Source organism: Pedobacter sp. SYP-B3415 (assembly GCF_004138205.1).
GTDB lineage: Bacteria > Bacteroidota > Bacteroidia > Sphingobacteriales > Sphingobacteriaceae > Pedobacter.
In genome coordinates this window covers 288,124-341,486 of record NZ_RXNQ01000031.1, presented here as the reverse complement: position 1 = coordinate 341,486, position 53,363 = coordinate 288,124, and the positions used below count along the sequence as shown (strand labels likewise).

Here is a 53,363-nt window from a genome sequence, read left to right as displayed (position 1 = left end):
TGTCCGGTAAAAAATGTACTTTTAGGCATAGTTTATTTTTGTTGTGTGGTAACTCCAAATCTAAAAACTATAGGGGGCTTCGGCCCCTTTTTTTATGCACTTTTTTTCGGTTTACCGGACAACACTGATTCATGGCTCGTGGTTCGCCTATCGGTATTTGGGGGGTATGCCTGCCTTTAAACTTTTCACTTTTAACTAACCAAAAGCCTTTTTCCAGTCTGCCTTTTGCCGCGCATACTCAGGATGCGCTTCTGCCTTTTTCCATATCTTATAGAACACCGCTGCGGCGGCAGCTTTCTCCGGATCGCCGGTGCCCCTTTCCAGAGGCAGGTAATCCTGCGACTTGTCGTACTTTTTACCGCCCTTGTAATTGGCATAACGCCGCGCCCGCGTGTAACCCATCTGCAAGTATTTCCTCGCCAGATCTGCACCAACAAACTCCCCATTTGCCAGATATGCCTCAAACATGGTATAGATCTTTTGACTGCTCTCTTCTGCGATGTCCTCAGTTTTAAAACGCCAGTACGCCCCGATCTCAGACTTGTAAGGCTCACAGATCAAAACTCCTTGTTCTCCCTTACCAACACGGTACCGCTCAGGATGCCGGCGGTAGTCCACATCCGGTTTCCATGGGTAAGAATTCAGATCAAAATTCAGGTAAGATGGCTGCTGTTGTTTCGGCATTCCGTTGCGTTGGCTTTGAGCCAAAACAGATAAAAGCAGGGCTTGTTTGCCGCTTCCCTGTGCTGAGGTGCTTAGCGGTCATGACTATAACTGAGTTGAACGGTCAGTAACCATGTATGTTACCTGAACCTGGGAAATGACCGCAATCAGCTTTTTCAATGCGCACTGTTTATTTTCCTGCCATTTTGTTTGCGCATCTTGCAACAACTAATAGTGCATGGCGTGCCGAAGGGTTTATAATAATATAATTTTATCCGAACAAACACGAGGTACAAATCGTTCGGAAAATAGTGAAGGAAATGCTTATTATTGGCCTGTTCCCGAAGAGCTGATGCGGCCAGCCTGTTATCCTGAGACCGTCAGCCTGCAACGCACCGGAACAACGATGGCTGCTTATTTTTTAATCTAAAAACTGCGATTTTGACAAAGAGTATATTCATTGCCTCATCAGAACCATACACCGGCAAGTCGGTAATTGCCCTCGGACTCGTGAACATGCTGCTTGGCCGGGCACAAAAGATCGCTTATTTCAAGCCCCTCGTTTCGCTGGCTGCCGGGCAACAGGCAGACAGTCACATCGAGACCATGCTCAGCCACTTCCAGTTACCGCAAAGTTACGCTGATGCCTGGGTGTTTACCCGGCAGGAGGCCATGCAATATGTTAAGGAACAGAAGCAGGGCAAAATGCTCGATACGATCATCAGTCGTTTCAAAACGCTCGAATCCGCGTCTGATTTCACTGTTGTGGAAGGCAGCGATTTCAGCGGGCAGGCAACCGCATTCGAGTTTGATATGAACCGGCTTATTGCCAAAAACCTGAATGTTCCGGTTGTACTGCTCGTTTCAGGTGAAAATAAAAGTACAGCAGATATTATCCAGGATGCCATCAACTTCTGGCAGGCGTACGATCTGCAGGACATTCAGGTCCTGGCCGTTATCGCCAACCGCGTTCAGCCGGCTCAGGCCGATGATGTGCGGCAACTGCTTGGCACACAGCTGCCGCAGGATGTACTGGCAGCTGTCATCCCGGCCGATCGTGCGCTGGAAAATCCGACGATAGGCGATATCTTCGAGACGCTTGGCGGCGAGATCCTGTTTGGTGAGGAGCAGCTTTCAAATTCGGTAGACAATTTTGTAACCGGAGCAATGCAGGTACCGCACTTTCTCAACTACCTTAAAGACAACGTGCTCATTGTAACGCCTGGCGACCGCGGCGATATTATAATCAGTTCACTTCAGGCGAACCTTTCTTCGAGTTATCCACGTGTTGCGGGGATTGTGCTCACGGCAGGTACGGTGCCCGAAGCGCCGGTTATGAGGCTTATTGAAGGTCTTCAAAACATCGTTCCGATCATGGCGGTGCCTACCGGAACGTTTGAGACAACCAATCAGATCGCCGGCATCCGCACCCGGATTAAGCCTGCTCACACCAAAAAAATCCAGCTGGCTATCGATACGTTTAACCGTTACATTGACCAGGATGCACTCGATAAAAAGATCGTCATGTACCACTCGGATGCCATGACACCACATATGTTCCAATACCAGCTTACACAGTGGGCCAGGCGCGAGAAAAAGACGATCGTACTTCCTGAAGGAAATGACGACCGGATCCTGCAGGCTGCCGCGCGACTGGTGGCACAGGACCTGGTTAAACTCACACTGCTCGGGGATCCGGCGGTCATAGCCGCTTCTGTGAAACGCCTCGGCGTCGATCTCGACCTGAACAGTATTACTATCATCGATCCGGTTCATGCCGCGGAGTACGAAGATTATGTGCAGACGCTCTATGAATTGCGCAAGAACAAAAATGTAACGCTTGAAATGGCCCGCGACCTGATGACAGACGTTTCCTATTTCGGCACGATGATGGTCTATAAACAGCACGCCGACGGGATGGTTTCCGGCGCCGTGCATACCACGCAGCATACCATCCGTCCGGCCTTACAGTTTATTAAAACCAGACCAGGCATTTCCACGGTATCATCAATCTTTTTTATGTGCCTGGCAGATCGTGTAGCGGTTTTTGGCGATTGCGCGGTAAACCCCAATCCAACAGCCGAAGAACTTGCAGAGATCGCTATATCGTCTGCAGACAATGGCAAACGCTTTGGCATCGAACCGCGTGTTGCCATGTTATCTTATTCATCAGGAAGCTCTGGCGCGGGCGAAGACGTGGAGAAAGTACGCCGGGCTACGCAGCTGGTCCGGGAACAGCGCCCTGATATCCAGGTTGAAGGCCCCATACAGTACGATGCAGCGGTTGATCCCGCCGTTGGCCGGCAGAAACTGCCGGGCTCGGAGGTTGCCGGACAGGCCAGCGTACTTATCTTTCCCGACCTGAACACCGGAAACAATACTTATAAGGCGGTTCAACGCGAAACAGGGGCGCTGGCTATCGGACCGATGCTGCAGGGACTGAATAAACCGGTCAATGACCTGAGCCGCGGCTGTACGGTCGATGATATTTTTAATACCGTGATTATCACTGCGATTCAAAGCCAGGATTAACTCTTTACCAATCTGTTTACATGTATATTTTAGTTATCAATTCGGGCAGCAGCTCTATCAAATACCAGCTTTTTCCTTCAGATTCAGATTTACCCGTGTCGAAGGGGCTGATTGAACGGATCGGCCTGTCAGGCAGTTTCCTTACACATACCTATAAACGGGGCAACGAAGAGACCGGCATCCGGCTCGAGGAGCCGATTTCCGATCATGCATCGGGAATGAGAAAAGTAGCTGAACTGCTTGTTCGTCCGGATATTGCTGTGCTTGAAGATCCGGAACAAATCACGTGTATAGGTCACCGCGTCGTGCATGGCGGGGAAACGCTGGCCGAAACCACGCTAATTACACCGGCGGTGAAACAAAAGATTGAGGACCTGTACCCGCTTGCCCCGCTGCATAACCCGGGGCATATAAAGGGTATTGAAGTAACACAGCAGATTTTTCCAGCCGCCACGCAGGTAGCGGTCTTTGATACCGCCTTTCATCAGAGCTTGCCTGAAAAGGCGTTCCGCTATGCGATTCCCGAACGGTTTTATGCAGAGGAGGGCGTACGCGTCTACGGGTTTCATGGCATCAGCCATCAGTACGTTTCAACAGAGGCTGCGCGCTACCTGGAAAATCCGCAGGCAAAGATCATTACCATTCACCTGGGCAATGGATGCAGCATGGCTGCAGTTCATGCCGGTCGTTGTATAGACACCAGCATGGGACTAACACCGTTGGACGGTCTGATCATGGGTACGCGAAGCGGTGCTATTGATGCTTCGGTGCTGATCTACCTGTCTGACCGTCTCGATATGTCTGCTGAGGCGCTTTCGAAACTCCTGAATAAAGAAAGCGGCATGCTCGGACTCACGGGTCATAGCGATATGCGTGACGTAGGCCGGCTGTACGAAGCGGGTGATCCCGCGGCACGCCTTGCCTATGAAATGTATGCCTACAGGATCAAAAAATATATAGGTGCTTATGCCGCTGCACTCAACGGACTGGACGCTATTGTTTTCACTGCCGGTGTAGGCGAGAATGATGCACTTGCGCGCGAACTCGTTTGTACGGGTCTTGATGTATTTGGCATCGGCATTGACAAAGAAAAAAACGTGCTGCGCGAGCCTGGAATCAGAAACCTGACGGCGGCAAACGCAAATACAACAGTCCTCGTTGTGCCCACTAACGAGGAGCTGGCAATAGCGCGGCAGTGCAGGGAAGTCGTCCATTAAGGAAACTGATGTTCACACTGTTCTGTTTTTGTCTTCGCCAGGTTGCCTCGGCCTTGTCTTCTGATACCTTTCCGACCTGACAGTTTAGACAGCGGCGCTAATGCTTTTGCATAGCGCGGTTGAAGGCGACAAGATAGCATACCGCTTTTAAATGGCTGCCTGCGGGCAGCTTAAAAACAGGTACCTCAATGTCTGCAGATTTCAACACCGCCCTGGCAGCTTTAAGAATCACATCGGCTGTACCGGGCGAGATCGGGAGTGAAACAACGGGGTAGTAATCTTTTTCAAGCCTCACCTTCTCGTCTGTAAGTACAAGTCCGAAGTCCCAATCGGTGCGTTTGATTCCGAATTCACTGGCGGTGCTGCTCAGCTCATATGCGTAGATCCGGGCTTGATGATCAGGATTTTGATTTGCCATTTGCCCTATTCTTTTTTGTTTGCAGTGGAGCAGTCGCTTCTGCAGACTTACCCGATTGATAATCTGACGGAGTCTTTTCCGTTTTAGATTTTGCCGTCTTTTTTTTGTCTCTGTTCATATGCGGTTATTTTATGTTTAGTTGTTTTTCAAGGCGCCTGATATTTGCGTCGACCAGGGTAACGTTCAGATCTGTATAGTGCTCCATTCTGTATGCCTTCAACGCATTGATGCCCGATTCTGCGATGGCCGTTAACTTGTCTATGTGACGCAGTGCTCCGGCCTTAGCCATCTCCATCGCCTCTACCTGGGTAGGGTAACCATAATACATGTTAGCTGCAGGCGGCAAGCTGTAGGCTGTACACCGGCCTAAGGCATCTTTGTGCGGCCCCGGCACGGAAATTTTATTGCTGAAAGCCACGGATTGTTTGAAGTCGTTTGAAGAAATGCGGCTTACCGCAGTGTCATTCAGAAACACCTGATAAAATATGCAAAAAGGGAGCTTTGTCATAATGGTCGGTTAAAATGAGCTTGAGAGCGTCAGAAACAACCGGACCAGAAGCTTGGAATACCAAATTGGTGAGCAGGCAGTGCCTTTTTAAGAATTAGTTAAATATACAACTATTTTTTCTAATAAAAGAATTAATTTAATTATTTGTCTAATTTTTTTATCGGCAGCTGGAAACGTGGGTTGGGTGTGAGCTGTGCGCGGGCGATAAAAAAGGAATCCCCAGATCTGCCGCCCGTAACAACATCAGCAGTCCGAGAAGAAGCGTAAGGGCGGGAAGCAGTTTGGGCATATTCAGCTTAAGCTTTTGCCTGAGCAGAGTTCCGGCACGCATCGCTGCAAGGGTGAGCGGCAGTGTGCCCAGGCCAAAGAATAACATGAACTGCCCGCCCGATTCAGGGTGACCGGTGTTTATCGCTGCGGCCAGTGCAGCATACACCATGCCGCAGGGGATAAGGCCGTTCAGCATACCGAGCAGAAAAGGCCCCCCCGGACTGTCCTGATAAGGTGCCAGCAGTTTAAAAAGCCCTGAGCCGGCCACAGCCTGAAGCCGCTGTATTTTCCCGAAGCGCAAACCGGCCAGGTTGAAGGTTCCGAAGAACAGCAGCAAGCAGCCGATGACCATGGCGACGTTTTTTTGTGCCGTGAAAACGGCAAAACCGCTCCCGAAAAAACCTGCTGCCATGCCCAGCAGCGTATACACGCTGATGCGCCCGGCCTGGTATTTCAAACCGAAAAGCCAACGGTTTTCACGATAAAATGCCAGCATCAGCGGTCCGCACATCGCCACGCAATGGAGGCTTGTTGCAAAACCTAGCAGCAAGGGAATAACCAGCCGGTCCATTACAACCTGAGTTTTTTTGAAAACGAATAAGAAGCTCCGTCTGAGTTCCAGTTTAGCTCCAGATCCCAGAGTCCGGATCGCAGGTTGTTTCGTGGTACAACGATCAGGTTTCCGCTGGTTGTGCTATCGGTAAACACTTTGTCCTGTCTCTTGTCTGATGGCCTGAGCAGCTTCAGTTCGTACCTTGCTGCAGTTTTCAGTCGGATCAGCAGCAGACTCTTTTCAATTCTGATTGACGGCTGCATTTGTTCATGCATCACCTTGTTCCGGGCCTCCAGTTTCCGGTCAAAGTTGATTCCCGCTTCGTAATAGTCGTCATCTACCAGGGTATCGCCATTGCGTTTTCCTAGCATGTAAAAGGACATAAGCAGGATAAACGTGATGAACAGCGCTCCTGCAGTTACTAATTTGTATCCCCAGTTCATATATCTTATTCTATTGGTGAAAAAAACTTGGTGCTGGCTGTCCCGACCAGCCTGCCATTAGTGTGTATACTGAAACTGACATCAGTCTTATATGAAGTAGATGCCCATTTTTTATCACGGATAAGGAAGAACGAAAAATTGGTCGTGGCTTCTTTGTCTATCAGCAGTTCCTTTTTTTGAATGTACTGTATGCGGTATCCGGCTGCGACCAAGAGCCTGATCGGTATTTTCCGGTTCGTTTTGTTAATCAGCGTGGCCGTGTACAGGTTGGACACACTTCCGTCTGGCCGAACCTGATACAGCGTTCCGCTGGCGCGGAGAATAGTCGCATCAACAGGTTGCCGCTGGTAAAGCATTGAACCGAATAATATGAGTCCTGCAACAACCACAGTGGCATAACCATACTGTTTAAGCAGCTGCGGTTTTGCTTTTCCTGTTTCCAGAAACCGGGCGTTATAAAAGCCGATCAGGTCAGGAGCCTTCTTTGTCTTAAGCATGACCGTGTTGCATACATCGATACAGGCTGTGCAGTTGATACACTCAAGCTGGGTGCCTTTGCGTATGTCAATACCGGTAGGGCAGACCTGCACGCACAGGGAACAATCCACGCAGTCTCCCGCGGGCATATCGGGCAGGCTCTTCTGGTGTTTGGCGCGTGGTTCTCCGCGTGCTGAATTATAGGCTACCACGAGACTGTCTTTATCAAGCAATACATTTTGAAGGCGGCCATATGGACAGATAACTGTGCAGACGGTTTCACGCAGGTACGAAAAAACGAAGTAAAATACCGATGTAAACAGCACTACAGCAGCAAAACCGCTAATGTGCACATGCATGGGTTCGCTCAAAATTTTTAACAGTTGATCACTGCCAATCACGTAGGCAAGAAAAATGTTGGCAATCAAAAAGGACACGGCGAAAAACAACACATGTTTTGCTGCCTTTTTGCTGAACTTGACACGATTCCAGGACTGGCTGTCCAGTTTTTTTTGCGCAGCGGCGTCCCCTTCAATCCAGTATTCGATACGGCGGAAGACCATCTCCATAAAAATCGTTTGCGGACAGGCCCATCCGCACCACAATCTTCCAAATCGCAGCGTAAAGAGCACCACAAAGAGGATAAACAGAAGCATGGCAAAAGCGGCGAGATAGAAATCCTGCGGGGTAAAGATCAACCCGAAGAAGACAAACTTACGCTCCAGAACATTAAGCAACACGAGCTGTTCGCCTTTGAAACGTAAGAATGGAGAGACTGCGAGCAAACCAAGCAGGAAAGCGGCAACAATACCGCGGCGGCGAAATAGAGGTCCTGAGGCGCGTTTGGGGTATATAAACTGTCTGCTTAAGATCTGCATGGTGCTATTGTCTGATTACGGTGCCGGCGCGGCCGGTATGGCGGCAAACTTTTCTCCCTGAGGTTCTTTCGCCCCCGGCGGATTCGTGCCGCTGAGGCTTAAAATGTAATTGGAGACCTCGGCAATCTGTTTCGGACTCAGCGTTTTCTCCCAGCTTACCATGCCCTTTTCAGGTACACCGTACTTGATGGTTTTGAAGACATGGTTAATGTCTCCGCCATGGAGCCAGTATTCATCTGTCAGGTTTGGTCCAATCAGCCCCTGGCCTTTGTCGCCATGGCAAACCGCACAGTTTTCGGCGAAAATGTTACGTCCAGATGTGATCGTTGTCGGGTTTGGATCCTGTTTTACAGAATTTTCATCGATTGCGTTTGCGGCCGTTGCCAGGTACAATTCTTTAGCTTTTGCAGCTTCTGCCATTTCAACCCGGTATTCATCATCCTGCCTGAGGCCGGGGCCGAGGTGGTTGTAAAACATATAGATGACGCCGATGACAATCGTTCCATAAAATAGTACATTGAACCATTTCGGAACCGGGTTGTCAAGCTCATAAATCTCGTCGTAAGCATGCTCAAGCATGTAATCTTTTTCGCCCGATACGGGCTTAAGCTCAAGGATTTTTTCCAGCCAGCCACGTTTCTGCCTCCGCTGTTTCTTCCAGTCGAGGTAGGGCAGGGCTGCCTCCTTGTCGAATGCCGTGTAGGGCCGGGGCGACACCTGTTCGCGCGCCAGCGCTTCGAAAGCGCGCGCAAGAACAATCGCTGCAGCCAGCAGCACGACAGAAAAAATAACCAGGATCAGGACAATCGTTTCAGTATGGGTTAAGCCAAGCAGACTGGGCTCAGCTGCGGCTTTCAGGGGTACTGCCTCCGTTGCTGCAGGTGCAAGTAAAAGGACCAGGTTATGCATGTTCGTCATCGGTTTCGTTAAGCGGTAATTGTCTCATTTGCTCGGTTCTCTCTTTTGATGTTTTGATCAGGTAGATGGCTACCAGTACAAAGAAGGCTACGAATACAAGGAGAGAAAATATCATGTAATTTTCGTCTCCGTCCAGGTTTTTGATCTGTTTAAACATGGCTTACTGGTTTGATGGAATAGAATCCTGGTTAAGTTTGATGTCGGTGCCCAGACGCTGCAGGTAGGCAATGATGGCGATGATCTCGCGGTCGGGAGCGACTTTGATGTTGTTCTGTTTTAAGTCGGCGGCAATGCCGGCCGCCTGTTTCGCGAGGTCATGGTTTGCAGCTCCCGGAAAATCCGCAGGGTAGGGAACCCCAAGGCTGCGCATGGCTTTAATCTTCGCTGCAGTCGTGGTGGTGTCCAGCTTCTGTGTAATTAACCATGAGTACGGGGGCATAATGCTTCCCGGCGACATAGATGCCGGATCGAACATGTGGTTGTAGTGCCAGGCGTTTGAATACTTGCCGCCAACACGATGCAGGTCCGGACCGGTCCGCTTGCTGCCCCACAGGAACGGATGGTCGTAAACGTATTCGCCGGCTTTGCTGTACTCCCCGTAACGTTCAGTTTCAGACCGGAAAGGCCTTACTGTTTGGGTGTGGCAATTCACACAGCCTTCGCGGATGTAAATGTCCCGCCCCTGCAGCTCGAGTGCAGAGTAAGGTTTTACGGCTGAAATAGTTGGTACATTGGCTTGTATCGTGAATGTAGGCATCATTTCTACCATGCCGCCGATCAGAATGGCAATGAGTGCCAGCACCATAAATTTCATCGGTTTGCGCTCCAGAATGCGGTGCCAGCTTTCGCCGGCGCGGCTGGTGGCGAAGCTCTTGTCAATGCTTATGGCCTCTGCTTCCTCATTCGCTACCAGTTTACCCTGACGCATCGTTTTTGCCAGGTTGTAGGTCATTACAATCACGCCCGCCAGGTAACAGGCGCCGCCAACAGCCCTGAAAATATGCATGGGGATAATCTGAAGCGTGGTAGCCAGGAAATTGGGATATTTAAGCAAGCCCTCAGCGGTAAATTCCTTCCACATCAGGCCCTGTGTAAATCCGGCCCAGTACATTGGAATGGCGTAAAGCAAGATGCCTGCCGTCCCGATCCAGAAGTGAAATGAAGCCATCCTGGATGAGTAAAGTTTGGTCTTATAGATTCTCGGGATCAGCCAGTACAGTACACCGAATGTCAGGAAGCCGTTCCAGCCCAGCGCACCCACGTGCACATGCGCAACGATCCAGTCGGTAAAATGCGCAATCCCGTTGATCTGTTTGATGGAGAGCATTGGCCCTTCAAAAGTGGCCATACCATAACTGGTCAGCGCCACTACCATAAATTTGAGCGTAACGTCATCCCGCACTTTGTCCCAGGCGCCGCGCAGCGTGAGCAGACCGTTTATCATACCACCCCAGCTCGGCGCGATGAGCATAATAGAGAAAACGACACCGAGCGACTGCGCCCAGCCCGGCAGTGATGTATAGAGCAAATGGTGGGGGCCGGCCCAGATGTAGATAAAGATGAGCGACCAGAAATGCAGGATACTGAGCTTATAAGAATATACCGGCCGGTTGGCCATTTTTGGCAGGAAGTAGTACATCATGCCGAGGTACGGTGTGGTCAGGAAAAATGCCACAGCGTTATGCCCGTACCACCATTGTACCAGGGCATCCTGAACGCCGGCATAAGCATAATAACTTTTAAGAAAGGAGACGGGAAGCTCAAAAGAGTTCACAATATGAAGCACCGCAATCGTTACGAATGTGGCAATGTAAAACCAGATTGCTACATACAAATGCGTTTCGCGCCTTTTGATGATGGTACCAAACATGTTGATACCGAATACAACCCAGATTACGGTAATAGCAATATCAATGGGCCACTCGAGCTCTGCATATTCATGAGAGGTTGTAAAGCCAAGGGGAAGCGTAGCAACCGCTGAGAGGATGATAAGCTGCCAGCCCCAGAAATGTATTTTGCTCAGCACGTCACTGAACATCCGGGCTTTCAGCAGCCGCTGAAGCGAATAATAAACACCCATAAATATGGCGTTTCCTACAAAAGCAAAGATTACCGCATTGGTGTGCAGCGGCCGGATGCGTCCAAAAGTTGTGTATTGACTGCCCATGTTGAGGGCGGGTTTGAACAGCTGCATCGCTGCCAGGAGTCCGACGGTCATTCCAATAATGCCCCAGACCAGTGTAGCAATACCGAAGTTTCTGACGATCCGGTTGTCGTATTTAAATTTTTCGAGTTGCATATAAAAATATTTGTTGGCTTACCCTGCAAATCTATCCCGAAGGTGCGGCGCAGCGGCTGACGGTAGTTATACTCAAACCTGATCTTCGTCAGTTTTTTTCAGGTCGTCATCAAGCAGGATGCGGATGGCCGGTGTACAGGTATCTTCATGCTGCCCTGTCTTGCTGGCCCAGAAAAAGGCCAGTAGAAAAATGACCGCCATCAACAGGCTGCAGCCGACCAGGAAGTATAAAATGTTCATATGGAAAGTCCTAGCTTACGTGCACAGATCCTGACAGCCAGGCTGGTAAAAATGATAATGGTTAGTGTGCTCAGCGGCATCAGCACGGCGGCAACAAGCGGATATAAGGTGCCTTGCAAGGCGAAGTATAATCCCACGCAGTTATACAGCGAAGAAATGACAAAACTCATTCTGATGATGCGTGAGGCATCTGCCGCCAGTCTGATAAATTGCGGCAGGCGATCAAGCGCCTCTGCCCTGATGATGGCATGGCATCCCGGAGAAAATGAATTTACATCTTCCGTTACCGCGATACCAAAGTCACTTTGTCTGAGGGCCCCGGCATCGTTCAGCCCGTCACCGAGCATCATCACTTTTTTTCCGCGTTGCTGAAGCGCAGCAATATAATCTTGTTTATCATGCGGGGAAGCCTGGAAGCGCATCACAGTTCCTGCAGGAAGAAGTTTCTGCAGCTCCTGCTGGTCGCGGCTTGTATCCCCCGACAATACGTGGAGACCGCGCCCATTTTTCAGCGCATTCGTTAGGCTGCTGATGTCTGCCCGCCAATCGGGCGAAAAACGAAAGCCGCCTTTATATATCCCGTCTATCAGGATTTGCGTCTGGTCAGATTGCTGCGTAGCATCCGTGCCAAATACCCATGCGGTATTGCCGATAGCTACTTCATGACCGTTTACCGTTCCGCTGATACCCATTCCCGGAACTTCTTTATACGCTGTAACCTCCGTTTTTTTGCCGGCGGGGATGTGGCTGTGAAGGTAACGGCTAACCGGGTGCAGCGAACAGGCTGCCAGTGCGCTGATCCATCCGGTCTCGGCAGCAGTAAGCGGCTGAGAAAATGACAGCTTTTGACCACGTCCGGTGGTCAGTGTCCCGGTTTTATCAAAGACGACCTCGCTGCACTTCGCAAGCTGTTCGGCTGTATCGGTGCTTTTCAGATAGAAACCATGTTTATCAAAAACTGCAAGGACTGCTGACAGCGTAAAAGGCGTACTGAGTGCCAGTACGCATGGACAAGCGACTATGATTACCGCCGTAAGTGCTGCCCAGGCCCGGCCGGCATCGCCGGCCGCATACCAGAAGATACCCGAGCATGCAGCAAGTACGACCACGACAATACTGAATGCGGCTGCAATGCGATCGTTGAAACTGCGCGCCATTTTTCCTGAAGGAAGGCGTGCATCATTCCAGAGACTCATTAAATAACTGAGCTGTACCGGCTTAACGATTTCGAGCTCAATAGGTCCTGCGGTTTGGCGGGAACCGGCATATACGACCGCGCCGGCGGCTCTCTGAACCGGAGCTGATTCGCCGGTAACAAAACTCATATCAAGGAAGGCCTCGCCCGTAAGCAGCACGGCATCTGCCGGAACCAGCTCACCACTGCGAATGCGGATGCGATCGCCCGTTTGCAGGTCGCTCACTGCCTTTACATTTTCTTCATCGCCCGAAAGGGTGGTGACCGCCAGGGGGAAATAAGAACGGTAGTCCCTGTTAAAGGACAGATGCCTGTAACTTCGCTGCCGCGTATAACGACCCATCAGCAGCAGGAAAATCAGACCGGTCAGTGTATCAGCGAAACCCGGTCCGGTTGCTGTTATAATTTCGAATACCGTGCGCAGGAAGAGGGTCAGGATGATCAGCGCGAGCGGGGTATCCAGGTTTACCTGTTTTTGCCTGATCCCCGCAAGAGCTGAGGTGAAGAAGTCCCGGCCGCAGTAAAAGACAACGGCAAAGCTCAGCGCCAGGTTAAGGTAACTGAACATGATTTTCAGATTACCCTCGAACGGAGACAGTCCGAAATATTCCGGAAAACTGAAGAGCATCACATTGCCCATGCAGAAGCCCGCAAAAGCGATCTTCCTGATCAGTTTATCGTCTGTTTTCTGGTTATTTTCTTTCACTACATCCTGCAGGTTTACCAGTGGCGGATACCCTACAGATTCCAGGAGGTCAATAATTTTCTTCAGGCTCGTCCGGTGATGATTGAACGTGATCTTTATTTCGCGTTTCAGGAAATCGGTCCTGGCATGCAGGATTCCAGCATCCAGCCGGTGCAAACCCTCCAGCAACCAGATGCAGGAGCTGCAGTGAATACCGGGAATAAAGAGCGTTACTTTGCTCTGTTTTTCGTCCTGGTAGTCAAGCAGGCGGGCGGCAATTTTTTCATCGGAGAGATACGCGGCAGATTCGCCCGACCGGCGGTTCTTACCCGGTGCGGTATTGAAAGCGTAATAACTGCATAACTGGTTTGACTGGAGCAATTCATATACACTCTGGCAGCCCTGGCAGCAAAACAGCTTGCCATCGTTCTGAAAATCATGACCGGCAACGTCCTGCCCGCAATGGTAGCAGGTTTCTGTTTCTATTGTATGTGCCATGTTAAACCGCTTTGCTGAACCGTTCGGTATCCTGCTGCGCCCCGTGCAGATAGGGGTCGAGGACAGCGCATATATTTCGTAGAAAGAGGCGGCCTGCCGCCTGTACTTCGAGCACATTGTCCTGGAAACGGACGAGGCCGTCAGCCTCGAGATCTGAAATGGCAGGTGCAAGTGACGCCGATTGCAGGTTGTTCAATTTCGTTACACCCTGACACATCAGCTCCATGATTTGCCGGCGCAGGTAAAGGTCCTGCTTATCCTGCAGGTGTCCCTTTTCTGTGGGCAGGGTGCCTGCCGCCAAACTATCCTGGTAGGCGGCTACAGCTTTCTCATTCTGTGCAAAGGCTGTAGGCGTCTCGCTGATGGCAGAGGCACCAAGTCCGATGAGGATCTTATTGTCCTGCAGCGTATACCCCATAAAATTGCGGTGCAGCCTGGCATGATCAAGCAGGGCATCACCCGGCAGGGCAAAATGGTCCATACCAATATCCCGGTACCCGGCCTCAAGGAACATTTCGCGCCCGGCCAGCTGCAGTGCTATTTTCGCCGCGCCATCGGGCAGGTCGGCACTTGTGTACCGGCGCTGTCCCGGTTTCTTCCAGGGTACGTGCGCGTAACTGTAGAAGGCGATCCGGTCCGGCCGCATGGCTATAATCTCACCGATTGTTTTTTTGAGTCCTTCGCGTGTTTGTCCCGGCAAACCGTACACGAGGTCGAAATTTACCGACGTATAACCCAATTCCCTTGCGCGAAGGGTAAGGCGCTGAACCTGTTCGGGTGTCTGAAATCTGTTGATCAGGTACTCAACACGCGGGTCAAAATCCTGGATACCTATACTGAAGCGGGAAAAGCCGAAGCTGTGCAGGATTCTAAGATGTTCATCGCTTGTATTCAGCGGGTGCCCTTCAAAAGAAAAAGCTTCCCTGGCTGCCCTGGGTTCAGGACCCAAAACCGTTCTCAAAAATGAAGCGAGATTTTCGGGTGCAAAAAAGGTCGGTGTTCCGCCCCCCAGATGCAATTCGGTAATCTGTGGCCTTTTGCCCAACAGGGAGCAATATAAGTTCCATTCGGCGGTCAGCGCCTCCAGATAGGGTCTTTCAACCTGATGATTGCGTGTTATATGCGTATTGCAGGCACAGTAGGTGCACAGTTTTTCGCAAAAAGGAAGATGCACGTACAGGCTGACGGGTTGTTCCGGGTCAGCGGCATACGTTTCTGAAACGTTTTTATACCATTGTTCTTTTGTGAACTTATCCGTTTTCCAGAACGGCATGGCAGGGTAACTTGTGTAACGGGGTACCGGGCGGTTGTATTTATCAAGCAAAGCTAAGGTCTTCATGCTGGTTTTCTTTTCGTTTATCAATGGCACAGTTGTTTGCGCAACAGCATGCTTTCCCCACACATTTCCCCGCCGCCCATTGATCTAGGTTTTTTACCACGCCAAGCATCCGGGCAGATTTATCAAGGGTATCTGCCATCGGCACATTGGCAATTTTGAATCCGAGTCGTCCGGCGGCGGCCAGGTCAATATTTCCTACCTGTTGGGTTGCCGAAGCGAGATATTTCAGACCATTCAGTCGCAGTCCCTCGAGCAGGGCCTCGTTCAAAGGTTCGTTGTTCAGAAGAACCAATACATCTTTGCCCTGTGCAAATGCCAGGGTCTGCTCAGACAGGTTGTTTGTTATAAAGGTTACATCATGTTTCTTCTGGTTAGCCTGAACCAAAAGCTCTTTATCTTCGGCCGTAACCTGGTAGGAAATAACTTTCATATTTGTTTTTTTTTCAAAATTACTGCGATCAACCGGCCTGGCTGTTGCCGGTCGTCAGTCAAAAAACTGATCGTGGTCAGCAAAAGCGATTCACTTTTGTCCGGGGAAAGTTTTGCGAAAGCCTATAGTTCTTTGGTTTCCAATAAATGTGGGGCTGCGGTATCGAAGCGCTCACCGCCGCGGGGGCTCCTTCTTTTTGGCGAAAAAAAAGCAACCTGAGGCATAGCCGAAAGCGTTCGTATACATGCTTAGCAATACTTGTCGGGCCTCATGTAAAAAACTGATCACCGTCAGTTTTTCCGGAATCACAATTGCGATGTTTGTGCGATAATGGTAATTTTCACGAATGAAAGACAAAAGCCTGCTGAATGCTATCATCGAAAACGCAATTGACGGAATAATTACGATCTCCGACCGCGGCATCGTTGAGTCGATTAATCCCGCAGCATGCAGGCTTTTTCTCTATGATGAGTCTGAAGTCATTGGCCATAATATATCCATGCTTATGCCGCCGCCAGACCGCGAACAGCATGACGGTTACCTGGATAGTTATCACCGCACGGGCAAAGCACATATTATCGGTATTGGCCGCGAAGTTCACGGACTCAGAAAGGATGGATCGGTATTTCCCTTCAGGCTTGCCGTAAGCAAGGTTGAATATTCCGGCCGTGTTATTTACACCGGCTTTGTTCATGACCTGAGCAAAGAAAAAGAAGCTGAAGAGCGGCTGCGGGAATACGCACTCAACCTGGAAGACCAGGTGAACGACCGCACGCGATCACTAAAAAATACCATTGATGCGCTCGAGGCCGCCCGCCTTGAAGCAAACCAGTCGCTCGAAAAAGAAAAGGAGCTGAACCAGCTGAAAACGCGTTTTGTTTCCATGGCATCGCATGAATTCCGTACACCGTTGAGTGCGGTGCAGCTTTCTGCGGTACTGATTGAACGGTATGCCGCGCAGTTTGACAATCCCAACATAACCAAACACCTTGGCAAGATCAAAAATTCGGTGCAAAGCCTGACGGGAATCCTGAACGATTTTCTGTCGCTCGAGAGGCTTGAAACCGGCCGGGTAGAGCCTGAATACAGTGCTTTTGATATTGTTAAATTTTCCGAAGAAGTAACCGAAGAAATGCAGCTGCTGGCCAAACAGAATCAACATATAATTTACGAGCATACCGGCATTAATAGTGAGGTAAATACCGACAGTAAGATCCTCAAATACTGCGTTGTCAACCTGATCGGCAACGCGATTAAATACTCAGGCGAGAATACCTACATTGAATACAGTACCGAGATAAGAGACAGCCAACTGGTGCTGCATGTAAAAGACAACGGCATCGGCATACCAGAAAGCGACCAGAAACATTTGTTTGAAGCATTTTTTCGTGCACATAATACCGGAAGCATCCCCGGAACAGGCCTTGGTCTGAACATCGTTACCCGGTACGTAGGCTTACTGAACGGCGGCATTACATTCGAAAGTACAGTGAATCGCGGCACCTCTTTTACCATCACGTTACCATTAAAACATGAAGACCATCCTGATCATTGAAGACAACGAAGACATTCGCGAAGGGACCGCAGAAATCCTCGAACTTTCGGGCTACCAGCCGATTGTGGCATGCAATGGCCGCGAAGGTGTAGAGAAGGCCATTGCGCATAAACCTGACCTGATTCTGTGCGACATCATGATGCCGGAACTTGACGGGTATGGGGTTTTATACCTGCTCGGGAGAAATCCGGAAACGACCGACATACCGTTTATCTTTCTGACCGCCAAAGCAGACCGCCTCGACTTCAGAAAGGGGATGGAGATGGGCGCAGACGATTACCTGACCAAGCCGTTTCTTGATATGGAACTGCTCAGCGCGATAGAAAGCCGGCTTAGCAAAAAAGAACGCCAGCAAGCCTATAAAGGCGGAACACTTGAACACCTGCAGCACATCAGTTCGGCTAACGGCAAGGGCATGAAAGCACTTCGCGATATGATTGCCCAGCGTAAGGTTAGACACCTGAAGAAAAAGCAGGTTCTTTATTATGCTGGCGACCAGCCGCTGGGTATCTACCTGATTTTGGAGGGAACGGTCAAGACCTCGAAAATTGCCGACGACGGGCGGGAGCTGACTACCGGCATGTATGGGGCAGACGAGATTCTGGGCATAGACTCCCTGCTTGTCAACGAACCCTTTTCAGACACCGGCGAAGCGCTCGAACCAACATCGGTCTGCCTGCTTCCCAAAGACGAGGTCATTTCGTTGTTAAATAAATATCCGGATGTAGGGCACCAGTTTTTGAAGATCCTGTCGAAGGATATCCACGAGAAAGCGCAGCAGCTGCTTGAGCTGGCTTATAATTCCGTGCGGAAAAGGCTGGCCCAAGTGCTCATCAGGCTGGCGGCACAATACGAACCAGGAACTGCTTTCCGCATATCGCGTGAGGAGCTCGGTTCGCTGGCCGGCATGGCTACAGAAACGGTGAGCAGAACGCTGACTGATTTTGTCGAGGAGGGATTAGTCGGTAAAACCGGTACAGCCTTACAAATTCTCTCACCCGAGCGCCTTCAGAAAATGAAGAACTAGGCTTATTTTTTGTCAGGTGTGTCTTCCTGTATCCGCTGCGTGATTGACCGGGCGATGTGCGCAATCGTCTGGTCTATGATCTCTCCCGGCGAGCCCTCAAAGACCTCCCGGTAATCGTAGGTCCGCTCGCCGGTCAGAATACAATAAAACATGGTACCTACCGGCTTGTCCGGGCCCTCGCTGCCACCGGGCGTCGGCAAACCCGTTATGGAAACGATCACTTCGGCGTCCATCACCTTTTTAAGTCCGGTGGCCATTTCGCGTGTTACCTCTGCAGACTCAGGTGTATGTTTATCGATCAGAGCCTTAGGTATATCCAGCATCTCTTCCTTTACACAGGCATCATAACAAACAAGCCCGCCCTTCAGTACGCTGCCGGATTGTTCGGTTTGCGAAAATGCATACGCCAGTTTTCCGGCACTGGCGCTTTCGGCAAAAGCAATGGTAAGTCCGTGAGCGGCGAGCACTTCACTACAGGTGTTTACGTCAGATTTATATGCTTGCATAGCTACGATTCGGTTTGTTTGGGCGCGGTTTTCAGCGCTCCAGGTTGTGTGGTATAACAGGCCTTCCGGCCGAAAAGTTTAAAGCTGCAGACATACCAGGCTGTAAACTTTATGGACCGTCCTGGTGTTATGGCTTGAGTTTAAGTCACAACCAGATGAACAACCGATTAAAAAAGAAATACGGCTACCTGTACCGCAACGGGTTGTCTATTGCATTTATTCTCATGTTTCTTGTTACGCTTGCAGCCCAGGCCTTAACGGGATATAAAGAGCACAACCAGATGCTTGCAGAAGAGCAGCAGCCGGAAATAGGCTTTTCGGCCTATCTCCAGACGGGTCATTTCATTTCTGCAACCTTTGAAAATTTTGAAAGTGAGTTTTTACAAATGGCCTTGTATGTTCTCATGACCGTCAAACTCAGGCAGCTTGGCTCTGCCGAATCAAAAAAACTTGACGGGCCCGAAGAAGTGGACCGTGAACCTGTACCTGGGAAAGATGCGCCATGGGCGGTAAAAAAGGGCGGATGGATTTTAAAACTGTACAGCAACAGCCTGTCTATTGCGTTTGTGATGCTTTTCCTCTTTTCCTGGGGAATGCATTTTTACGGAAGCCTGGTCGATTATAACGTTGAGCAGCAGGCGAAGGCTAAGCCGGTTGTGTCGGCTCTAGCTTATCTTGCTGAACCGCGGTTTTGGTTTGAAACATTTCAGAACTGGCAAAGTGAATTTCTTTCTGTGGCATCGATCGTTATCCTGACCATCTTTCTGAGGCAGAAAGGTTCGCCTGAATCAAAACCTGTGGATGCCCCCGACCTGGAGACAGGAAAATAGCGACAGGATAAAAAATAAAAAGCCGCTGTAAACAGCGGCTAAAAATTTGCTCCTCTCTTCAGAGAAGATTTTTATCATCCCTGTTGCAAAAGTAAGCCGCCTGCAGCGGGAATGCAAGCCAAAAACTACCTGTTTTATACATTTTTCTGATAGGGGTTTTTACCGGTTAGCTGCTGAATCAATAGCCTGGCTTTACTTTAGATTTTGATGCATGCAAGCCTGTCACTGATAGCTATGCAACGCTTCAGGAATGTTTTTTGCGGAAGGTATTTACGAATGCCGGCGAACTGCCTGGCAGTTGCTTCTGACCTTTTTTGAAGAATTTTTTGAAGGAGGATGACATGGAATCAGACCAGACACGAGATTTTTATTATCTGTCAGTAGCCATTCCGGTAGCCGGTGGTTACACAGCGGTGGGCAAAGTGTTTGTTGCCTACGACAAGCAAGCCGCCCTCGACATGTTTAACCTGTTAAAGGGCATACCCGAGGGGGAAGCACCCGGGCTTAAACTTGATCTCATTCACAGCGCACTCACCGGCACACAGCGACAGCTGGCATCCTGCTGCTGCTCGCTGGCAGATGCCTGCGAGAATATGAAGATCGTTTTTAAGCAGACTTTCAAATCCATCAATCTTGAATAAGCCGGATACAGATCTCCGGCTGCCGGTTACAACCAAATCGCGCTTAAACTGTTGTAGTTCTGTAAACAAGCTGCTAAACGATAGATTATGCCCTGGTACAACGGAGATTTTCCGCCATCTTATAAGAATCAGCCTGCCGCGCTGCGCGAAAAGGCAGTAGAAATTGCAAACGCACTGTTAAAAGAGGGCGTAGAAGAGGGCGTAGCTATTGCAACTGGATTAAAACGGGCCCGTGCTGCTGTACGATCGGAAAAGCAGGAGGGAAGATCAGACAAATGAAGCTGGCTACCTTTAATATCAACGGCGTGAATGGCCGGTTGGAGGTATTGCTCCGCTGGCTGGCGGCGGCACAGCCCGACGTGGTCTGCCTTCAGGAACTGAAGTGCCCTGACGAACGGTTTCCTGAAGCGGCCATTCTTGACGCGGGTTATCAGGCCATCTGGCAGGGGGAAAAAAGCTGGAATGGAGTGGCAATTTTATCGAAGACCAAAATCCAGGTGGTGCAGCGCGGCCTGCCTGGCTATGCTGACGATCCGCATAGCAGGTATATCGAAGCCATCATAAACAAGATGGTCATCGGTTGCCTGTATCTCCCGAATGGCAATCCTTACCCGGGCGAGAAGTTTGACTACAAACTTCGCTGGTTCAGAAAATTTGCAGCACATGCTAAAAAACTCAAAGATAAGGGATTGCCGGCGGCGCTCATTGGCGATTACAACGTGATGCCCACCGAACTCGATGTTTACAAGCCAGAAAAATATGCCGAAAATGCGCTTTTCCGGAAAGAATCGCGCGCTGCTTACAAACGCCTGCTTGCGCAGGGCTGGACAGATGCGATCAGAAGGCTGTATCCGGACGTGCCCATGTACACGTTCTGGGATTACCTGCGGCAGGCTTATCAGCGCGACGCCGGCCTGCGGCTTGATCATTTTTTGCTGAGCAACACGCTCGCCGACCGGCTTACCGGCGCGGGTGTTGATAAACATGTACGCGGATGGGAAAAGGCGAGCGACCACGCGCCCGCCTGGATCACATTAAAGAAATAGGGCCGGATGCCTGCCTCACTATGGAAAAAAAGAACGATTGGCGCCTGCGCCTGCATGAAGTGATTTACGAATCAAATACCCGGGCCGGAAAAGCTTTTGACGTCGGCCTCCTGTTTGCCATTTTTACCAGTATCATTGTTGTCATGCTGGACAGCGTGCAAAGCATCCACCGCCATTATGGTAAACTGTTTCTGTACGCAGAATGGGCCTTTACCGGATTGTTCACCATAGAATATATCCTTCGGCTGATCAGTATCCGCCGACCCTGGAAGTATGTGTTCAGCCCGCTCGGCCTGATCGACCTGATCGCACTGATTCCATCGTATCTCAGCATTTTTTTTGTCGGTGCGCAATCCTTACTGGTTTTCCGGGCGCTCAGGCTGCTAAGGGTATTCCGGATATTCAAACTTGGTGAGTTTCTTACAGAGATCCGTTTCCTGCAGCAGGCACTCCGGGGCAGTGTACGCAAGATTTCGATCTTTTTACTTACTGTGCTTACGCTCACGGTTATCCTTGGTTCTGTTATGTACCTAGTGGAGGAAAAGGAAAACGGTTTCAGCAACATACCTGAAAGCATCTACTGGGCTGTGGTAACCATTACAACGGTCGGTTACGGTGATATATCGCCGGTTACACCGCTGGGTAAATTTGTAGCCTCGATTGTTATGCTTACCGGTTATGCAATTATTGCCGTCCCGACCGGGATTATTACCCATGATATTGCCGTGGCGGCACGCAAAAAACAGGAACTGCCCGAGACATGTCCGGCCTGCGCCAGCGAGGGGCATGATTCAGACGCGCTGTTTTGTAAATATTGCGGTTCATCTCTTTTCCGGTAACATCAGGTGGTACAGCTATCAACAGCACTGTGAAAAACTTTTTTTAAAAGCCTCCTGTTATAGCCTTATTATTGCTAATATTTTTAGCAATTAATGGAAGGGGGTAAATATGAATATTGTACAAAATTTTGAACCATATCAGGGTGCATTGCTGTTTCAGATTAAGGCCTGGATGGCCATGGATATCGCGCTGCAGAAACACATCGTGAATTTTCCGAAGCTTGTTACGGTAAAAGGAACAACCATTTTGATCGACTGCGGAGGATTCGATGAATATTATCAGTATAAGCGGCTTTCTAAAGGGATCATCCCCTGGACGAAGGGTTTTGCGGCTTGGTTAAGGCCGCGGCTGCGGATTTTCACGCTGCAGATTGGCTGGTGCGGAAATGCGTATTCGGTTATCGGGCGTCACCGCGATTTCAGGCATGAAGTTTTTCTGTCTGTAGAGATACCGGCAGAAAGTATGCCGGCAGCGGTCTGGTTCAAAGAGTAGGAGGCGGCAGAAAAAATAATTCTGCAAACCGTTTTGTATTACCGCTGTTTATAGAGAAAAGCAATTCTGCATCAGTTTAATAATTTTTTTGGTTAATTAGTTAGTTTGGGTTGATGGCCGCCGGGAGGCGGCTTTCGCTTTTTAGACAGAAAACCATAGACCCTGGTCTTTGGTCCACGGTCTATGGTCGCCAAACGTTAGATAATCTGCAAGTGCGGCCTCACCTTCACATTCACAATATCAGCACGGTGCGGCTGGCACAAACAAAATACAACCGCCATTGCAATGTCGTTTGCTTCAAGCATTTCTTCATTCTTAATCTGCTCTTTTTTCTCCTCATCAGGTTGCTCCTGCATATCAGTATCTACGGCGCCCGGCTCAATGAGCGAAACTTTGATGCCTTTCGGGTTGACTTCCTTTCGTAAGGCTTCGGAAAAACCCTGTATTCCCGATTTGGTCGCAACATAGACCGAACTGTTTGCTTCCCGGACATCGGCACTCATTGAACCAATATTTACAATGTGTCCGCCATCCTTCATTCGGGTAATGGCACCATTACTAAGCGCGAGGTAGGCAAGCAGGTTGGTATTTAAAAGATATTGCCAGTCTTCGTAGGTTCCTTCCATTACGCTCCCGTAACCAAGGGCAGCATTGTTAACCAGAATGTCGAGGCCGCCCAATTGTTCGTCGACCGCCTGCAGCGTTGTTTGAATTCCTTCCTTGCCGGACAAATCTGCCTGCACACCGTAACACGCGGCTTCTGAACTGCTGCGATCCATCTCTTCGAGGGTTTCGTCTATCTGCGGCTGGTTCCTGCCAACGATCAGCACCTTCGCACCCATGTCATGAAGCATCAGTGCAATAGCTCTTCCGATTCCGGTCGTACCGCCTGAAACGAGTATACGTTTGTCCTTCACAGAACTCAGGTAATCATAAATTGGTTGCATAATATCCAGTTTTAAATTTTCTATTTAACTCGTTCGTGGAACAATCCCATAAGTTTTAATGTTTCGGCAGGGGAGATATCCGGTATTTGTCACGACAGGCACCGTAAAATACGCCTTGACGCAGCCGAACTTATCCGCACCCGGATTGCCTGGTTCCTCATGCGCCGGGAGCCTGTGGAGCGCCGGATATAATCCGTGCAGCCGGTACTTTCCGGCTGTCAAACCATCGGTCAGATGCGTTTTCTGTGGAGCCGTTTCCCCCCGCCGCATTGCGACAATTACCTGATCTGTCTGCTTTCTGAACTTTTGTGGTCTGCGCGACGTTCCAAGCAACACTAAATTTCAAACCTTAAAACATGAAAAAGATCGCATCTACCCGCAGACGTTTTTTATTTCAATCGTCGGTTGCTGCCGTTGCAACAACCCTCGGTGTAACATCATCATTTAATTTCAGCGCCAATGCCGCAGGCACCTCAGACGGTGTGCTTGCAGACACGCCGAAAGAATACCTGACCAAAATTGCACCCCATGTGTTTTTGTCGCTGGCAACAAGCACGATTGCTGTGAAGAAAGCCAGCCATGAACTCGTCAAGAAATTTGCGGGCTTCGAGATGACAGAAACCAAAGGCTTTTCGCAGATCCTGCAGGAAATGGGTGTTCCGGCGCCGCCGATGACCCCGAAGGGTGAGCAGGTATTAAAAGACATGCAGAAGGAAACCGGCAAAGCGTTTGACCTGCGCTTCCTGTCTGCACAGGCAGAAACCCATGCTGCACTTGAAGATCTTACGGCAGCATTTTTAAGATCGCCGGGCGATGACAAACATACTAAACATGTGGCCATGGCGGCGCTGCCTGCCATTCGTGAGCACCTCGACCATTGCAAAATGCTTCTGGCGCTTGCGGCGAAATAATAAATAAAGGCGGCCAGTAGCCGCCTCCATCAATCTCCCCGCTTATGATTCTGAAGACACAACTCTTAAAAATACTCGACAAGACTTACGAGCCGGATGCCATGATCGATCTCCAGTTTGCCCGCTACGACCTCAGTGTGCGGACAGACGCCGAAGGTTTGCCCGTCCTGCTGTTTATCGGCAAGCGTGGTGCGAATGGCATGATCAGAGGCGAACGTTTCCGGCGCGTCAGGCAGACAGATGCCGATGGCAAGGTTTTGAAAGACCACTGGGACCGCAAGGGGGAAGCAACGCCCTGAACATGGTGCTTGCATCAAATACGCAAATTTACTGATATATACCCGACCGGTCCCATCTGTAAAACATGCCCCCCGCCGCAGGGGTTACTATTAGACATGTTTTACTAAAAAATCATACCGTGAAAAAATTACTTGTAACCACACTGCTCACTGCCTTTTTAGGCAGCAGTTTCGCCGCGCTTCCGCAACAGGACACCACCGGCAGACAAAAACAGGATACCACTTCCAGGAGCAAAAAGCAGAAGAGTACCCCACAGAAACGCAATCAGGGCAAGAAAAAAAGCGATACGACCACTCGTGGACGTAGCGATACCACGACAAGACCGCCTGTTCAGGGCGGAAACCGATAAAAGTTATAGCTATGGAACAGGCAGAAAATACGCAGGAAAATTTCGCCGGGTCCGGCGGGCAGTCTCCGGGACCCATAAGTTCTGAAGACGGCAATAGCAGACCCGCAAGTGAGGGCGGTCAGCCGGATGCGATGCCAGCGGCGGCCACGGGAGAAACAGGCACCGAGTCGTCTGATCAAACCGATGCGGGAACTTCGCAAACAGATGATATACCACCTGATGCAACCATTTATGGCGGCAGGGACGAGCTGGACATCAATCCCGATGGCCCTGAGCCTGACTAAAACAGTACATCCCAAGAGTTAACAATTTATACAGGGGACCTGCTGCTCGGGTGAGCAGCGGGTTTTTAAATTTTTGGCAATTATGAAAAACTCCAGGACAAAGACACCGATAGGCAAGCCGTCAAGAAATGCGGGGGGCTCGGGCCTTAAAGACCTTGATGTTACATCCGGACAAGGGTATCACGAACCTGAAGACCTGAGCAGGGATACTACACCAGATCCGTCGCTCGTCAGACACCCTAACCGGAATACAGATAAGGGCAGCGATGATCAGGGAAGAAATGATAAGCTTGCCGAAGGGGAAGATATCTGATTACAAAAGACGGAGACAATATGAGCACAGAACATCAGCGTAAGTTGTCAGAAAAAGATCAGGACTGCACAGGACCTTCCGCGCAGCATGGCGACGCAGGCAGGCGCGGGCCGGGCCGTCGCGACCCCGATACCGCACCTACCCCCGGAAACGGCGCAGCCGCGCAGCACTTTCGCGGATCAGGCTACAGCACATATGGTGAAGACGATGCAGAGGAGCGCACAGATAAACCAGTGAGCGGAAAACCAGGCAGCGGAAAAATTGTTACACCAAGGAACCAGGGGCCTTCAACCCGTCCCTAAAAACAAAGACCTATGAAAAAATTGACACTTGCCGTCTTATGCGGTATTTTCTTTCTTGCCCAGGCCTGCAATTCAGACCAGGTAAATAAAGGCGCCAACGGCAGCGGCACTGCCGACTCGCTCAGACAGGATACAGCCGCAGGCACCCAGCCCGGTGAAATGAATCAGCAGCTTGACACACCCTCGGGCACAAACGTGAAAGATACAGGCTCTGTTCTTACCGACAGTACGATCAAGAAATAAGACACCGGCATCAACCGGAAGAGCAAATGCCGGTAATTCTGAACTAAATCGCTGTTGCGCTGTTACGCATACACTAAATCATTTACTTATGGAAACGAACGAGCAAAATTTTGAACAGGAGGAACCTTTAAAAGAAGGGGAGACAAATGAGTCGCCGGAAAATGCCTCAGACCTGGCTGGTGTAGCCTCAGGAAATATGGACGACCCGTCCGAGGAAGAAGGCGAAGACAGTCCTGAACGCACCGAGGTCCCCGAGCCGAACCCGGGATCCACGAACGGGCCGCAGGGTGATCATTCTGATGAGTTTGATCCCAACGAGCTCAATACTGACCGAAACGGCGACGACCGCCATAAATAACCAAAGACCGCCGGAATACTTCCGGCGGTCTTCGCGTTTTAATGCATCTGGTGCTTGTTAAGTGCCGAGTCGACCTGGTCTGTAATTACAAACTGCCTGATTTCGCCATGTTCCCATGCATTCGCTCCGGGCAGGATCTTTGGCGAAGGAATATCCTTTCTTTTCTCTTTAATTTCTGCAGTATTTACGTTGAATCTTGCATCGCGGTCTTTTACAAGCCGTTCATGAAGCTGCCCGTCTTTGGTAAAACCCATCATGATCATAGGTGCACCTACAGGCAGGTCACGGGCCTGATCGGTATGCCAGGTGTGAATGGTCTTTCCATACGTAGACACCAGTTTTTCCATCAACTCATGTTCCGCTTTTTGCGGAATGCCGGGGGCGATCAATGATCCTGATTTGACCTCGTGCACATGGCTGTGCCAGAGTTTTTTTTCTTCTTCCGGCAGCGTTTTAAAGAGCCGTTCGGTGACAATGTACTCGACACCCATAATTTTTGCATCCCTTGTATTGCCATCGAAGATGATAGCCTGGTAGAGGTCAGCACTCAGCTGCGTAACGTAATGGTGAGCTTCCATCTGCGCATTGATGTTGCCATTGTAAAAGTGAAAGCCATCCAGGTAAGCGCTCACGGCATTCAGCGGGGCCTTATCCTGAAGCACATCTGCACCCGCGTTCAGCACCTTATCTTTCCCGGTTTTCTCACCGCCCGCTTCCCCCACTTTTGAGTCCGAGTTTTTTGAAGTGCAGGCTGAGAGTGTAATTGCTGAGATGAGCGCGATCCGTCCTGCATTGCGCAGCCGTGTTCCTTTCAATATCTGATTTTTCATATCTGTTTTTAGGGGTAACGCCCGCCGTCGTTCGGAGGTTTAGCCGAACCGGATGTGCGGCTCATAAATATTTGTAAATGCTGCGATTCAGGTCGAATAAAGCATGCCTGCAGGGAAATCAGGTAAAAGCCGCAACGACTTGGGGTACTTAACCCTTAAACTTTCGGCTTCGGCGGCGGGTTTATAAACTGTCTTGCTGTATTGTCCTGCAAGCTGCTTCGGTTTGCTCATTACAGCGGCTAACATTTAACCTATGAAAATCATGGCACAAATTCGTCTTAAAACAGTCCTGATGCTCTTATCTGCCATTCTGGTTTTTGGCTGCGGATCGGATGCAAAACCAGGGAACGATGATCCGACCTCAACACCAGTGAACTCTGATCCTGGAAGTGGTGTTGTTAAGGGGTCAGACGAGAAAAAATCAGACACAACGACTACCGACTCAGCAAAGAATCAATCAAAACCGAATTAAGGCACGTGCACTAAAACAAAACAGTATGAAAGCAATGGATTATAGAGGGCCCTTCCGGGTCCGGGTATCCGACAAACCCATTCCGGGAATTCAGCATCCTGAGGATGCGATCGTAAAAGTAACGCACAGCTGTATCTGCGGCTCAGACCTGCATCTCTATCATGGTCTGGTACCAGACACCCGTGTTGGTTCTACTTTTGGTCATGAGTTTGTCGGCATCGTGGAAGAAATTGGTCCGGAGGTAACCGAAGTAAAAGTCGGCGACCGGGTGCTTGTGCCTTTTAACATCGCCTGCGGAAAATGTGCTTTTTGTAAACAGGAGCTCTATGGAAACTGTCATGAATCGAACCCGTCTGCTACGGCGGTGGGTGGCATCTTTGGTTATTCGCATACGGCGGGCGGCTTTGACGGCGGTCAGGCCGAATATGTACGTGTGCCTTATGCTAATTTCGGGCCGACGATCATTCCTGCAGAGATGGATGTTGAAGATGCCCTGTTGCTGACTGATGTGGTGCCGACGGGGTACCAGGCCGCAGAAATGGGCGGGATCCAGGAGGGCGATACCGTTGTGGTGTTCGGTGCCGGTCCCGTAGGGATTATGGCCGCAAGATGTGCCTGGCTGTTTGGCGCAGCGCGTGTCATCGTGATCGATCATCTTGAATACCGGCTTGACTTTGTGAGAAAATACGCGCATTGCGAAGCCTATAATTTCAAATCGCTCGTAGACCCCGTTTTATTTATAAAAAAGACCACCGACTGGCTGGGCGCCGATGTTTGTATCGATGCGGTGGGCGGCGATGCGGCCGGCGATGCCATGCAAACCATAACCGGCAGAAAACTTATGCTCCAGGCGGGGTCGGCTACGGCTTTACACTGGGCAATTAATGCCGTAAAAAAGGGAGGAATTATTTCTGTTGTTGGTGTTTACGGTCCTACAGACAACCTGGTGCCAATTGGCAACGTGGTAAACAAAGGTCTGACTATTCGAGCCAACCAGGCCTCGGTTAAACGGCTGTTACCAAGGTTAATCGACCACGTGCTGGCCGGTCGTCTCAATCCGAAAGAAATCATTACACACCGTTTGCCGCTAAGCGAAGCAGCTGATGCTTATCGTATTTTCTCTGCGAAACTGGACAATTGTATCAAACCCGTATTGCTGCCATCGGCATAATCTGATCAATCATGGAAGAACTTAAAAATAACTATAAACTGATTCCGGGCTGGGGTATAGACGCCGACCCTAAAGACAAGCCTAACTACCCGATTAAGAAGTGGACAGGTGATGACCATAAACGGATTAACTGGGAGCGTCCAACGCTGCAGCAAAGCTCGGTCGAGGTACTGCACTCAAACGAGCGACCATCAAAAAGTGCGGTGTACGGAACGGTATTGCCGCCGGCGGGACTAAGCGGACAGATCAGGCGGTATGCCTTCCGCTTTAGTGAAGATAAATACGCACATTGGCTGCCCCTGCTGCTGGCTGACCGTGTGAACATGGTCGAAGGTCTTATCCAGGACTTTGCCTCGAGCAAAATCCCCAACATTTGGAAAGAAAGAGGTTTTGCCGCAGACTGGAAATATGACCGGAGCGGTATGATCCGCAGAATGGCCGGTGTTGCCTGTGCAGCACTCGTGGTTTATGCCATGCTCAAATCCAAAAAGAGAAAGTAAACCCCGGCTGCGATTCCGGCGAGGGTCGCGCCGAAAAAACAAAGACACGAACCAATCGAATGTCTAGAAATATGCCCGGGGGTCTTTTTGCCGCCCGGGCATATTCTGTTTTATACCTCCTGAATATCAAAACTCCGTTCAGAAACATCAACGCACTATGTTCAGTCTAAAAGATGAGTATTCGCGTTTTGCCGCCATGCCGCAGAATGTGCGGGTGTTGCTGCGAACCAACCTGATCTATGCCGCCGCGCTGCCGCTTATTGAGCTTTTTATCGGCACATACATTATCAGAAGCTCACGCGATATGAGCCTGGTTATGGTTTTCCAGCTTGCACAGGGCGCGGGCATTCCGGTTACCTTTCTGGCAAACGGGTTTCTGCTGAGATATGTTTCAATTGCCCGCCTGTATGGTGTCGGGATGGTGCTCAGCGGAATAGCTATGGCACTGGTTATGGCTTGGGGTAACTTATCGCTTAAAGGCATTGCTTTGATGGGTTTTATCATGGGTCTTGCTTACGGCTTTTTTTGGGCAAACCGGGTGCTGCTTGCGCTTTCAAGCACACGCGATGATAACCGTAATTATTATTATGGCCTGGAATCACTGTTCTTTACGTTTGCGGCAATTGTGATGCCCGTGCTGGCCGGATACTTTTTGTCATCTGCCTCGGCTTACAACTGGCTTGGCGATAATTTGTCGAATGCCTACTATGCGCTCGCCGGAGTGGTGATCGTGCTGACAATCATTGCAAGCTTTAGCCTGCGAAAGGGCAGGTATCAGAACCCTCAGTTTGCACCTTTTCTGTTCTTCAATTTTCATCGCCTCTGGCGGAAGATGTTGTTTCTCGCAGGAATCAAAGGGCTGGCGCAGGGTTTTATTATTGCAGCTCCGGTCATGCTGGTGATGCGGCTGCTGGGTAATGAAGGCGATGTGGGCATCATTCAATCAGTCGGCTCCGCGTTGTCGGCCATTCTGATTTATTCGGTAGGTAAGCGTACAGCACCGCGGCACCGCCCGTACATTCTGATGGCCTCCATCTTATTATTTTTAACCGGCTCGCTGATTAATGCCGCTTTTTTCAATGCCATGAGTACGGTTGTTTTCGTTGCCTGCCTCGTTTTCTCGCGACCGCTGCTCGATCTGGCTTATTTTCCTATTCAGCTTGGCGTAATCGAGTGTGTTGCCAGACGTGAGGGCCGTAGCCAGTTTGCCTATATCTTTTCACATGAGCTTGGAACCTTCGGTGGACGCCTTTGCGGCTGTCTTATATTTATTCTTGCAGCCCGTTACATGAGTGAAGATATAGCCCTGCGCTTTGCGCTGCCTGCAGTTGCTTTACTCCAACTCCTGGCCGTAAAGGCGGCGCGTTCGGTGCTCGAAGATCCTGAATGGTGCGAGGCGCGGGAGAATGCGGCGTTACAGGCTCCCGCTTTACAGGAACCTGCCGAGCTCGCATAGGCAGGATCAGATATCCGTTAATGTTTTGTAATCACGGCGGTTGTCCAGTTGTCGCGCTGGCAGACCTCGCAGACCGCCGGTTGCTGGTCGGCATTGTAAACCTTGCCGCAGCTCCAGCAGCATACCTTGTCGTCTGCTGCTTCGGTCACCTCTTCCGAGAACGCTTTGTCCCAGTCAGGCAGGGTGGTTAGTCCCGGTATGGGCTCGTCTCTTTTAACGAGGCTGAACATGCCGCCCGCTTCGAGATAAAGGCGGCTTACCTGTCCCAAATGATAAATTTCGCTTGAGCGGAGCTGCGCACACAAACGCTCGCGGGAAATCCTGGACTCAACCATCTCTTCGCACACCATTACCCCATCGCGTACAAGCACATTAAAATCGTCCTGGCTCAGCGTTTCAAATTTTGGCCTCCTGAGCGACCATTTTGCAATCAGCATCTGCCAGGCTACGATGACAACGGCAACGATCAGCCCCGGCAGTACACCACGCTCAGGGTTCATCAGCGGCACACCGATGGCTGCAGCGAGTGATGAGACGGCTGCCATCTCGTTACGGCTAAGCTGCGATGACATGCGTTTGCCCATCAGGCGCATAGCCAGAATCAGCATAAAGAAAATAAAGGCACTTCTCAGAATGACTTCGAGGTAAAACATCCCGGGCACTTCGCCGAGAAAAAGGCGTTTGGGGTCAAAAAGTTCGAGCTCTTTCATGGCTTAACGGCAGGTTCAAATGTTGAGTTGTTACAGTTCCGACAAGTTTGGGTATAGGTGTGCGGCTCACCGGAAGGGGCGCCGCAGGCTTTGCAGACCATCAGGTTTTTATCCACGTGCAGCTGCCCGTCCGGTTTTTCCCGGTCTGGAAATACCGATAGCCCCGGGGAAGGTTCTACAGCATGATAGACGGAAAAGAGCCCGCATGCTTCTATATACAGGCGCGAGACCTCGCCCAGCTGTTTGATGTTCTTTTGACGCAGAACTGCGAATACCTGTTGTTGGGTAATGTATTCGCTTTGCATAGTTGAAACATCGATAATACCATTTTTGATCAGCACCTTTTCCGTCCCCTGGGTTATTTCTTCAATTTTCGGACTTCGAATGCCGGCCAGGGTGAACCAGCGTTGCAGTGCAAGCATACATAACAATACAAGCAGGCCCTGAAGGATACCTTTATCCGGCACCTGCATAGGCAGCGAGACAATGGCACCGAGCGTGAGCATGACGGCCAGTTCTGATATGGTAAGCTGCCCGCCCATCCGTTTGCCCATAAGTCTGAGTACGGCCAGCAGTAAGATGTAGGTAATTGCCGTTCTGACCACAACTTCGATAAGAAATTCTGGTGGCGTGTCTCCGAAAAGGAAGCCGGTTAGTCCACCGGGCCCTGTAGATTGTCCGCTTGATTGCATGTTATGTGATATATGGATTGTTAACGTAAGTGATACTCATCTTTATAAACAGCCAGCTGTTGTTTAAGCGCTTTTCTGGGCAGGTGTATCCGTGTTTTCACTGTTCCGATCGGCACGCCAAGCCGTTCAGCGATTTCGTGATATTTATAACCCTGAAAATGCCATAAAAAGGCGAGCCGGCTGATTTTTGAGAGCTGACCAAATGCCAGCCTCACGTCTTCACGCACAAATTTCCAGTTGGCATCATTTTCAAACGCTGTTCCGGCCAGTGAAACATCGCTCAGATCTTCGCACTGCTGGATCAGGTTGTTCTGGCGCGCACGTGTCCTGTACGAATTGATGAACGTATTTTTCATGATTGTAAATAACCAGGCACGCAGGTTGGTGCCAGGATCATACCGCTGTTCGTTGCCGATGGCCTTAATCATGGTCTCCTGCACAAGATCTTCGCTGTCTTCGATGTTATGGGTGAATTTCATGGCGAAGGCCCGCAACACGCTCATATGCGAGCAGACCATTTTCTCAAATAGAGGGGTTGTGTTCATAAGCTTGATATAGATGATTGCTGCAACAGTGCATAACTTATGGTGTACAAAACACAGGCCCGGCAGGCCATTTAAACGGAGTTTCCGTAATAATCCGATCCAAATCTGGTACCCAAATCGCGGGCCGCGGACTGTTACCCGGAGCGCTGCGAAAAAATCCCGGATTTTGTTCGCAAGGCCGCAGTTTTGCGAAGCCGACTGCCGGGCTTGTACAGATTTAACAGAGTCTAAGTGAGATGTGATGGAGTAGTTCGCGCGGTCAAGACCTGCGGACTGGCAGACGTTACTAAAAATGGAAAAAGACAGCATACACGTGTGTCGCATATTCCCTGCATTGCCGCTCAGTCGCCAACATCTTATGTATAACATCATCTGCATAATAAACACAGGTAGTGTTTCATAAGTTGCAGGGTAACTACCTGTTATGAGAGGTCTTATACTTGTTTTGCTCTTAGCAAGTACGGGTTCATAAACGATGTAGCAAAGCGCAACCCTGCGCTTTAAGAATTTTTGGCAAATTGCGGCCGCTTGACAAACATACCGGAACGGGAGTGGTTATAGGATAACAGAACGCCGGCCGGTCCGGTGGCTTAAAATTAAACCTGACTATGATAAAAATCCTTCTTGCAGAAGACCATTGGGTTGTGCGTGAAGGGCTTAAAGCCCTGATTGAAGATATTTCCGAATTTGAGGTAATCGGACAGGCCTCTAACGGCCTTGAGGCTTTGACGCTGCTTGAAGGGGGCACGCAGCCGGATGTTTTGCTAACCGATCTTTACATGCCTGAAATGAACGGCATTGAACTTTCCAGGGCAGTGGTTGGCACATACCCCCAGATTAAGATCATTTTCCTTTCCATGCTGGACAGTGAGCAACATCTTATTGATGCACTGCGCAGCGGGGCAAGCGGCTACCTGCTAAAAAACTCTTCACTTAACGAGCTTGAGTTTGCTATTCGTCACGTCTGCAACGGAAACCGGTACGTAAGCGCAGAACTGACTACGCATTTGATCGAGCGGCTGCTCAAAGGCTCTTTTGCGCAGACAAACAACAATCCCGGTATTGAGTTTTCTGAGCGGGAACTTGAGGTGCTTGCCATGATCGGCGACGGTCGAACAAACTCTGAAATGGCCGATTCGCTGTTTCTAAGCCGCCGTACGGTTGAAGGGCACCGCCAGAGCCTGCTCGACAAAACCGGCTGCCGCAATACACCCAGCCTGATCCGGTTTGCTTTACTGAACGGGTACCTGAGTTAAGCCTTAGCCCGGCGGCGTTTAACTTTTCGCACCGGTAAACCCATAACATCCTGATATGCATTATTCTATACACACAACCGGGAAACGGATCCTTTACTTTGCGCTGTGCATCACGCTGTTATCAGGCTGTAAACAAAAGGAACATCCGGCAGGCACACCAGTCGGCGGCCTTCATGATCCGGTCATTTATGCGCTGGAAATAAAAACCTTTCAGGACAGCGATGGCGACGGCACAGGGGACATCAGAGGTCTTATCAACAGGCTTGGCTACCTTAATTCGCTAGGTATCAACGTGATCTGGCTGGCCCCGTTTCAGCCTTCGCCTGGGCAGGATGATGGTTATGATCCCTCAGACCATTACGGCATAGACAAGAAATTTGGAACCCCTGCCGACCTGCAGGAATTTTTGTCAAAAGCGCATGCCAGAAAGATGCGTGTCATCATGGACCTGGTGCTTAATCATACCTCAACAGAACATCCCTGGTTTAAAGCGGCGCAGCGCGATCCGCAGTCAAAATTCCGGGACTGGTATGTCTTTTCGAAAACACGCCCTGAAGATGCAGAAGAAGGCATGGTTTTTCCCGGCGTTCAGAAAGAAACCTGGACACTCGACCCTGTCAGCAAGCTGTACTATTTTCATCGTTTTTACAGGTTCCAGGCAGATCTGAATTATGAAAACCCTGAAGTTGTCAAAACTGCAGAACACATTGTGCAGTACTGGCTCAAACAGGGTATGGACGGATTCAGGCTGGACGCAGTGCCGTTTATCATTGATGTGCCGCGTACAGGAGCTGAAGACCCGGAACATCTCTTTCCGGTTCTGGACCGGCTGGTGCAGGCTGCGAAGAAAGTTAAACCAGACGCGATCCTTCTTGCTGAAGCAAACGTAACGGCAGAAGAAAACCAGGATTACTTTGGCGAGCAGGGGCAACGCATGAATGTCATGTTCAACTTTTACGCAAATCAGAATCTCTTTTATGCTTTTACGCGTAACCGCGTGGCCCCGTTTTTGAAGGCTATGGAAAAGTTCAGACAAAAACCTCCGGGTACTGAATGGGCCTATTTTCTGCGCAATCATGATGAGATAGATCTGGGCAGGTTAACGAACTGGGAGCGTAACCAGGTGTACGAAAAGTTCGGTCCGGCTAAAACCATGCAGCTCTATGACCGGGGCATACGAAGGCGGCTAAGTCCCATGCTTCGAAATCCGAAACTGATCGCTATGTCTTACAGCCTCTTATTTTCCCTACCGGGGAAACCCGTACTGCGGTATGGGGAAGAGATTGGCATGGGCGATGACCTGAGCCTTAAAGAGCGTCTCGCCGTGCGCACTCCCATGCAGTGGAACCAGCGTGAACATGCCGGCTTTACAAGCGCAGACTCGGCAGTGAGGCCAGTCATAAGCTCAGGAGCATATAATTATCATAAAATCAACGTTAAAAAGCAGCTTAACGAAAGAACCTCTTTATTAAATAACATAAGGAAAATGATTTTATTCAGGAAAAAGTATGCTGAGTTCTTTCGTGAGGAATGGGAGGGAGAAACACTCGGTTCAGGTAAGGTGCTGATTCTGCGTTATAAGAAAAACGGTAACAACCTGATTACGCTGCATAACTTTTCACCCGATTCTGTACGGGTCCGGATACCTGAGAATGTTGATGGTTCTGAGAAAAACGGGCTTGTTTATTCATTACCGTCGGCAAAACTGGGCTCCGATGGCCGGATTGAACTTTCCCCATACGGCGCAGCCTGGCTTTTTACAGCAGATAAAAAACGTTAAGTTGTCCTTTCAGCTTTCAGTAATTTCCACGCGGATTGTGGTTCCCGACGCACCGACCGGGGTAATGCTCATTTTTCCGTCATACAGACCGATGCGGCTGTTGATGCCGTCAAGACCGGTGCCAGCCATGAGCGTATCCGACTGGTCGGCCAGCAGGGCGCTGCCGTTGTCGGTCACACTGATCTCAATTTTATGACCGCTTTGTTTTAGCAGAATATCGATGCGGCTGGGCTGCGTGTGTTTAATAGAGTTATTAACAAGTTCCTGCACAATCCTGAAAACGTTGGCTTCTACGGCAGGAGATATGCGGTTCGCGAAACCAACAGTTCTGCTTTCTATACGCAGGGCTGAATTTGAGAACCGGGTAGCCAGTTCGTCAAGCGCGGCCGGCAGTCCGAAATCTAATAATATTGATGGCGCCAGTTCGAAAGAAATGTTTCTGGTAATTTTGATCGCATCCCGCATCAGTTCGCTGATCTCTTTCATTGCGGTCTCAGATCGCTGGTTATTTATCTGCGTAATCTTGATTTGAATGCCATACAGGAGCTGGCTTACCGTGTCATGAAGCGCCGAACTGATACGGTTGCGTTCTTTTTCTTCGGCCAGGTGACGGGCAATAACCAGTGCGCGCTGGTGTTCTGCCGCCAGCCGGTCTTCATTATCCTGTCTCAGTTTCCGCTCAGTGATATCTGTCATGATTCCACTCAGAATCCGGCGGCCATCCATCGTTTCCTTCATGCTTCCGCGTATCCAGATAAAGCGCGCGGCCTGGCCGGGACAGGCGAACCGGTATGTAGCATCTACAGGCCGGTCAAAAAAAGCCGACCGGAAGTCTTCAGAGAAGCGTTCACGGTCTGCAGGGCCGACCAGTTCACGTATTGCTGCAAAGCGGTAATCGCGGTGCCCGGTGCCGAGCATGTCTTCGATTACAGCATCAAGCGAAAATACCATGTCTGTCTGGCTTAACTCCCAGGCGCCTGAGCCAGATGCATCGAGCGCGAGCGAAAGGCGATGACTTGCTTTCATGAGATCCTGCTTAACCTGCATGGTGTTTGTAATGTCTGTGAACGCGATGTAACACTGATCGGCCGCTTTGACGAAAATACCTTCAGCATGCACATGCACCTGTTCGTCACCGTTGGACAGCCTTAAATGACAGTTTTCCTGCAAAGCAGATGAAAGAATCCGTCTGAAAAACGTATAATAGGTATCGCGGTCGTCTTCGGCGATGAGGGCATAAAGTGACTTACCTGTCAAGCTGTGTTTCCCTGATTTAAAAAGCGCTGCCGCCGCACTATTTAATTCAATGATGTATCCTTTCGTGTCTGTAATGAGATAACCGATGGGGGCAAGGTCATAAATGCCAGAAAACCGCAGACGCTGCCATTCAAGCTGCTCATTTACATGAATCAGCTCGTCATTCTGCATTTCCAGTTCCATCTGGTAGGTTTGAAGCTCCTGAAACATGCGGGCAAAAGTCTGCTGATCGATTGTACCGGGATCAGGTAAAATTTTGTTCAGCAATGAAAGCGTTTCCGACTGAAGCCGGTCTAACTTTTCCTGGCCAGTATTTTTTTTATCGTCATTCACGGGGCACCTCCTCTATCGTTATCACAAAAAATATCGGGGTCGAATCATCGCTGAAGAAAGGCATCACCGTTAACATAAACGAAGTTGCTGCCATTTCGATCCTTATTTTGGCTGGTGCTTTCAACTGCCCCAGTTCTGAAATTATCGGGGCAGCATCAACCCCTGAAAAGTTATTCTTCAGGAAGGTCTCAAATTTTTGGCCAGTTTGTATCCGGCCATGTGATAATTTCGTCAGTGACGTATTTTCAGATTGTATATTTAACCTGGCGTCGAGTACGGCTGCCGGGAGACTGAGATTAGTCGCAAGCGATTGGGCATATTCCCGGACAGCGTCGATCTTGATCTCCATTTTTTTGTAAGAGGTAATCGCGGTAAAGGCTATCACAGCCCCCGAAATAAAATTGTCGGTAGTGCGGTAGGGCATGATCCTGACCCTGTACCACTCGTGGCTGCGGGTCTTGATCTCAATCTCACGCGTGTTGAGCCTGTCAATTACTTCCTTTGTCGTTTCCTCAAGCGGCGCATAATCAAAGTTTGCTACCAGGTCTGACAAGGGTCTGCCGATATCTGCCGGTATGATACTGAACAAAGTTTTGATCTGTGGCGTAAACCGCAGAATTTCCAGGTCGTTGTTCAGAAAGATGGTGCCGATCTCTGTCGAATCGAGCAGGTTTTTCATATCATTATTCAGGCGTCCAAGCTCTTCGGCCTTAGACTGATACTGAATATTCACCGTCATCAGCTCCTCGTTGAGCGATTGCATTTCCTCTTTGGTTGTCAGCGATTCCTCGTTGGTGCTTTGCAGTTCTTCATTGGTACTTTGCAGTTCCTCATTCGTTGATTTTAACTCTTCGAGCGATGTTTCCATCTGCTCTATGGTACTGTGTAGTTGCTGCTTTGTATAAACCAGCTCTTTCTCCATTTCTTCTATTTCCTGGCGGTTGGATTGGGCCGAACGGGCAGACCTGCGGGCTGCTTTTTTCATCACACCCATGTCTTCGACAACCAGCATAATGAGGCCGCGCATCTCTGAATCTTCAAGCGGGCTTGCATTTAACCGCAGTAAACGAATCTGATCACCTTCCTTTGTTTTGACATCGCTGATGGTGACAAGCCCGCGCTGGGTAATAGCCTGATGAATCACGTTTCCCAATACGTAGCGCAAATCTTCACGTGCCATCTTGTGGATGTTCATGACAGCTTCGCCACGGGGCAGCTGCAAAAAGTTTCCGGGTTTGCCGCTGCTGTACAAGATGTCGCCCCGGTCGTTTATTAGAATCGCAGTAGGAGTGAAGTGTTCAAGCACGATCTTGTTAAAAGATTCTGCCACTGAATTCTTCTTTGATCTGTTTTCTGTTTCCTCACTACGGGCTACACTCACCACCGGTCGGGCAACCTGAAACGGAAAGTCGATCATTTTATTCATGGCCGAACTGCCTTCTTTGCGCTCAAAGATTTTCCATTTCGGGTCTGAGGCAACAAAGAGTTCCGTGAAACCACCAATGGTTTCGGCCGGGCCCATGAACATGATCCCCCTGTTGTTAAGCGAATAATGAAAGATCGGCATAATCTTTCGCTGCAGTTCGCTGGTCAGGTAGATCATCACGTTGCGGCAGCATAACAGGTCTAGCCAGGTAAAAGGCGCGTCTTTGATCAGGTTGTGCTGGGCAAAAACGATCATTTCGCGTAATTCTTTTTTAACCCGGTAACCTTCATCCTCCTTGATAAAAAAACGCTGCAGCCTTTCTTCAGATACATCGGCAATGATGTTGCCGTGGTAACTGCCCAGCCGGGCCTGCTCAACGGCGTTGCTGTCAAGATCGGTAGCAAAGATCTGAATTTTTGGAGGCTTTTCCTTTCGTTTGGCTTCTGTACACTCCATCAGGAGCATAGCTACTGAATACGCTTCTTCACCGGTCGAGCATCCGGCTATCCATGCACGAACCGGTTCGCCGGGTTTCTTTTCCGCGAGCAGTGTTTCAATCTTTTTTTTCAGCGAATCGAATGCAGCGCCGTCGCGGAAAAATTTCGTAACGCCGATCAGCAGTTCGTTAAAGAGTGTATCGATTTCAATCGGATTTTCGCGGAGGTAAGTAACATAGTGAACGTAATCAGGCAACTGGTGGAAAGCAACACGCCTGTCAATCCGCCTGATGATGGTGCTTTTTTTATAAAGTGAAAAGTCATGACCGGTGTGCGAGCGCAGCAGCATCAGGATCTTCTGCACTGAGGTGCTGTTTCTGATCTCGGTTCTGGCCTGCTCCGAAGGCTCTTCTGCCAGAACAGGATGATTGATGTATTGAATCAGCTTCAGCGGCATTTCGTCCGGCGAGAGCACATAATCAACTAAATTGGTGCCAATGGCAGCGTTGGGCATACTGCTGTACTGGGCGCCTTCGGGGTCCTCGACCATCACGATGCCCAGCTTTTCCTTGATCATCCGTACACCCGTTTCGCCGTCTGAACCCATGCCTGACAAGATGATACCAACCGCCCGGTTCCATTGATCGTCTGCAAGGCTCTGTAGGAAATAGTCGATAGGTTGCCGGTAACCATTTGGTTTGCTGATGTTTAAAAGAAGTAGTTTTCTGTTGTGTATACCCAGATCTTTATCAGGCGGAATCACATAAACGTGATCAGGCTCAACCTGAGCGCCGTCGGCAGCTTCAAGCACCGGCATGGCGGTAAAACTTTTAAAAACTTCAGAAATCTTGCCGATGTGATTGGGCGAGAGATGCATAATGATGACAAATGCCATCCCGCTATCAGCCGGCATATGCGTAAAGAAACGCTCAAGTGAGGAAAATGCACCGGCAGAGCCGCCGATTGCTACGATAGGAAAGGATTTGGTTTTAGGCATTTTGGCCGATCCCTCCTGGTTGCTTTTGTGTGTTTTTTTTGTCACGTGCGCTGATTCAGTATTTACTTACAGTTGTAAAGCTAGTGATAAATGGATTGTGGTCACAACAATACGCGCACGAGAAAAATATTCAGGTTTTTAACTTCCGAATGGTTACGAAAATGTGCGTTCTAGGGCGTACTTTTTGACAGCGGCAGCCGGATAAATACCCGGGTACCTGTCCGTTCCGGATTAGCAATTTTGAAAGTTCCTGATAGCAGTCGAACTTTTCCGGCTATCGATTTAAGCCCAATGCCACCATTGCCTGGCGTAGTACCCATGCCTTTGCCATTGTCGGTAACGCGCAGTTGCATGCTTTCCTCGTCAATTTCTATACTCACCTGGGCGTGGCTCGCCTGAGCATGTTTTATCACATTTGTAACAAGTTCCTGAAGCATGCGGTAAACAGCTACGAGTAAAAACTTATCAGCGTGTTCCTCCTGTCCGAAAAAACTGCATTCAAACCGTGTGGTTCCGCTCAGTTGTTCACACATCTTTTCGGCAGCGAAGAAAAGTCCATGCGCCTCAAGAGCCGCAGGTACGAGTTCGTGCGCAATTCGTCTTGTTTCGTTGATGGCACTGGTCACAATTTCTTCAAGCTGCTGTTTTTCTTCGCCAAAACGTTCAGGATCCCGGGCCGCCTTTTTTGCGTTTATGCGGGCTATGCCAATCTTGATTCCATACAACAACTGGCCCAGACCATTGTGCAGGTTCTCAGAGAGACGTCTCCGTTCGTCTTCCTGGTTCTTGACCGTCATTTGGAAAATCTGTCGCTGCTGTTGTTTTTCGAGCGCCTGCATCTTTTCCTGGATTTTCTTTGACCTGGTTATATCCATGTCGACACCCAGGATCTTGACCGGCCAGCCTTTTTTACTTCGCATGAGCTTGGCTTTCACCAGAATGGTCTTTTTCCTGTTCCCGGCACGTATCTCCAGCGTTTCTGTAAAATCCCGCTGCCCAGCAACAATAGCAGCAGCAATTCGGCTTGCCGTCTCATTACCTGTTGTACTCGAAAAACGTATGTAAATGCCGGGGTCAATACGCTCGCTTCGAGCCGCCTTGAATATTCGGTACATACCCTCAGACCAGCTTAGGCTACCTGAAATCAGATCGTATTCCCATGAACCAAAGTCGGCTACGCGCTCTGAGTGTGATAACAGCGCATAGTTTTTAATCCGTTCCTCTTCGGCTAGTTTATGCTGCGTTACGTCGATGTTTGTTGCCACAAGTCCGTCTCCCAGTTTCACGAAACTGCAGGAAAACCACTTGTTGAACTGTTCATAGGGATAGTAGTATTCCAGCTTTTCTGATTTTCCGGTTTCGAGCACGCGGACCATGGTGTCAAAAATGCCGGCGGCTTTGATACCGGGATACTCCTGCGCATATAATTTGCCGATCAGGTCCTTTCTTCCCGTCTCCCTCTCCAGTTCCTTGTTGGTGAAAATGATTTCAAAATCCTCAACCTTGCCTTCAGCAGTACGGCGGCATTTCAGCATAGAAATCTGAACAAGACTGGTATCGAATATGGCCTGCAAAAGTTTTGGGTTAGAAAGCGCGGCCTCAGCCTGTGGCGGGGTGTTCTTTACTGCTGCGCCGGTGCAGCTAAGCATCCAGCCCATGGTACATGGTTTAAGGGTACAGGTGTCCAGCCCGGCTATCGTGACAATAAATTCCTGTGTATGACCCGCAACCATTGCAAGCAATCGCTCAGCTTCGCGCCCGGAAAGCAGCGTGAGCAACGGCGTGCCTTCAATTTTTGAACGCGATTTACCAATGGCAGCGCAGAATGGGTTGTTTACATATCTGATTACAAACGTATCATCCAGCAAACAACAGGGCTGGGCGATCGCATCAAGCAGATCGGCAGCAAGCGGCATGGTCTCGCCTTCTGAAATCGTCGTTAAATCTGCAGACATGTATCGGTGGTTTAATATACAACCCGGATATTCCTGAGTTGTTTGGGCTGAGTAAAGATATTCAATGCAGCAGTATTCATGAACGAATCAGGTAAACCCCTGGGCTTTGCGTATTTCGTGCGTTCATAATCAGTAATTTCCGAACAGTTCTGCGGTTTATTTTGGCCTACTTTTGCTCATCTAATGTATAGTGATATGGAACTGCAAAATGGGAAAGCGGATCACCGGCCGAGAATCCTGCTTGTTGAAGACGATCCGGCACTTGCAGAAATTCTTGAACAGCTGTTTACCGAAGAGGGATTTTATTTTGACTGTCTGCCCGCAACCAGCGATATCATTCCGGTCGTAGAGAAAAAGAATCCCGACATCGTCTTACTCGATCACCTGCTTCCGCTTACCAACGGCGGCGAACTCTGCAGTCAGATTAAACGAATGGAACCGGCGCGGCGCCTGCCGGTCATCATCTATTCAGCGTTCCCCAGGCTGCTGTTGTCTATAGGCGACTATGGCTACGACCGTTTCCTGGAAAAACCTTTTGATCTGAAGGCCCTGTTAAATGAGGTGAACGATGTATTGGCACAACGCGGCAGCCGAACCATTGCAGGGGTCTAACTAATAAGGCGCTACTACCCGGATGCGGTAACTACCTTTTTTTGATGGTTTGTAAACAAAGTGCCGGCCTGCGGTGTGATACTCTAAACAATAACAACCGTCACTATGGAAACACAGAACAACAAACACGAGGAAGGAAAACTCGCGGAAATGATTGAGGATCAGACCGCAAAAATTCCGTCAGACGTCTATCTCTGGGCTGCACTCGGCTCTATGGGTGTCTCGCTGGCTCTGAAATGTATGGGCCATAAACACAATGCACTTTTCATCGGCCAATGGGCTGCACCTTTTCTGCTGCTGGGTATCTACAACAAGATTGTCAAAACCCAGGGTCACGATTAAAACTTTCCGGCGCGCGCCTTTCCGGCCGCGCCTTTTTTCCGGCTGCTAAGACGGCTTCTCTTTCAACCTTCATTTTCATTTTTGCCCCTGCAGTGTCTGCTGGTTGCCATCCGGTGTGCGGAATGCGCGGGCCATCGAAACAATTACCTGAACACACGTGGTTACTACGGCATTTCCCACCCTGTTAAGTACGCAAATGTCGGTTTACGTGCTGTCGGGGCCGTTTTTGAAAAAAATAGCCCTTAGCTCGAACGAAACGTTCCCAATGGTTAAATGTTCCTATGATGGTTTTAATATCCTACATATGAAAAAGCAAAATGGTGCCGAGCAGAGCCCTGCGGGCGATGCGCACGAAAACGAGTCAAAACGCTCCTGGAATGATCCGCTGAACGGACCCGAAGATGCCGCCGGCTATAGCAGCCGCACACCGGAAGAAGGCAGAACACCATCTGATGACGAGACCGAACGGGAACCGGAATCGGGTGATAAACTCGAAGGACCGGAAGATGATTCAGGTCCCAACCAGCAGGGTTTTGACGTGGATGAGAGCACCGGAGGTTCGGCACTATGAGGATATTCACCTGGCATATTCATGGGAGTTACCTCTATTACCTGTCTCAGGGGCCATGGGAACTATACATCCCCGTAAATCAGAAAAAAGATGAAGGGTACTATGGCCGGGGCACTACTTTCCCTTTTGGCGCGAACGTTCATGAGATCGATGTAAATGAAGTCCGGGACGCAGACTTTGATTTGATCCTTTACCAAACCGAAAAAAATTACCTCGAAGATCAGTATCAGATTCTCTCAGATGAACAGCGGCAGCTTCCACGCGTATTCCTTGAACATGACCCGCCCTGGCAGCACCCGACAGATGAACGGCATCCTGTTGAAGATCCGGAGGTGACGGTAGTGCACGTTACACACTTTAACGCATTGATGTGGGACAACGGCGGCCGCCCGACCCGCGTAATCCCGCATGGTGTCACTGTGCCTGTACTACTGGTCTCCGAAAAGAAAAACCGCGGCATCGTGGTTATAAACAATTTGTCATCAAGAGGGCGTATGCTTGGCGCTGACATTTTTAGCAGGGTCGCTGCAGAGGTTCCGCTGGATCTGGTGGGCATGGCTACTGAAGACATCGGTCTTGGCGAAGTGCTGCATCCGCAGTTGCCAGCTTTCATTTCTCAATACCGCTTCTTTTTTAACCCGATCCGCTATACCAGTCTCGGACTGAGCATTTGCGAAGCCATGATGTGCGGCTTGCCGGTAGTAGGCCTTGCCACGACCGAACTGGCGACAACAATTGAATCGGGTTACTCGGGCTTTGTACATACCGATATTGATCAGCTTATTGCCAAAATGAAGTTTATGCTTGAATATCCCGAACAGGCCGAGAAGATGGGAGCAAATGCGAGAACCGTTGCCCACGAGAAGTTTTCCATTGACCGCTTCTGTCAGGACTGGAACACCCTCTTCGGTGAATTAATTGAGCGTTATAAAAATCAGACCTGAAATGAAACGAATAGCATTTATTAGCGAACACGCTTCGCCGCTGGCCAGTCTCGGTCATAAAGACGGTGGCGGGCAGAATGTATATGTTGGACAGCTCGCATTACACCTGTCAAAAATGGGATACGCAATCGACATTTATACCCGCTGGGAGGACCCCGCTCTGCCGCAGGTTATTGACATGGGTCCCGGGATAAGAGTGATCCACGTTCAGGCAGGTTCCAAAGAAGTGGTTCCAAAGGAAGAACTGTTTGATCTGATGGACGCTTTCGGATTTGGCATGAGAGATTTTATGCTGCAGGAAAACCTCACGTATGAGCTTGTCCATGCAAACTTCTTTATGTCGGGTATGGTGGCTATGGAGCTGAAAAAAACAATGCATCTTCCGTTCGTGATCACGTTTCATGCGCTGGGAAAGGTTCGGCGCATGCATCAGAAAGATCAGGATCTTTTTCCAGAGGGCAGGCTCGCTGTAGAAGCCGCGCTGGTTAAGAACGCCGATCTTATCATTGCCGAATGCCCGCAGGACCGGGATGATCTTCTGAATTTTTACAATGCAGATCCAGCTAAAATAGAAGTGATACCATGCGGCTTTAATCCTGAGGAATTTTTTCCGATCGATAAAGTTTCGGCGCGCAGCCGGCTTGGTTTTGCAGAAAACGAACGTATTATCCTGCAGCTGGGCAGAATGGTTCCACGCAAAGGCATAGATAATGTGATCCGTGCGCTTCCTCACATAGACTGCACTGAGCCTGTTAAGCTCGTTGTAGTGGGGGGAAACGCCGGCGATGCTGAGATGCTCCGTTTGAAAGGTATCGCCCGCTCGCTGGGCGTGGAAAGCCAGGTCATATTTGAAGGCAGCCGGCAGCGAAAAGAACTTGGCGCCTATTATAATGCTGCCGACGTCTTTGTAACCACACCCTGGTATGAACCATTTGGCATAACACCGCTTGAGTCGATGGCCTGCGGTACACCGGTGGTCGGTGCAAGGGTTGGGGGAATCAAATACACCGTTGAGGATGGTAAGACAGGTTTCCTCGTGCCGGAAAATGACCCGGCCGCGCTGGCAAGACAATTAACCGTATTGCTTTGTGATGAGCCGGCCAGGCTTAGAATGGGAGCAGAAGCGATAAAACGGGTAAACCGGCATTTTACCTGGGGAAAAGTGGCCATGCAAATTGCTGCGGCTTACCAGCGGGTGTTGGAGCCGGCGTTTCTGCACGAAGCGGAAGACGACATTGCAGAGGTCGAAGACGCGCTGTACGAAGCTGCATTGACGTTTTACCGGTCTTCTGCAATGCTTTCATCTGTGGTGGCCGACGCAGCTGCGGTGATGAGCGGGTGCTTACGCCGGGGGGGTAAGATCCTGGTATGCGGCAATGGCGGCAGCGCCGCCGAATCACAACACCTGGCCGCTGAGCTTGTGGGTCGTTTTGAGATTCCCGAGCGCCGGGGGCTGCCGGTCATTTCGCTGACAGCAGATACGGCTATTCTGACCGCCTGGGCAAATGATTTTGGTTACGACCGCGTTTTCGAACGTCAGGTTATGGCCTACGGTCAGCCGGGCGATGTACTTGTTGTGTTAAGCACCAGTGGTAAATCTGCAAACATCACGCTTGCTATGCAGGCGGCGGCAGAAAACGGCATGCAGACCATCGCCTTGCTGGGAAAAGACGGCGGACCGGCTTCGAACCTTGCCGATATTCCCCTGGTTGTTCCCTCAGACAGCACGCAGCGTATCCAGGAGCTCCATCTGCACCTCGTGCATCTGCTTTGCACGCTGGTGGAAAAACATTTGTTTGCCGCCCGTCCGGCACATTTAACCGGCCAGGCTGCACAACCCATCAGGATGATGCCTGTCAAGCTTGCTGCTGAAACAGTGACACAGGAACCTCAAAAACGCCGCTATGGGAGTTAGGCCTGCCATTTTTCTGGATAAAGACGGTACGCTGATCCATGATGTGCCTTATAACGTAGACCCGTCGCTGATCAGGCTGTCTGAACACACCATTGAAGGATTACGGCTGTTTCAGGAATCGGGGTTTGCGCTGATCGTTATTTCCAATCAGTCGGGCGTGGCACGCGGTCTTTTCCCGGTTGAAGCCCTGGAAGGTGTGGAGCGCCGGCTCAGGGAACTGCTGCTGGCAGAAGGCATCTGCCTCGACGACTTTATTTTCTGCCCGCATCATCCGGAAGGGGTAGTACCTGCCTACACCTGCGATTGTGCTTGCCGGAAACCAAAACCCGGCATGATCCTGTTGGCGGCCCGGAGGCACAAGATTGACCTGTCGCGATCGTGGATGATCGGCGATATTCTGGACGATGCAGAGGCCGGAAAGCGCAGCGGCTGCCAGTCGGTCGTGATCAGCAATGGTAACGAAGACCAATGGATTCCCGGGCCTTACCGGGAGCCGGACCTTATTGTTCCGAGTTTGAATGAAGCCGCAAGGATAATTATTGAACAAACTAAACTGTCAAATGAGAAATCTAAAAGAATTCCTGCGTGATTTTGCCGGCCGGCGCGTGCTGGTAGTCGGCGATCTGATGCTGGATATCTATACAACTGGAACGTGCAGGCGCCTGGCTCCCGAGGTCAGCGCACCGGTGCTAAATGCCGATCAACATACCTATTATCTTGGCGGGGCGGCGAATCTCGCCGCAAATGTAGCCGCGCTCGGTGCCAGCGTTTCGATCGCCGGAGTTACCGGTAATGACACTGCTGGCAGGCAGATCCGTGAAATGCTTGTTTCAAGGGGAATCGATGTCCGTATGCTGCGCATGGCAGACGACCGCACAACGATTACAAAGCACCGGTTTTCATCGGGGGGGCAGACCTTTTTGCGTGTTGATGAAGGCTGTGAGCTGCCGCTCGACGGGCATCATGCCGCACATCTGTCTGCCAATTTGAAGCAGGAATGGCCGGATTTCGACGGGATTTTGCTGTCAGACTACGGCAAAGGGTGTTTCGTGCAACCGGTTATTGATCAGATCGCAGCATGCCAGCAGGACAAGTCTCTTTTTTTGGCGGTAGACAGCAAGGAGGCCTGGCGTTTTCGCCCTCTTTGCCCGTCTATGATCAAGCCGAATTTTGAAGAGGCGCAGGTATTGCTGGGCCGCGAAGTGTCTAAGCAGGCCCGCATCACCGAGCTGCAGGCGACAGGAGCGGAGTTACGTGAGCGCACCGGTGCTGAACATGTGTTTCTCACGCTTGACGAGTCGGGATGCATGGTTTTTAGCGGTAATCAGCTTGAGGCAGTGGTGCCCGCCCTCAGGGTGCAAAATCCGCAGGTGAGCGGAGCGGGCGATACTTTTACAGGCGCCGCTGCGCTCGCATTGATCTGCGCAGCGACGCCTGCAGAAGCCGCGACAATCGGTACACAAGCTGCTTCGGTCGTGCTGACAAAATCAGGAACTGCCTGTTGCGCACCAGCAGAGCTGCTTGCCGCCGGCGCTCCCGCCGGGAAAGACCTGGCTAAAAATGCTGTGCTTGCTTTATTGGAACAGGCCAGGGCTGCCGGTAAAAGAATCGTTTTTACAAACGGTTGTTTTGATATTCTGCACAGCGGCCATGTCCGTTACCTGCAGCAAGCCCGTGAGATGGGCGATCTGCTGGTTGTAGGCCTGAACCGCGATGACAGCATCAGGCGATTAAAAGGAAGCGACCGTCCGGTAAACAGTCTCTCTGACCGGATGGAAGTACTGAGCTCGCTGTCTTGTGTCAATTATGTGATACCCTTCGGAAGTTTAAAAGACGACACGCCATGCAGCCTGATCAAACAGGTAAGACCCGACGTTTTTGTTAAGGGCGGAGATTATAAAGGTGCAGTCCTGCCCGAACAGCCCCTCCTTGAGCAGTTGGGTGCAGAAATCGCGTTTATACCAGTAGTAAGCGGCAGATCCACTTCTGCAGTCATCAAGAAAATTGCAGCAGCACAATTCAGGAACGGATGGGCGACAATCAGTTGAGTAACTGGAATACCTGCCGGCGCATCTTATGCATACGCCCTGATAATATGGGCGATGTACTCATGTCATCGCCGGCCATCCGGGCGTTAAAAGAACATTTCGGCGTCCAGCTTGCTATACTGACATCTCAAAAAGGTGCCGCTGCCGCCCGTCTTAATCCTTTTGTTGACGAGGTGATCACCTTCGACCTTCCCTGGCAGAAGTTCTATGACCTCGATCCGGGAGCGGCCGCAGTGCTTGACCTGGTCGCCAGACTAAGGGAGCAGCGTTTTGACGGCTGCGTTGTCTTTACAGTTTACAGCCAGAACCCGATGCCCTGCATCATGCTCGCATACCTGGCCGGGATCCCGTTGCGCTTGGCCTATTGCCGCGAGAACCCCTATGGGCTGCTTACAAACTGGGTGCCGGATGAGGAACCTTATGAAAAAATTCTTCACCAGGTTTCCCGCGATCTTGCGTTGGTCGCAGAAATCGGCGCGATACCCTCAGCTGATGATCTCATCGCCGAGATTCCCGCTGCTGCAAGGCAGCGAACGGTGAAGGAGCTTGCCAGGGCCGGTATTGCACCTGATCAACACTTTTTTGTTGTCAGCACCGGCGCATCTGAACGCCGCCGCAACCTGCCTCTTGCTTACTGGTTTGAGCTGTTGAAATCATTGCGGGCGCACAGCAGTTACGGAATTGTGCTGACAGGCACAAAATCCCAGCAGTCTGAGCTTTCGGCCATGAAAGCTGCCGTGCCTGATGTCGTCATCTTTGCGGGAAATCTCAACGTGGCAGAACTCGCCTATCTGGTCAGAAAATCAGCCGGCGTCTTATCGGTTAATACCGGCACAGTTCACCTCGCTGCGGCAACAAAAACGCCTGTGTGTGTCTTGTATGCGAGAACAAATCCTCAGCATACGCCCTGGAAAGTAAAAAACCAGGTATTTTATTATTCACCTACAGGTATAATGCCTAGCAGCAATGCGGTCATTGGCTACGTGAACAGGAAACTTTATAAGAAACAACTTGCCCCGCCGGCCCCCGGCGATGTCGTCAGTGCACTGCTCGCGCTTTCCCGATCAGGGCTTCCATAGCAGAAAGCACCGCCATCATATTCGGCGCGGTTTTCCAGTCTAATGTCTGATGAATTTTCGTGTTTCTAGGTCCCCAGCGCCGCGGTTCCCCGTCCATACTGATCACCACGCTGGGTACTTTCAGTGCGGCAGCAAGATGTGAAATACCGGTGCAGTTGCACAGCAGTCCGGCCGAGCCTTCCAGCACGGCGGCCAGCGTACCCAGATCGGTCAGGCCACAGGCGTTCTGTGGCCGCATGCGCATACTGTCTGCTACCGCATTGCAAAGTTCCTGTTCAGCGGCTACGCCCGTAAGAATAACATCAAACCCCTCATGAATACACAGATCCGCCATCCGGGCAAAGTGTGCAACCGGCCATTGTCTCCAGCTGCCGCGTGATCCCGGATGAACGCATATATATGGTCGACCGTTGTGGGTCAGCATCAGCCGGCTCAGGTTCTCCCGGTCCTGCTCCCATACCGGGAACTCCATTGCAGGATCATCTGCTGCGATCCCGGTATGCTGCATCAACTGCAGGTGCCGGTCCACTTCGTGAATTCCTGCAGGATAGAGCATAAAATCTTCGCTTTCGTCTTCAGTCGATGGGCAGAAACCCACCAGGCGTTTTGCATTGAACTGTGCCAGCATTTCGTTCACGATGCTGCCATTTCCCTGCATCTGCAAAAGCAGATCATACGGACTTATACGGTTAGCGGCAACCAGATTAACGAACCGGGCCTGATCGTAAGTTTGCTCGGGCAAACCGGGATATCCCGGAAATGGCACAAGTGCATTAATATATTGGGGGTAGCGCGCGGTAAGTGCGGCCGCCCCGGGCAGACCGATCAGCTCAATGTGTGCTTCGGGATATGCTGAACGCAGGGCGCGTATGGCCGGAATGCTGCACAACAGGTCGCCAAGTTGCAGCGCCCTGAGAATGCCGATGCGGAAAGATTTTTCTAGGCCTGTCATAAAAGAACTGTTTTGAAGCGAATGTTTCCGACAAGCCGCCAGTATACCGATAGGGTCGGTATGACGAGCGACGTTACCAGCATTTCGGCAATATCGCGCAGGGTCTTACTGGTGCGCACGAGCCGCTTGTAGGCGAAGTTTAACAAGAGAATAGCAACACCAGCCAGGCCTGTGTAAGCCAGCCACCATTCCTGCCGCCAGGCGGCGGCCAGTACCACGATCCACAACAGATTAATAAAATAGTAGTACCAGAGCGGTTTTTGCTGGATCCGCTGCCGGTAGAACGCGGGATATTTTTTGTAGAGCAGCGCATCATACATCCCTTTTCTCTGCTCGGCAATGCTAAGGCCGAACCGGCCGCTTCGCACCGGATGAACAACGATGGCTTCAGGTGTCCTGATAATAGTTATGCTGTTTTCTAACAGGCGAAAATGCAGATCGGAATCCTCACGCCAGGCCAGCTCGAACCTTTCATCAAAGCCGCCCGTTAGGATCAGCGCCTGTTTGCTTATGGCACAGTTGGCTGTGATGAATTCTGCATCTTCGAGTCCTTTTGTGTTAAGGGCATGGTCGCTAACCATATTACCTACAGGAACAACCGTACGGCCTGTCATCGCGATAAGCTGGCCTTCATTATAATGGCTGAGCAGTGAGATTAGCCAGTTGCGGTCGGGGAGACAGTCATCATCGGTAAAGGCAACCAGCGGCCCGCGTGCACTCAGCCAGCCTAAATTGCGGGCAGCTGCAGGGCCCTTTTTTACTGCTGTGTGCAGATAGCGCAAATTAAGGGGGCGTTTCCCGGCATAAACCTCGAGTGCGCTGCGGGTTTGCGGGTCGGGGCCGTCACTCACAACAATCACCTCAAAAAACGCTTTATTTAAATGCTGCCCGGCCAGACTTTTCAGACAATTAAGCAGTAAGTTCGTTCTGTTGTAAGTTGGAATAACTACTGATATTTTTATCGGCATTGTTCTTCTCGATTAAAAATGAACCCATAATAAGTGCGTCAAACGGCGATGTCCAGAAACAGCTGATGGCGTCTTTTGGTGTGCAGACTATGGGCTTGCCCAGAATGTTAAAACTCGTGTTCACGAGCACCGGAACGCCGGTCTTTTCTTTAAAAGCCTTCAGCAAGGCATAGTATTGCGGATGTTGCTTCGCGTTAATTGTTTGGATACGCGCGGTGCCGTCTACATGTCTTACAGCTGGAATGCGGTCTGCCTTGTCTGCTGCAACTTTATTTACAAATAACATATATGGCGATTCAACCGCCCCCTCAAACCATTCTGCTGCATCTTCCTGCAGCACCACAGGTGCAACGGGGCGAAAATCTTCCCGGTCTTTAACCTCATTCAAACGGGCCTGCATATCTGTGCTGATAGGCGAGGCAAGAATGGAGCGGCTGCCGAGCGCGCGCGGACCGAACTCCATACGCCCCTGAAACCAGCCGATAATTTTGTCTTCTGCTAGAATCTCAGCTGTTTCTGTTGCAACATTTTCCATCTTCCTGTATGGCACCTTTGCCCATTGCAGCAGTTTTTCGATCTCATGGTCGCTGTATTCAGGTCCCCAGTAGGCATGTTCCATAACAAAGTCTTTTTCAGCCGGCTGCCTGATATTGTTGTCAATCCAAAGCGCGGCTCCGAGTGCCGTCCCCGAGTCGCCGGATGCCGGCTGCACCCAAACGCCTTTGAAACCGCTTTCATCGCGTATGCGGCCGTTTAAAACACAGTTGAGCGCCACGCCTCCAGCCAGGCAAAGGTTGTCGGCCATGCTGACGTTACGCAGCCAGCCGGTAAGCTCGAGCACAGTTTCTTCGAGCACAAGCTGCAGCGACCGCGCCAGGTTAAAGTGTTTTTTATCAAATGAATCTGAACGCAGGCGTGCCGGACCGAACAGTTCGTTAAGTGGTGTCTGCTCAATTGTATATTGTCCGTCGCCATGAACCTTGACAAGATCCCTGAAAACTGAAAGATATTCAGGCTCACCATAAGATGCCAGGGCCATTACTTTGTACTCATCTGAGGAGTGGAGAAATCCGAGATAGCTCGTTACCTGTTCATAAAGTAAGCCGAGCGAATGAGGAAGTTTAACTTCGCTGATCGTGGTTAGTGCATGGCCTACTCCAAGACTATAGGTTGTCGAAACGTCCTCCCCGCGGCCGTCTATCGTCATAACTGCTGCATGTGAATAGGGAGACGGCAAAAAGGCACTGGCTGCATGGGCAACATGGTGGTCTACGAAATGCCATTCCCAGTCGGTTGTCCGGCTGCCGACAAAATATTCTTGCAAGTGGTGCGGATAACCGTCTACGAGGTGGTCGGCCGCATTAAGTGACGATGAAAGAAAAAGGTTATTCCATAACATGCGCTTTCGCCCGGGATCTGTGCCGGCTTGCGGAAAAAACGGAATGGGCGCTTCGCCTTGCGTTGCCATGCCCTTGTCGGTGCACAACAGTGGATTAAACGAGTACGCAATATGATCGATCTGACTCAGGTGCAGGCCCGCCTGACCAAGGCAGTACGCTATGGCATGATAAGGCAGCTCATACGTAGAAAAAGGGATTGGCCTTTTGC

At 50.3% G+C, this 53,363-nt stretch carries 58 protein-coding genes (1 of these 58 running past the window's edge); 33 read left to right on the top strand and 25 right to left on the bottom strand.

The window, feature by feature from the left end:
• The coding region (locus EJV45_RS19565; protein ID WP_205942371.1) for a hypothetical protein at positions 1–180 on the top strand (180 nt) is incomplete at its 5' end.
• 15 nt (positions 181–195) lie between these two features.
• Here EJV45_RS19565 and EJV45_RS11930 read toward each other — a convergent pair.
• Entirely contained in the window at positions 196–684 is a 489-nt protein-coding gene (locus EJV45_RS11930; protein ID WP_129715900.1) for a DUF4385 domain-containing protein, read from the bottom strand.
• Between the two features lie 420 nt (positions 685–1,104).
• On the opposite strand from EJV45_RS11930, the gene pta reads away from it, so the two are divergent.
• Positions 1,105–3,195, top strand: coding sequence for a phosphate acetyltransferase (gene pta / locus EJV45_RS11925; RefSeq protein ID WP_129715899.1), 2,091 nt, complete (start codon positions 1,105–1,107; stop codon positions 3,193–3,195).
• A gap of 20 nt (positions 3,196–3,215) precedes the next feature.
• Entirely contained in the window at positions 3,216–4,412 is a 1,197-nt protein-coding gene (locus EJV45_RS11920; RefSeq protein ID WP_129715898.1) for an acetate/propionate family kinase, read from the top strand.
• Between the two features lie 97 nt (positions 4,413–4,509).
• Here EJV45_RS11920 and EJV45_RS11915 read toward each other — a convergent pair whose 3' ends face one another.
• The 12 genes from EJV45_RS11915 to EJV45_RS11865 form a co-directional block, all read right to left on the bottom strand.
• A complete protein-coding gene (locus EJV45_RS11915) occupies positions 4,510–4,830 on the bottom strand; it encodes a hypothetical protein (protein WP_129715897.1) in 321 nt (106 codons plus the stop codon).
• A gap of 124 nt (positions 4,831–4,954) precedes the next feature.
• Positions 4,955–5,338 (bottom strand): hypothetical protein, encoded by a 384-nt coding sequence (locus tag EJV45_RS11910; protein WP_129715896.1) that lies wholly within the window; start codon positions 5,336–5,338, stop codon positions 4,955–4,957.
• Between the two features lie 157 nt (positions 5,339–5,495).
• A complete protein-coding gene (locus EJV45_RS11905; RefSeq protein WP_129715895.1) occupies positions 5,496–6,179 on the bottom strand; it encodes a sulfite exporter TauE/SafE family protein in 684 nt (227 codons plus the stop codon).
• Entirely contained in the window at positions 6,179–6,604 is a 426-nt protein-coding gene (locus EJV45_RS11900; RefSeq protein WP_129715894.1) for a FixH family protein, read from the bottom strand. The genes EJV45_RS11905 and EJV45_RS11900 overlap by 1 nt, the downstream gene beginning before the upstream one ends.
• Before the next feature lie 5 nt (positions 6,605–6,609).
• A complete protein-coding gene (gene ccoG, locus EJV45_RS11895) occupies positions 6,610–7,959 on the bottom strand; it encodes a cytochrome c oxidase accessory protein CcoG (protein ID WP_129715893.1) in 1,350 nt (449 codons plus the stop codon).
• A 15-nt stretch (positions 7,960–7,974) separates the two neighbouring features.
• Positions 7,975–8,877, bottom strand: a complete 903-nt coding sequence (locus EJV45_RS19655) for a cbb3-type cytochrome c oxidase N-terminal domain-containing protein (protein ID WP_240755270.1) — start codon at positions 8,875–8,877, stop codon at positions 7,975–7,977.
• Positions 8,861–9,034: a hypothetical protein gene (locus EJV45_RS19490; protein WP_165305049.1), complete on the bottom strand. Its 174-nt coding sequence runs from the start codon at positions 9,032–9,034 to the stop codon at positions 8,861–8,863. Before EJV45_RS19490 ends, EJV45_RS19655 begins: the two co-directional genes overlap by 17 nt.
• 3 nt (positions 9,035–9,037) lie before the next feature.
• The gene (gene ccoN / locus EJV45_RS11885) at positions 9,038–11,176 is read right to left on the bottom strand and encodes a cytochrome-c oxidase, cbb3-type subunit I (protein WP_129715892.1); all 2,139 of its coding nucleotides are present in this window, start codon (positions 11,174–11,176) and stop codon (positions 9,038–9,040) included.
• Between the two features lie 72 nt (positions 11,177–11,248).
• A complete protein-coding gene (ccoS, locus tag EJV45_RS11880) occupies positions 11,249–11,416 on the bottom strand; it encodes a cbb3-type cytochrome oxidase assembly protein CcoS (RefSeq protein WP_129715891.1) in 168 nt (55 codons plus the stop codon).
• Positions 11,413–13,794 carry a heavy metal translocating P-type ATPase metal-binding domain-containing protein gene (locus tag EJV45_RS11875; RefSeq protein ID WP_129715890.1) on the bottom strand — a complete coding sequence of 794 codons (2,382 nt, stop codon included), beginning with the start codon at positions 13,792–13,794 and terminating at the stop codon, positions 11,413–11,415. Before EJV45_RS11875 ends, ccoS begins: the two co-directional genes overlap by 4 nt.
• A 1-nt stretch (position 13,795) precedes the next feature.
• The gene (gene hemN, locus EJV45_RS11870) at positions 13,796–15,133 is read right to left on the bottom strand and encodes an oxygen-independent coproporphyrinogen III oxidase (RefSeq protein ID WP_129715889.1); all 1,338 of its coding nucleotides are present in this window, start codon (positions 15,131–15,133) and stop codon (positions 13,796–13,798) included.
• The gene (locus tag EJV45_RS11865) at positions 15,111–15,563 is read right to left on the bottom strand and encodes a hypothetical protein (RefSeq protein ID WP_129715888.1); all 453 of its coding nucleotides are present in this window, start codon (positions 15,561–15,563) and stop codon (positions 15,111–15,113) included. Before EJV45_RS11865 ends, hemN begins: the two co-directional genes overlap by 23 nt.
• Positions 15,564–15,909: 346 nt before the next feature.
• Between EJV45_RS11865 and EJV45_RS11860 the strand changes: the two genes are divergently transcribed.
• Together EJV45_RS11860 and EJV45_RS11855 are read left to right on the top strand one after the other, a co-directional pair.
• A complete protein-coding gene (locus EJV45_RS11860) occupies positions 15,910–17,118 on the top strand; it encodes a PAS domain-containing sensor histidine kinase (protein WP_129715887.1) in 1,209 nt (402 codons plus the stop codon).
• On the top strand, positions 17,096–18,145 hold the full coding sequence (locus tag EJV45_RS11855) for a response regulator (RefSeq protein ID WP_129715886.1): 1,050 nt from the start codon (positions 17,096–17,098) through the stop codon (positions 18,143–18,145). The genes EJV45_RS11860 and EJV45_RS11855 overlap by 23 nt, the downstream gene beginning before the upstream one ends.
• Positions 18,146–18,147: 2 nt before the next feature.
• Here the strand turns inward: EJV45_RS11855 and EJV45_RS11850 are convergent, their stop codons facing one another.
• A complete protein-coding gene (locus EJV45_RS11850) occupies positions 18,148–18,651 on the bottom strand; it encodes a CinA family protein (RefSeq protein ID WP_129715885.1) in 504 nt (167 codons plus the stop codon).
• Positions 18,652–18,806: 155 nt separating this feature from the next.
• On the opposite strand from EJV45_RS11850, the gene EJV45_RS11845 reads away from it, so the two are divergent.
• From EJV45_RS11845 to EJV45_RS11820, 6 genes are all read left to right on the top strand, one after another.
• On the top strand, positions 18,807–19,481 hold the full coding sequence (locus EJV45_RS11845; protein WP_129715884.1) for a DUF6766 family protein: 675 nt from the start codon (positions 18,807–18,809) through the stop codon (positions 19,479–19,481).
• Positions 19,482–19,822: 341 nt separating this feature from the next.
• The gene (locus tag EJV45_RS11840) at positions 19,823–20,122 is read left to right on the top strand and encodes a hypothetical protein (protein ID WP_129715883.1); all 300 of its coding nucleotides are present in this window, start codon (positions 19,823–19,825) and stop codon (positions 20,120–20,122) included.
• Positions 20,123–20,209: 87 nt separating this feature from the next.
• The gene (locus tag EJV45_RS11835; RefSeq protein ID WP_129715882.1) at positions 20,210–20,401 is read left to right on the top strand and encodes a hypothetical protein; all 192 of its coding nucleotides are present in this window, start codon (positions 20,210–20,212) and stop codon (positions 20,399–20,401) included.
• The gene (gene xth, locus EJV45_RS11830; protein ID WP_129715881.1) at positions 20,398–21,168 is read left to right on the top strand and encodes an exodeoxyribonuclease III; all 771 of its coding nucleotides are present in this window, start codon (positions 20,398–20,400) and stop codon (positions 21,166–21,168) included. Before EJV45_RS11835 ends, xth begins: the two co-directional genes overlap by 4 nt.
• Complete coding sequence (locus EJV45_RS11825; RefSeq protein ID WP_240755269.1) at positions 21,117–22,007, top strand: ion transporter; 891 nt, start codon at positions 21,117–21,119, stop codon at positions 22,005–22,007. Before xth ends, EJV45_RS11825 begins: the two co-directional genes overlap by 52 nt.
• A 109-nt stretch (positions 22,008–22,116) precedes the next feature.
• A complete protein-coding gene (locus EJV45_RS11820; RefSeq protein ID WP_129715879.1) occupies positions 22,117–22,500 on the top strand; it encodes a hypothetical protein in 384 nt (127 codons plus the stop codon).
• 197 nt (positions 22,501–22,697) lie between these two features.
• Here the strand turns inward: EJV45_RS11820 and EJV45_RS11815 are convergent, their stop codons facing one another.
• Positions 22,698–23,447: an SDR family oxidoreductase gene (locus tag EJV45_RS11815; RefSeq protein ID WP_129715878.1), complete on the bottom strand. Its 750-nt coding sequence runs from the start codon at positions 23,445–23,447 to the stop codon at positions 22,698–22,700.
• A gap of 356 nt (positions 23,448–23,803) precedes the next feature.
• On the opposite strand from EJV45_RS11815, the gene EJV45_RS11810 reads away from it, so the two are divergent.
• The 8 genes from EJV45_RS11810 (at position 23,804) to EJV45_RS11775 (ending at position 26,507) form a co-directional block, all read left to right on the top strand.
• The gene (locus EJV45_RS11810) at positions 23,804–24,358 is read left to right on the top strand and encodes a DUF4142 domain-containing protein (RefSeq protein ID WP_129715877.1); all 555 of its coding nucleotides are present in this window, start codon (positions 23,804–23,806) and stop codon (positions 24,356–24,358) included.
• Between the two features lie 44 nt (positions 24,359–24,402).
• Complete coding sequence (locus EJV45_RS11805; RefSeq protein ID WP_129715876.1) at positions 24,403–24,657, top strand: hypothetical protein; 255 nt, start codon at positions 24,403–24,405, stop codon at positions 24,655–24,657.
• Positions 24,658–24,776: 119 nt separating this feature from the next.
• The gene (locus EJV45_RS11800; protein ID WP_129715875.1) at positions 24,777–25,007 is read left to right on the top strand and encodes a hypothetical protein; all 231 of its coding nucleotides are present in this window, start codon (positions 24,777–24,779) and stop codon (positions 25,005–25,007) included.
• Positions 25,008–25,018: 11 nt separating this feature from the next.
• Positions 25,019–25,291, top strand: coding sequence for a hypothetical protein (locus EJV45_RS11795; protein WP_129715874.1), 273 nt, complete (start codon positions 25,019–25,021; stop codon positions 25,289–25,291).
• 82 nt (positions 25,292–25,373) lie between these two features.
• Positions 25,374–25,604: a hypothetical protein gene (locus EJV45_RS11790; RefSeq protein WP_129715873.1), complete on the top strand. Its 231-nt coding sequence runs from the start codon at positions 25,374–25,376 to the stop codon at positions 25,602–25,604.
• 20 nt (positions 25,605–25,624) lie between these two features.
• The gene (locus EJV45_RS11785) at positions 25,625–25,906 is read left to right on the top strand and encodes a hypothetical protein (protein WP_129715872.1); all 282 of its coding nucleotides are present in this window, start codon (positions 25,625–25,627) and stop codon (positions 25,904–25,906) included.
• A gap of 12 nt (positions 25,907–25,918) precedes the next feature.
• Positions 25,919–26,149, top strand: a complete 231-nt coding sequence (locus tag EJV45_RS11780) for a hypothetical protein (protein WP_129715871.1) — start codon at positions 25,919–25,921, stop codon at positions 26,147–26,149.
• Positions 26,150–26,237: 88 nt separating this feature from the next.
• Positions 26,238–26,507 carry a hypothetical protein gene (locus tag EJV45_RS11775; protein ID WP_129715870.1) on the top strand — a complete coding sequence of 90 codons (270 nt, stop codon included), beginning with the start codon at positions 26,238–26,240 and terminating at the stop codon, positions 26,505–26,507.
• Between the two features lie 38 nt (positions 26,508–26,545).
• Here EJV45_RS11775 and EJV45_RS11770 read toward each other — a convergent pair whose 3' ends face one another.
• Positions 26,546–27,337, bottom strand: coding sequence for an OBAP family protein (locus EJV45_RS11770; protein ID WP_129715869.1), 792 nt, complete (start codon positions 27,335–27,337; stop codon positions 26,546–26,548).
• Positions 27,338–27,590: 253 nt separating this feature from the next.
• Between EJV45_RS11770 and EJV45_RS11765 the strand changes: the two genes are divergently transcribed.
• From EJV45_RS11765 to EJV45_RS11750, 4 genes are all read left to right on the top strand, one after another.
• Positions 27,591–27,809, top strand: coding sequence for a hypothetical protein (locus tag EJV45_RS11765; protein ID WP_129715868.1), 219 nt, complete (start codon positions 27,591–27,593; stop codon positions 27,807–27,809).
• Between the two features lie 25 nt (positions 27,810–27,834).
• A complete protein-coding gene (locus tag EJV45_RS11760; RefSeq protein ID WP_129715867.1) occupies positions 27,835–28,980 on the top strand; it encodes a zinc-dependent alcohol dehydrogenase in 1,146 nt (381 codons plus the stop codon).
• 11 nt (positions 28,981–28,991) lie between these two features.
• Positions 28,992–29,480: a hypothetical protein gene (locus EJV45_RS11755; protein WP_129715866.1), complete on the top strand. Its 489-nt coding sequence runs from the start codon at positions 28,992–28,994 to the stop codon at positions 29,478–29,480.
• Between the two features lie 157 nt (positions 29,481–29,637).
• The gene (locus EJV45_RS11750) at positions 29,638–30,936 is read left to right on the top strand and encodes an MFS transporter (protein WP_129715865.1); all 1,299 of its coding nucleotides are present in this window, start codon (positions 29,638–29,640) and stop codon (positions 30,934–30,936) included.
• Positions 30,937–30,953: 17 nt separating this feature from the next.
• Here the strand turns inward: EJV45_RS11750 and EJV45_RS11745 are convergent, their stop codons facing one another.
• The 3 genes from EJV45_RS11745 to EJV45_RS11735 are packed head-to-tail and all read right to left on the bottom strand — an operon-like array spanning position 30,954 to position 32,883.
• Positions 30,954–31,646 (bottom strand): DUF421 domain-containing protein, encoded by a 693-nt coding sequence (locus tag EJV45_RS11745; protein WP_129715864.1) that lies wholly within the window; start codon positions 31,644–31,646, stop codon positions 30,954–30,956.
• Positions 31,643–32,338 (bottom strand): DUF421 domain-containing protein, encoded by a 696-nt coding sequence (locus EJV45_RS11740; protein ID WP_129715863.1) that lies wholly within the window; start codon positions 32,336–32,338, stop codon positions 31,643–31,645. Before EJV45_RS11740 ends, EJV45_RS11745 begins: the two co-directional genes overlap by 4 nt.
• Before the next feature lie 20 nt (positions 32,339–32,358).
• On the bottom strand, positions 32,359–32,883 hold the full coding sequence (locus tag EJV45_RS11735; protein ID WP_240755268.1) for an RNA polymerase sigma factor: 525 nt from the start codon (positions 32,881–32,883) through the stop codon (positions 32,359–32,361).
• 608 nt (positions 32,884–33,491) lie between these two features.
• On the opposite strand from EJV45_RS11735, the gene EJV45_RS11730 reads away from it, so the two are divergent.
• Together EJV45_RS11730 and EJV45_RS11725 are read left to right on the top strand one after the other, a co-directional pair.
• On the top strand, positions 33,492–34,139 hold the full coding sequence (locus EJV45_RS11730; protein ID WP_129715862.1) for a response regulator transcription factor: 648 nt from the start codon (positions 33,492–33,494) through the stop codon (positions 34,137–34,139).
• 55 nt (positions 34,140–34,194) lie between these two features.
• Positions 34,195–35,919 (top strand): alpha-amylase family protein, encoded by a 1,725-nt coding sequence (locus tag EJV45_RS11725; RefSeq protein ID WP_129715861.1) that lies wholly within the window; start codon positions 34,195–34,197, stop codon positions 35,917–35,919.
• A 9-nt stretch (positions 35,920–35,928) separates the two neighbouring features.
• Here EJV45_RS11725 and EJV45_RS11720 read toward each other — a convergent pair whose 3' ends face one another.
• The 3 genes from EJV45_RS11720 to EJV45_RS11710 form a co-directional block, all read right to left on the bottom strand.
• The gene (locus tag EJV45_RS11720) at positions 35,929–37,509 is read right to left on the bottom strand and encodes a PAS domain-containing protein (RefSeq protein WP_129715860.1); all 1,581 of its coding nucleotides are present in this window, start codon (positions 37,507–37,509) and stop codon (positions 35,929–35,931) included.
• Positions 37,502–40,414, bottom strand: coding sequence for a CheR family methyltransferase (locus tag EJV45_RS11715; RefSeq protein WP_240755267.1), 2,913 nt, complete (start codon positions 40,412–40,414; stop codon positions 37,502–37,504). The genes EJV45_RS11720 and EJV45_RS11715 overlap by 8 nt, the downstream gene beginning before the upstream one ends.
• A 125-nt stretch (positions 40,415–40,539) precedes the next feature.
• On the bottom strand, positions 40,540–42,324 hold the full coding sequence (locus EJV45_RS11710; protein WP_129715859.1) for an ATP-binding protein: 1,785 nt from the start codon (positions 42,322–42,324) through the stop codon (positions 40,540–40,542).
• A gap of 195 nt (positions 42,325–42,519) precedes the next feature.
• On the opposite strand from EJV45_RS11710, the gene EJV45_RS11705 reads away from it, so the two are divergent.
• The 8 genes from EJV45_RS11705 (at position 42,520) to EJV45_RS11670 (ending at position 49,835) form a co-directional block, all read left to right on the top strand.
• Complete coding sequence (locus tag EJV45_RS11705; RefSeq protein ID WP_165305048.1) at positions 42,520–42,936, top strand: two-component system response regulator; 417 nt, start codon at positions 42,520–42,522, stop codon at positions 42,934–42,936.
• Between the two features lie 105 nt (positions 42,937–43,041).
• Positions 43,042–43,278: a hypothetical protein gene (locus EJV45_RS11700; RefSeq protein WP_129715857.1), complete on the top strand. Its 237-nt coding sequence runs from the start codon at positions 43,042–43,044 to the stop codon at positions 43,276–43,278.
• Between the two features lie 304 nt (positions 43,279–43,582).
• Entirely contained in the window at positions 43,583–43,849 is a 267-nt protein-coding gene (locus EJV45_RS11695) for a hypothetical protein (protein ID WP_129715856.1), read from the top strand.
• A complete protein-coding gene (locus EJV45_RS11690) occupies positions 43,846–44,793 on the top strand; it encodes a glycosyltransferase family 4 protein (RefSeq protein ID WP_129715855.1) in 948 nt (315 codons plus the stop codon). The genes EJV45_RS11695 and EJV45_RS11690 overlap by 4 nt, the downstream gene beginning before the upstream one ends.
• A 1-nt stretch (position 44,794) precedes the next feature.
• On the top strand, positions 44,795–46,708 hold the full coding sequence (locus EJV45_RS11685; protein ID WP_129715854.1) for a glycosyltransferase: 1,914 nt from the start codon (positions 44,795–44,797) through the stop codon (positions 46,706–46,708).
• Positions 46,698–47,297: an HAD-IIIA family hydrolase gene (locus EJV45_RS11680; protein ID WP_129715853.1), complete on the top strand. Its 600-nt coding sequence runs from the start codon at positions 46,698–46,700 to the stop codon at positions 47,295–47,297. Before EJV45_RS11685 ends, EJV45_RS11680 begins: the two co-directional genes overlap by 11 nt.
• Positions 47,269–48,756: a D-glycero-beta-D-manno-heptose 1-phosphate adenylyltransferase gene (gene rfaE2, locus EJV45_RS11675; protein WP_129715852.1), complete on the top strand. Its 1,488-nt coding sequence runs from the start codon at positions 47,269–47,271 to the stop codon at positions 48,754–48,756. The genes EJV45_RS11680 and rfaE2 overlap by 29 nt, the downstream gene beginning before the upstream one ends.
• The gene (locus EJV45_RS11670; RefSeq protein WP_129715851.1) at positions 48,738–49,835 is read left to right on the top strand and encodes a glycosyltransferase family 9 protein; all 1,098 of its coding nucleotides are present in this window, start codon (positions 48,738–48,740) and stop codon (positions 49,833–49,835) included. The genes rfaE2 and EJV45_RS11670 overlap by 19 nt, the downstream gene beginning before the upstream one ends.
• Here EJV45_RS11670 and EJV45_RS11665 read toward each other — a convergent pair.
• The 3 genes in view from EJV45_RS11665 to EJV45_RS11655 are tightly spaced (each overlapping or abutting the next) and all read right to left on the bottom strand, a layout consistent with a single transcriptional unit that may run on beyond the window.
• A complete protein-coding gene (locus tag EJV45_RS11665) occupies positions 49,795–50,787 on the bottom strand; it encodes a glycosyltransferase family 9 protein (RefSeq protein WP_129715850.1) in 993 nt (330 codons plus the stop codon). The two genes, EJV45_RS11670 and EJV45_RS11665, sit on opposite strands and share 41 nt — an antisense overlap.
• On the bottom strand, positions 50,784–51,755 hold the full coding sequence (locus tag EJV45_RS11660) for a glycosyltransferase family 2 protein (protein WP_129715849.1): 972 nt from the start codon (positions 51,753–51,755) through the stop codon (positions 50,784–50,786). The genes EJV45_RS11665 and EJV45_RS11660 overlap by 4 nt, the downstream gene beginning before the upstream one ends.
• Positions 51,697–53,363, bottom strand: partial view of a carbamoyltransferase C-terminal domain-containing protein gene (locus EJV45_RS11655; RefSeq protein ID WP_129715916.1) — the 3' portion only. Its footprint extends 112 nt past the window's final position; the window shows 1,667 of its 1,779 coding nt (coding positions 113–1,779); its start codon lies off the right edge, out of view; its stop codon occupies positions 51,697–51,699. Before EJV45_RS11655 ends, EJV45_RS11660 begins: the two co-directional genes overlap by 59 nt.

What these genes read in the sequence shown, in the direction of transcription:
- EJV45_RS11930 (WP_129715900.1), bottom strand. Translation starts at nt 684, where the DNA reads ATGCCGAAACAACAGCAGCCATCTTACCTGAATTTTGATCTGAATTCT.
- EJV45_RS11920 (WP_129715898.1), top strand. Translation starts at nt 3,216, where the DNA reads ATGTATATTTTAGTTATCAATTCGGGCAGCAGCTCTATCAAATACCAG.
- EJV45_RS11915 (WP_129715897.1), bottom strand. Translation starts at nt 4,830, where the DNA reads ATGGCAAATCAAAATCCTGATCATCAAGCCCGGATCTACGCATATGAG.
- EJV45_RS11910 (WP_129715896.1), bottom strand. Translation starts at nt 5,338, where the DNA reads ATGACAAAGCTCCCTTTTTGCATATTTTATCAGGTGTTTCTGAATGAC.
- EJV45_RS11905 (WP_129715895.1), bottom strand. Translation starts at nt 6,179, where the DNA reads ATGGACCGGCTGGTTATTCCCTTGCTGCTAGGTTTTGCAACAAGCCTC.
- EJV45_RS11900 (WP_129715894.1), bottom strand. Translation starts at nt 6,604, where the DNA reads ATGAACTGGGGATACAAATTAGTAACTGCAGGAGCGCTGTTCATCACG.
- ccoG (WP_129715893.1), bottom strand. Translation starts at nt 7,959, where the DNA reads ATGCAGATCTTAAGCAGACAGTTTATATACCCCAAACGCGCCTCAGGA.
- EJV45_RS19655 (WP_240755270.1), bottom strand. Translation starts at nt 8,877, where the DNA reads ATGACGAACATGCATAACCTGGTCCTTTTACTTGCACCTGCAGCAACG.
- EJV45_RS19490 (WP_165305049.1), bottom strand. Translation starts at nt 9,034, where the DNA reads ATGTTTAAACAGATCAAAAACCTGGACGGAGACGAAAATTACATGATA.
- ccoN (WP_129715892.1), bottom strand. Translation starts at nt 11,176, where the DNA reads ATGCAACTCGAAAAATTTAAATACGACAACCGGATCGTCAGAAACTTC.
- ccoS (WP_129715891.1), bottom strand. Translation starts at nt 11,416, where the DNA reads ATGAACATTTTATACTTCCTGGTCGGCTGCAGCCTGTTGATGGCGGTC.
- EJV45_RS11875 (WP_129715890.1), bottom strand. Translation starts at nt 13,794, where the DNA reads ATGGCACATACAATAGAAACAGAAACCTGCTACCATTGCGGGCAGGAC.
- hemN (WP_129715889.1), bottom strand. Translation starts at nt 15,133, where the DNA reads ATGAAGACCTTAGCTTTGCTTGATAAATACAACCGCCCGGTACCCCGT.
- EJV45_RS11865 (WP_129715888.1), bottom strand. Translation starts at nt 15,563, where the DNA reads ATGAAAGTTATTTCCTACCAGGTTACGGCCGAAGATAAAGAGCTTTTG.
- EJV45_RS11860 (WP_129715887.1), top strand. Translation starts at nt 15,910, where the DNA reads ATGAAAGACAAAAGCCTGCTGAATGCTATCATCGAAAACGCAATTGAC.
- EJV45_RS11855 (WP_129715886.1), top strand. Translation starts at nt 17,096, where the DNA reads ATGAAGACCATCCTGATCATTGAAGACAACGAAGACATTCGCGAAGGG.
- EJV45_RS11850 (WP_129715885.1), bottom strand. Translation starts at nt 18,651, where the DNA reads ATGCAAGCATATAAATCTGACGTAAACACCTGTAGTGAAGTGCTCGCC.
- EJV45_RS11845 (WP_129715884.1), top strand. Translation starts at nt 18,807, where the DNA reads ATGAACAACCGATTAAAAAAGAAATACGGCTACCTGTACCGCAACGGG.
- EJV45_RS11840 (WP_129715883.1), top strand. Translation starts at nt 19,823, where the DNA reads ATGGAATCAGACCAGACACGAGATTTTTATTATCTGTCAGTAGCCATT.
- EJV45_RS11835 (WP_129715882.1), top strand. Translation starts at nt 20,210, where the DNA reads ATGCCCTGGTACAACGGAGATTTTCCGCCATCTTATAAGAATCAGCCT.
- xth (WP_129715881.1), top strand. Translation starts at nt 20,398, where the DNA reads ATGAAGCTGGCTACCTTTAATATCAACGGCGTGAATGGCCGGTTGGAG.
- EJV45_RS11825 (WP_240755269.1), top strand. Translation starts at nt 21,117, where the DNA reads ATGGGAAAAGGCGAGCGACCACGCGCCCGCCTGGATCACATTAAAGAA.
- EJV45_RS11820 (WP_129715879.1), top strand. Translation starts at nt 22,117, where the DNA reads ATGAATATTGTACAAAATTTTGAACCATATCAGGGTGCATTGCTGTTT.
- EJV45_RS11815 (WP_129715878.1), bottom strand. Translation starts at nt 23,447, where the DNA reads ATGCAACCAATTTATGATTACCTGAGTTCTGTGAAGGACAAACGTATA.
- EJV45_RS11810 (WP_129715877.1), top strand. Translation starts at nt 23,804, where the DNA reads ATGAAAAAGATCGCATCTACCCGCAGACGTTTTTTATTTCAATCGTCG.
- EJV45_RS11805 (WP_129715876.1), top strand. Translation starts at nt 24,403, where the DNA reads ATGATTCTGAAGACACAACTCTTAAAAATACTCGACAAGACTTACGAG.
- EJV45_RS11795 (WP_129715874.1), top strand. Translation starts at nt 25,019, where the DNA reads ATGGAACAGGCAGAAAATACGCAGGAAAATTTCGCCGGGTCCGGCGGG.
- EJV45_RS11790 (WP_129715873.1), top strand. Translation starts at nt 25,374, where the DNA reads ATGAAAAACTCCAGGACAAAGACACCGATAGGCAAGCCGTCAAGAAAT.
- EJV45_RS11785 (WP_129715872.1), top strand. Translation starts at nt 25,625, where the DNA reads ATGAGCACAGAACATCAGCGTAAGTTGTCAGAAAAAGATCAGGACTGC.
- EJV45_RS11780 (WP_129715871.1), top strand. Translation starts at nt 25,919, where the DNA reads ATGAAAAAATTGACACTTGCCGTCTTATGCGGTATTTTCTTTCTTGCC.
- EJV45_RS11775 (WP_129715870.1), top strand. Translation starts at nt 26,238, where the DNA reads ATGGAAACGAACGAGCAAAATTTTGAACAGGAGGAACCTTTAAAAGAA.
- EJV45_RS11770 (WP_129715869.1), bottom strand. Translation starts at nt 27,337, where the DNA reads ATGAAAAATCAGATATTGAAAGGAACACGGCTGCGCAATGCAGGACGG.
- EJV45_RS11765 (WP_129715868.1), top strand. Translation starts at nt 27,591, where the DNA reads ATGAAAATCATGGCACAAATTCGTCTTAAAACAGTCCTGATGCTCTTA.
- EJV45_RS11760 (WP_129715867.1), top strand. Translation starts at nt 27,835, where the DNA reads ATGAAAGCAATGGATTATAGAGGGCCCTTCCGGGTCCGGGTATCCGAC.
- EJV45_RS11755 (WP_129715866.1), top strand. Translation starts at nt 28,992, where the DNA reads ATGGAAGAACTTAAAAATAACTATAAACTGATTCCGGGCTGGGGTATA.
- EJV45_RS11750 (WP_129715865.1), top strand. Translation starts at nt 29,638, where the DNA reads ATGTTCAGTCTAAAAGATGAGTATTCGCGTTTTGCCGCCATGCCGCAG.
- EJV45_RS11745 (WP_129715864.1), bottom strand. Translation starts at nt 31,646, where the DNA reads ATGAAAGAGCTCGAACTTTTTGACCCCAAACGCCTTTTTCTCGGCGAA.
- EJV45_RS11740 (WP_129715863.1), bottom strand. Translation starts at nt 32,338, where the DNA reads ATGCAATCAAGCGGACAATCTACAGGGCCCGGTGGACTAACCGGCTTC.
- EJV45_RS11735 (WP_240755268.1), bottom strand. Translation starts at nt 32,883, where the DNA reads ATGAACACAACCCCTCTATTTGAGAAAATGGTCTGCTCGCATATGAGC.
- EJV45_RS11730 (WP_129715862.1), top strand. Translation starts at nt 33,492, where the DNA reads ATGATAAAAATCCTTCTTGCAGAAGACCATTGGGTTGTGCGTGAAGGG.
- EJV45_RS11725 (WP_129715861.1), top strand. Translation starts at nt 34,195, where the DNA reads ATGCATTATTCTATACACACAACCGGGAAACGGATCCTTTACTTTGCG.
- EJV45_RS11710 (WP_129715859.1), bottom strand. Translation starts at nt 42,324, where the DNA reads ATGTCTGCAGATTTAACGACGATTTCAGAAGGCGAGACCATGCCGCTT.
- EJV45_RS11705 (WP_165305048.1), top strand. Translation starts at nt 42,520, where the DNA reads ATGGAACTGCAAAATGGGAAAGCGGATCACCGGCCGAGAATCCTGCTT.
- EJV45_RS11700 (WP_129715857.1), top strand. Translation starts at nt 43,042, where the DNA reads ATGGAAACACAGAACAACAAACACGAGGAAGGAAAACTCGCGGAAATG.
- EJV45_RS11695 (WP_129715856.1), top strand. Translation starts at nt 43,583, where the DNA reads ATGAAAAAGCAAAATGGTGCCGAGCAGAGCCCTGCGGGCGATGCGCAC.
- EJV45_RS11690 (WP_129715855.1), top strand. Translation starts at nt 43,846, where the DNA reads ATGAGGATATTCACCTGGCATATTCATGGGAGTTACCTCTATTACCTG.
- EJV45_RS11685 (WP_129715854.1), top strand. Translation starts at nt 44,795, where the DNA reads ATGAAACGAATAGCATTTATTAGCGAACACGCTTCGCCGCTGGCCAGT.
- EJV45_RS11680 (WP_129715853.1), top strand. Translation starts at nt 46,698, where the DNA reads ATGGGAGTTAGGCCTGCCATTTTTCTGGATAAAGACGGTACGCTGATC.
- rfaE2 (WP_129715852.1), top strand. Translation starts at nt 47,269, where the DNA reads ATGAGAAATCTAAAAGAATTCCTGCGTGATTTTGCCGGCCGGCGCGTG.
- EJV45_RS11670 (WP_129715851.1), top strand. Translation starts at nt 48,738, where the DNA reads ATGGGCGACAATCAGTTGAGTAACTGGAATACCTGCCGGCGCATCTTA.
- EJV45_RS11665 (WP_129715850.1), bottom strand. Translation starts at nt 50,787, where the DNA reads ATGACAGGCCTAGAAAAATCTTTCCGCATCGGCATTCTCAGGGCGCTG.
- EJV45_RS11660 (WP_129715849.1), bottom strand. Translation starts at nt 51,755, where the DNA reads ATGCCGATAAAAATATCAGTAGTTATTCCAACTTACAACAGAACGAAC.